Genomic DNA, 56,996 nt, shown 5'->3' with positions numbered 1-56,996 from the left:
TTTGCCGACTTTGTGGGTATGTCCTTCGATGAGTCGACGTTGGATATCTCGTACATGTACCCCACGTCGGACTCGTGGATCAGTGGAGATCGCGAGATCCTTTGCCTCATTGCTGATCCCGCCGGTGACACTGAGGGTTCGCTGCGTGGAGTGGCGCGCTAGTCCTGCGAAGACGATGACGGTGCCGCGGGGCTGGGAAAGTGCGATACGGTACGCCGTCGGCAGTAGGACAGCGTCAGATGTGTATGTGTGGTTGGCGTGTGTGCGTGGTTGACGCTCGACATGAAGCGATCGACCAGCAGCCCTGACTTAACTCCCCGGATGATCAGGATCATTCGGGGAGTTATTTACTGGTGTCTGTGAACGACGGGCACTGAGATTAAGCCGGCAGCGCAACGCCGTGTCCATGAGGGGCACCTTTCGACCGGGCGAGTTCATCACGTTGACCCGTCACCTTCTGGCGCGCCAGAGGTGAATATCTTTGTGAGAAGGTGAATATCTTTGTGAGAAAATGGCGCGATGTCATTGACGAAACCCGCCGTCGCCTTGCATATCTCACGAAAGTGATGCATTTGGATCCTGGTGTAGAAGAGAGCTTGGACTACTTCCGTGAGGAGTATGCAGACGTATTGCTTGACTCGATTCTGATCCCAGGTGAACCCGATTCGGTGAGTGCATAGCTGATGTGGGACGTGTTGATCGTCCAGTTCGCGAGTGATGGTTTTCAACCGTCGTTAACCCACTCCAAGCAACTTGACAACGTCTCGCCGGCGGCGAGACGGGCGATGGATTCATCGAAAACGCTTGCAGGGGAACCAGGTTGGGAGTTTACGGCTGATGCTGGCGTAGGCTCCCGTCGCCATGCAAGGAGAAATCGATACCGATTTCGTGTTCGTGCCGGACCGATAGGTGGGCGTCATGTGCAGACTTGCCGACCTTGATTGCGGTAAATGACGTGTGATCTCGTTCGCCGTCCGGCAGCCGGATTCTTGCCGCAATTCTTCGCAGCGCGGGGACGAGTATCCGAATCGCAATCCTTCGCCAAGCAAATGCTTGGTTGCTACATTGGATGAGAACGAAGAATCCGCCAGAGAGATTCGAACCTCGAAGGAGCCGGAATGGTTGCACCCCAGGCCTACATCGTTGACGCACTCCGCACACCCGTGGGCAAACGGAACGGCTCGCTCGCAGGTGAACATCCAGCGGATATGGGAGCCCACGTGATCACATCGATTCTCGCCCGCACCGAACTCGACCCCATGGCCGTCGATGATGTGATCTTCGGCTGCGTTGACTCGATCGGGCCGCAGTCGGGCAATATCGCCCGCACTTCCTGGCTTGCAGCCGGGCTCCCTCTCGACATCCCGGGGACAACCGTCGACCGACAGTGCGGGTCGTCGCAACAAGCCATACATTTCGCGGCGCAGGCAGTGATGAGCGGGACGCAAGATGTGTTGCTCGTCGGCGGCGTACAGAACATGTCCGCGATTCCCATCTCTGCCGCGATGCGCGCCGGCCAGGACTACGGATTCGCCACACCCTTCAGCAAGTCCCGAGGGTGGACTGCGCGATTCGGCGACGCTGAAATATCGCAATTTGTCGGTGCCGACCTGATTGCCAAGAAATGGGGCATCAGTCGAGAAGATATGGAGCGATGGGCGCTACAGTCGCACCAACGTGCCCACACTGCCATTGCCAGCGGCCGATTCGAGCGTGAGACAGTTCCTTTGGGTGACTGCGTCGTTGACGAATGCCCACGAGAAACATCCATGGACAAGATGGCTGCTCTGCCAGCGTTGCGCGAAGGATCATTGCTGACAGCTGCTGTGGCTTCACAGATCTGCGACGGCGCATCAGCGGCCCTGATCGTCTCCGAAAAAGCTTTGAAGGTCCACGGTTTGAAGCCGAGAGCGCGCATCCATCACATGAGCGTGCGCGGCGATGATCCGATGCTGCAGCTGTCGGCACCGGTTCCGGCAACGAAGTTCGCACTAGCGAAAACCGGCATGACGATCGACCACATGGACACCGTGGAAATGAACGAGGCCTTCGCCTCGGTGGTATTGAGCTGGCTGATCGAAACGGGCGCGGATCCGGCCAGGGTCAACCCGAACGGTGGTGGCATCGCGTTGGGTCACCCTCTTGGAGCTACTGGCACCAAATTGTTCGCGACGATGCTGCACGAGTTGGACCGCATCGAGGGACGATACGGACTCCAAACAATGTGCGAGGGCGGCGGGACCGCGAACGTCACTGTCGTCGAGCGGCTGAGCTGACACTTCGAGTGTGTCCTGGCTGGCGTCCCATACGTGATCATGTTGACCGGCAGATTCCATTGGTCGTCGCGACACAGTGAATGTGGAGGAACTGTACCGCCGCTCTTGCGACCGTCATCGTGTGGCGGCGCCGCCAAAATCGCTTGTGGGCCGTGACCGTGGTCGGCGACAATTGCGTCCATGACTGTCGATATCTCGGAGCCGGCCCGGTTGGGTGAACAGCGTTTGGCAAGTGGGCGGGTGATCGGGTGGGCCGAATGGGGTCGCCCGGACGGGATTCCCGTGTTGCTGTGCCCAGGCGCAGCAACCACCCGATCACTCGGTTTCGGCTCGGGCGCACTCGAGGAACTCGGCGTGCGTCTCATCTCGCTCGACCGTCCAGGATTGGGGGTGTCGACACCGCAGCCTGGCAAGTCGTTTCGCGACTTCGCGGCCGATGTCGACGAGTTCGCGGCGCTGCGTGGGTTGGGCAGGCCCGCGATGGTCGGCAACTCTCAGGGTGCGCCGTTTGCGCTTGCCTGCGCGGCGACGGGTATCAGTGGCGCGCTCGCGATCGTGTCGGGTGCGGACGAGGTGGCGGCTCCGTGGTTCGCGGATGCTTTGCCGGATCAACTCCGCGGACTGGTTGACCTGACCGCATCGGATCCTGACGGAGCGGAGCGTTTCTTCGCGAGGTTGGACGCGGACATCATGTGGCAGATGGTGATCGATTCGAGCCCTGCATCCGATCTGGCCGTCTACCGTGACCCCGCATTCGAGCGCATCTACCGTCGCTGTCTGGGGGAGGCGTTCGCCCCGGGGCCTGCGGGCTATGCCCGTGACACGGTGCTGGCCATGGGCCGTTGGCCGTTCGATCTGACGACGATCGGTGTGCGGGTGGATCTTTGGTACGGCGAACAGGACACCAGTCACTCCTTCGACCTCGGAGGTTCGCTCGCTGACCGTATTCCCGAAGCGCGACGGCATATCGTGCCCGGTATAGGCGGCGCAGTGTTGTGGACACACGCGGAAACAATCTTGCGTACCCTGCTCAGGCATGCCGACCCGGCCGGGTAACGAACCATTCCTCGGTCGCCGTGGTGAAGGCTTTGTGTCCTCCCATCTTTCTGCCTTCCGGGTCGAACGCTGGCGGTCGGCCACCACGTGCGCCCCGGACGGCGCCGATGCCCGGCCTGAATGAGTCGGTGCCTGTCGAGTTCTCCTCGGGGCGCCCACATAGACTCGACCGGCAATCGATGCGAGCGGCAAGGGAGGGCGTATGGGCGTCTGGGGTTCGGGAAACTTCGACAGTGACACCGTTGCGGATGGGTTGGGAATGTTGACCGGCCGGATCGTCGACGACATCACCGCGGAGTTCGAGGACGACTCGAGTTTGGAGCCGGACGAGTGGGGAGGGGAGATGGTGCCGGCGTGGCTCGAGATCCTCACCGAGATTGCCGAGACCCGACGGGTCGGTGTGAGCTTTCCGTCGACGACTGTGCTGATCGACTGGCGCGACCGATACCTGCGTGTGTGGGACGGGTACATCGACGAACTCGAGCCGGACGACGATTACAAGGTTGAGCGTCGGGCGGTGCTTGTCCGTACCTTCGAGCGGGCGGTTGCTGTCGCCGCCGAGCGGGAGCGGGTCTGAGCGGTGCGGAGGCGGACCGTCTGCTGGCCGTAGTTGCTTCCGGCCTCAATCCGTTTGTGGGTGTGGTCGTGACGATGCGGAGCGCGAGTTTTCCGGCAGATTTGTCTGCTCCGATCGTCGTGATCCCGGCACACGTCGCGAACCCAGATCACGTCGGTGTCGTGGCACAAGACGAGGGACATGTCATATTCCCAGGGCGCCGGCATGAGTTACGGGACCAGGTGACAGTGCGGGCTGTTGGTACCGAATGATCGGGGGCAGTGACATGTTCTCGCCACGGATGCGTTGACCTGTTGAGACCAAGGTCGTTGTCGGAACGACATGACACGGGCGCCCTTGAGGACGAGTGGGCCCAGAATGTCGGGGACGCTGAGCTGCACCCTCTCGAGTGCGCTTTGAGGGGCCCGCGCCTCAGCGCTCCAGGGATGTCGATCGTGGTGCGTGGGTGGTTGTCGAGGTCGCTCTGACCTTGACCATTGGGTTCATCACGCCGAATCATCCTCGGTGGCTGTGGAACTGGTGAACCGCGCCGCCCCGGTTTCGACTACCGCTCCGGCCACCGAGTCGTCGGGTCGGCTGATGGGGATTCTCTGCAAGCCCCGGTCGGACAACCCGCAACGCGAACAGAGCCGCCGCGCCCGGGTTGAACTCAGCGCGCGCCGTGTCCCCGGTTCCGGGGACGTCCGCGCGGACAATCTCGAGGTAGGTGTTCGGGTCGCCGGTGGTGTACTTCCTGATGTTTACATTGATTGCCGTCAGAACTGTTTCACGAGACTGATCGAGCGGTCGACGGTGGTGAATCCCAGTCCCTCGTACAGGGATACCGCGCCGGTGGGGCTCTCCGAGTCGACCTCGAGCGTCGCGCGCTCGAGGCCCTTGTCCTTGTAGGCGCGCATGGCGTGCGTCAGCAGCGCGCGAGCCAGGTTTCGCCCGCGCCACTGTCGAACGACCCCTACGGCATAGATGTATCCGAAGGGGTACCCGTGGATCTGCCACTCTTCCTCGTTTGCCTCGCTTAGCACGTAGGCAACGACTCTGTCCTGTCCGTGGTCGGCGCGGGCGACAGCGAGGAATGACAGATCTGGCCTGGAGGCGCTGAGGCGGTCGCCGGCCTCCCAGTCGGCGCGGCTGACGGGCTGGCTACCCCAATGATCGCGAAACGCATCGTTGTGGGCGAGCCGGGTCGGTTCGGACCATTCGGGCCCGTACGGCACGATCCGCACGTCCGGGTCGTGGCTGATGTGTGGGATCGGATCGGCGAGGTCGCGCTCGAGTTCATACCACCAGCGCAGCGACTCGTATCCGTTCCGGTGGAGCAATCGCACTGTTGCCGTGGCGTTTTCCTGGGCATCGGACGACAGCCAGCCGGGGAGGAGCTTGTCGGATCCGGCGAGGTGCTGCAGGCCGCGGCCTTCTTGCCAGCGGATCAGGGCGCTCCCGATTCCCTCACCGCGTCGGTCGGGGTGCACGGCGCCGTGCAGGGAGACCCACACGATTGTTTCTTGGCTCGACAGCAGCGTCGCCGTCGCGAAAGCGACAGCCCGTCCCGAGGGGTCGAACGCGATAACTGAATCGACGGTGGGGTCGAAGTCGTCGTCGGCGAACTTTTCCTCGATCTCGTCCATCATCACCAGGGTGCGTGGATGGTCGACTGCGCCGGCGGAGCGCATGAGGTCGAACAGCGCGGGGATGTCGTTTTTCGTTGCCGCTCGCCAAGCCAGGTCCTCGCCGATTGCAGGTATTTCCACGGTGTCTGGTGCGGTGATTCGTGCGTTGAGGGGGAGAGAGGATGCCGTCAGCTGGCCGGAAGTCATCTGTTGTCCTTTCATGTTGTCGTAGTGCAGAACTGGACGTCGATGGTGTCGATCGCCAAAGGCGGGAGACGGTACCGAGGGCGCGGTGGGAAGTCCGTGTCGTGGACCACGCGCAGCGATGGACTCGAACGAGCCAACGCCAGTCGTCATCAACGACAGTACCTGTGGTGGGCGAGTAGTTCGACCGAAATATTGTTCACCCACCGTGTTTTGGAGGACAGCGAGTCGCTGCCGAGCACCGCCCTCATCGTTGAGGCGGTGTCACACACTGGAGTTCACGCCTGCTCGCAACACACTTGGGGATCGGGTACGGCACGGCCGCACGCATCTGGCGCGAGTACGGCGTGCAGCCTTGGCGCAGTGAGACATTCAAGTTCTCCACAGATCCGGAACTGGTCGCGAAGGTGACCGACATCGTCGGTTGTATCTCGATCCGCCGGAGAACGCGATCGCCCTGTGCGTGGACGAGAAGTCGCAGATCCAGGCATTGGATCGGACGGCTCCGACGTTGCCGATGCAGATCGGGATCCCTGAGAAGCAAACCCACGACTACGTTCGCCATGGCACCACCACCTTGTTCGCGGCGTTGGAGATCGCGACCGGGAAAGTGACCGGGATCTGCCGACCGCGGCACCGTCACCAGGAGTTTCTGGTGTTCCTCAAGCATGTTGCGCGGGTGTATCCGAAGCAGGAATTTCACCTGGTGATGGACAACTACGCCACTCACAAGAAGGCCGAGGTCCGCGAGTGGCTGGCGGCGAACTCGCGGATCCACGTTCATTTCACCCCGACATCGGCGTCGTGGATGAACCTGGTCGAGGTGTGGTTCGGGATCATCGAACGCCAAGCGATCCGCCGCGGCACTTTCCGCAGTGTCCGCGAACTCACGACGAAGATCCGAGAGTTCATCAACGGGTGGAATCCGCGGGCGCAGCCGTTCGTCTGGACGAAAGCTGCCGAGCAGATCCTGGCGAAAGCTGACCGTAAAACAACTTCAAACTCGGGGCACTAGATTGCACTCCCCGCAACAGTATTCGATGCAGTCGCCTGTTCCACTGCTAGGTTATCGACGCATCTACCGACGAACCTCGAACCTCGAAGCATTGCTGCGCAACAGGCCTGAGAAGGCACCGCAAGTATTCAGATGCGTGCACGCCGTCGACTTTCGGCAAACGCCTTTCCGGGACGGACACTGATCGCGTCGGCCGCGGGGTGGCGCAATCGGTCGCGATTATGCCGTCGAGATCCTTTGCGGCACTTGCGTGATCAAGCGCTCGCGACTTGGAAGCTTATCGTCGACCCGATTCGTCGGACACCAAGCGATAGACGACGTACCCGCCGAACCAGGTGATCATGGCGATGCTCAGCGCGAATAGGGCGTCAAAGAAGATGACCATTGCTTTCCCTCTCTTGGGATCAACTTGAATAGATCCGTTTCTCCGAATGGAGAATTTCTCCATTCGGAGAAGAAATTAGCACGGTACCTTCTCTAGGTGGAGAAATCGACGCGGGAAACACTTCTGGACGCCGGACTCGAACTACTCGGGCGGGTGGGGTTCCGGGGCTGGTCGATGCGTGGCGTGGAGGACGAGGCCGGTGTGCCCCACGGCAGCGCGCGGCACTATTTCGCCAACCAACAAGGTCTGGTGCTGGACATGGTGCGTCATTTGCTCAGCGGCGACCTGCCTCGACCAGGTGAAACGCCGCGGCAGCAGATCGCGAGGTGGCTGGGTCCGGAGTCGGCCCGGACTCGAGCCCGCTACGAACTGATCATCGCGTCCTTCCACGACGCCGCCCTCGCAGCGGAACTGGTGCTCGGCCGGGACCGATTCGTCGACGGATTGATCGAACTCGGCATGCCGTCCGACGATGCCACCGAATTGGTTGCGGCGCTGGACGGACTCGCACTAGACGCTCTACTGCGGCGCCGCGTGCCGGAGACCGTTGATCCAGAACGGATCATCGATCGGTTCCGGCCATCAATGCGCTGAGCGTCACGCCCCCAGCGTGCGCATGGCGTGAGACCCGACTCGGCGCGAAGGTCATCCGTGCCACACCTGTTGTGATCTGCTGTGTTCATAACGAAAGTCGCTGAACTGCATGAACTTTCTTCGCGAACGCCGCGGTTCATACACTAGTCGCTGCAGTTCGGCCTTGAGTCGATACGCACACAGTGCCGCTGTTTCGATGCGACGATGATGAAGTCGATTACTGCCGAGCCGTTGACGAGCAATGCAGGAAGGGTGGCCATGGAGATTCAGGGGACCGTGGAGCGAAGTCGAGCAGAGATGGAGGTCGCGAACGTCTTCGGTGAACCTTATGAGACGAGCGACGGAACCACGATCGTTACAGTTGCGCGTCTGCATCGAAGGCGAGGGGGTGGTCCGGTGCCGGTCGGAGTGTTCTTGATTCACGATGGCAAGGCGTCGTGGTCGCCGGCGTTGGATCTCACCAGGTTGGCTTTGATGGCCGAGTTTATCGGATTGGTGTCCGCCGTGATCGCCACGTTGGCAGTTCTGCGTCGACCGCCCTGGCCGGATCTTTCGAATCGGAGGTTCGTCCCAACGGTGCTGCGATCACCTGGAACGACAGTCGAGCCACGTTACGCTCGAATGCGTGGAACCCCGTGAAACACACATCCCCCCACATGATCTCGCCGCCGAAGGGTTCACATGACCGACACAGCGCCCATGCCACCATCTGCGGCCGTCTTCCTCCGCACATCCTGGTGGTGGAGTCGCCGCGACGAGCTCGCCAACCGCCAGCTCGTCGACATCTTCGCCCGCCACGGCCACCCGTGCACCGACATCACCTCCCCGGCCGCTGTCGATGCGTCCCTACAGACGGCAGTGGAGAACGAGGCAGCGCGGGGCGAACTCGCCGACTGGATCGACATGATCTCGACACGCCGCGGCGGCAGCGGAATCCAAAATCCCGGACACAGTCTCGGCGGCCACATCGACTACCTCACCCGCAAGCTCGGCGAAAAGCCTGTGACCGCAACCATGTTGCGTCAATGCCGTCAACAGATCGAATTCACCGACGAGCTACTGCGGGAAGGCTGTGACCTGCCGGAGCTGGCACACCCCGACGAGGCGATGACCGATCTGCTGAGCCGCTACCGCGTCATCCGCGCACAGGTGCTCACCGCCGAACCGACCGAACCGTGAAGGGTGGCATCGGTTCTCGGGTGAAAGCTGCCTGGTCTGAATGCTGCCTGGTCGGTGGCTGAGGATATCCTTGACCTCGTCCGATGCTCTGCATCGGCCCGCTGAGTGTGTGACGCCGGTATGGTCACCGGCACACTCACACGTTCAGCACTCCCGCTCAGGCGCGGGGAGCGGTGTGGCAGGCACCAACAGGGAAATTGGGGCCCGCCACACCGCACACTCCGGCCGCTGACGACACGCGGTCGCGGCTGCATACCGCCCCGTATGCGTGATCGTGTCGACGAAAGAATTGGTGACAACTGTCCGATGCCGGCCGGTAGATGATCCGGCAGTTGTGACTCTCGAGATTGTCTGGCATGTCTTTCACGAATTTTTTGGCACGTTGCGTGCGGCGCTGGTCGGGTCACGGCGAGACTAAGGAAGATCTCACTATCCGGCGATGCATTCCCCGGAACGTTGGATGCGGACGTAGCGGGGTGTGTTTGACGCAGAATTCCCTCAAGCGTATTCCGGTTGTGGAGACTGCCGGAGCGGTTTGCTCGAAGATCCGACTTTAGTGCTAGCGGTTTGCGGCGGTGGAAGACTTTCCCGCCGGGACGGGTCGTAGATCTCGGCGATATCGAACCACTAGCTCAGTGGATCGAGCGACCAGTAGCCTGAGCGATCGACAACGATGCCAGCTGATTCGTGACGACTGGCACCGAGTCCGTTGTCCCGACAGGCCGCTGGCCTGCCGCCGGAGTTGTCCGGACGGCAGGCCAGCGGCCTGGGCGAGAGTTCTACGACGTCACGCCGGGGGAATCAACGCCCGGGGAATCACATTGCGTACGCCGCAACTTCCGTACTCGCTCGTCTGAAACTTCGCCACCGACACCCCGTACTGGTCGATTACGGTGTACTCGTCGAAGTTGTTCACTTGACCACCCACAGGGCCGCAGCGCCCCCGTCCCGGATCGGTCGATTCAGGGAGCGAGAGAAGGATTCTCTGCATCTCGGCGCCGTCGGGGACGAGCGATGGCGCCGGAGCGAGGTCCCCGGTCATAAGCCTGATGTGCAAGTTGGGTTGGTGCTCGTCGTCGTTGTCCGTGTTGTGCACGTAGTGGCAGCGCCGCAGGGTCACATCGGAGGCGGACGGGTCCTTCTTGTAAGCGAGAAGCCATTCCAGCCCGAACAGGCTCGCCCCCGAGTACCTCGACACCGCATCGCATCCGCCTGATCCCGTGTTCGCCTCGACGGATGTCGATTCCGCGGCGCTCGCAGAGGGTTCCGCGGTCGGGCTGTCCGACGAGCAGCCGGCGAGCAGCAATGGGGTAATCACGGCCACGACGGCCAGCCCACCCGCGTGCCAGTTCGGCGCCCAGCCGTTCTAGCCGACTTCAACGGTCCTGCCCATCGCGGAGAGGAATTCATAGTTTGGGACAGTAAAGGGAGCAGTGTAGAGAGAATCACCTTTTTCGGAAATTTGTCGGATGTGTCACATTTAACTGAACTATGCAGCTAAATTTCTTAGTACTTTAGTAGGAGACCTGGGAGAAATTACTAGTACTTTCGGTGGATAACTGCCTCTACGTGCACTGCCGAACTTATCGGCACATTCTTTCCGATTCTCCACTACATGCATTGCTCAAATTAGTAAGTCTCAGGACTCTCCCGTGGGATTCAGAGCATGCGCCGTAGCTTCTTGAACGAGTCGTGCCGGCACCTACGTCACCAACTGGGCAACGACGCGGTGTCGGTGATCGCGATCAACCAGGTTCACCCTCACCGGAGATAGGAGCGCAACATCCGCGCTATGATCTGGCCTCGCCAATGCGAACAGCCCGATCAGCAGAAGCAGCGCGGCCGCGACATCGAACGCTGACAGGACACATGCAGTTGTCTTCTGAAACTGACAGCCACATAATTGAACGCAGTGTTAGTCACCGTGTTTAGGGGGACAAATGTGCAGCAGCGTGCCATTTTAGTCCTCCGCCTAAGCGAGTGCCGGTCGGAAGTACGCGCCGTTGTGGTAACGTCCATTGATATTGAGTTAGAGACCAAATGAACATATCGTCGATGTTTCCGCTCGCAGCGTAGGCGAGTTGCGGAGATGCGCTGGGGGAAAATTGAAACTGGTTGAGTACATCGTGGCGCGCATTCCGGAGCCATGGCTCGGACGCTTGTTGAAGAACTCGGAACTGATCAAATTCCTGACGGTGGGAGCAATAACCCTCGTTACCACTACTGTTCTTTTCTTCGGCCTCAAGTGGACGGTACTTCAAGATAATCCTGTCACAGCAAATATTATCGCCATCCTAGTTTCGACGATTATCTCCTATGTTCTGAACAAGGAGTGGTCTTTCGCTGATCGAGGTGGCCGGCCGCGCCATCATGAATCTGCACTCTTCTTCGGAGTGGCGGGAGTTGGCGTGATAATCAATCAGATTCCGCTGTGGTCCTCGCGCTATATTTTGGATCTTAGAACTCCCGACGTGTCCTTCTTTGTCGAGAATATTGCCGACTTCGTTAGCGGGATCATTATCGGCACACTGATGGCAACAGCATTTCGATGGTGGGCGATGAAAAGGTTTGTATTTTTGGACGTCAATTCTAAACCGGAAGATCGCAGCAAGGTTGAAATCAGGCAAAAGTAATCATAGGCCAGCCTTGCGCTGGCATGCAGCGTAATGGTGGGCTGGCGGATTACCCCCCATTGTGGATACGCGAACAACCGATACGCGCACGCAGTCTCCGATCATCATCAGTTACTGGTATCCCGTCTGGGGGGCAACGTCCGCAACTAAGCGCAAGGGGTTTCATGGGCAGCGTTACCGATGGTTTCGCGGCAGGCGGGCGTTCGTTCTTTCGGACTTATAAGCGCATCTTGCTGTTCTGTATGGTTGGAACTGCGGGTGCCGTCTTCGATTTCGGTACGCGATCAGCGCTACTTTCCCTCGGGCTGAACCCGGCTGTGAGTCGAGGAATCAGCTTCGCCGTAGGCAGCTCACTCGCCTACTCACTGAACAGCAGATTCACGTTTGCAGGAAATCGCAGCGCCAAGGAAAAGGTGCGCGCCACACTGGTATATCTGATCTGCTTCCTTATCGCGATCGTTGTCGACGGGATCGCGCGCCGTTTCATCAGTTCGGGGGATTTTACGCTGACGGCAGCCTGGGTGATTTCCCAGGCTGCCGCTACGTCAATGAATTTTCTCTTGCAGAAGTACTATGTTTTTTCAGGATCAGACTAGATCCAGGCCATGAAACCAGTACTTGCCGTCATCAGTCGGATAGGAAAGCCGGCCGCCGATGGTGGTTGGCATGATGGTGGCATCGCTGTCACCGGACTTCCCGAACTCGATGTCGCTCAGGTCGTGAAGTGTCGTGAAGTATTGCGCGAGTCGGGTTCCCAGCCGTCTACGTCATGACATTCGCGTCGAATGCGACGTCGCGCCCCGGCATCTGACGCCTTCTGCGATTCAGCGAGGGATGAGATCCGTCAATATCCAGACACCCGCTGCCGTGAGGGCAAAATTCATGATCAGGAAGGCGATCGGCACACCGGTACTATGTCGATTTCGTGACAACTTTTCCAGGATGCCGGTGCCAACTGCGCCGACTGACAGTGCGAACATCGTGACAGCACCGTCGACGCCTCTGGCATAATCGAAAAAAGCGCTGGCCAGCAGGGCCACGCCAGTGGATGCGGCTACGCCGCACATGGCCAGAAATATGCCATGCAACTTCTCGTATTGTCGCGGGTTCAGGCTAGAAGTGAACAACGGATGCTCCTCGATTCTGAAGCGGAATTCTCCTGGCGAGCTACGTTAACACCCTTGGTAGATCCCCAGATGAGCCTAACGAGCACGCGAAATTGAGGTACTGCAACCTCATTCCCGCCGACAGATTGCACCACCTGCAGTCGACCATTTCGCCGCGGCCAATTTGATTGCAGCACTAATGATTGATGGCAGAACACTAACGAACTCTGTTACGAAGAAATTGGGACCCTAACCCCACCCAAGGTCCGGTACTTGACAAGAAATATTACCCAGCCCGCCACAGTAACCAAAACCAAGCTGACTATCCGATAAACCAACACAGCTAATCCAGCCTCCGCTGGCGGAATTCCACTCGAGACGAGCATCGCAATGAGAACGACGTCAACCACTCCGATTCCACCAGGAATCCACGGCGTGGCAGTGCCCGCTACCTTACTCGCCGAGTATGCAACAGCGACTGCAGCAATCGAAATATCAGATCCGGTGGCGTAACACGCACAGAGCAGGCATCCAATATCGGATATCCAGTTGAAAATAGACCAGCCGAATGCAGACGCTAAATTACGTTTGCGTAGCTCTACCGATTCCAGCTGATAGAAAAAGTTGACAACTTTGTCGTTTCCAGAGTCGGCCGGCCTCTTGAATAATACATTTACTTGCCGAAGAATTCCGGCGATCAAAGATTTCGCAGCCGTGCCACTTTTCGAAAAAAATATTCCGACTGCAATCAGGAGGAGCATTCCGGCCAATGAGATGGCCAACGATAGTTTGTTTCCGGAAGTCCCCAGCGAGCCAGTGCCTAGTATTCCCAGCACAGCCAACCCGATACCCTGTAGTGCCCCTCCAATCAAAAGCTGCCACGACGCAATTCCGGGCGTTGCCCCCCACTCTCGTTGCCTTTTGTAGAGAAAGGCGGTGGAGAGGACCGGACCTCCCGGAACGGTCATACTTATCGAGTTGGCGGCATAGATTGCAGCAACGGACTCCCGCTGGGGGACAACTATGCCCGCGGATCGCAGAAGAACCCGCTGCACCTGGGCGAAACTATCCATTGATATCGCCGCAAATGCGATCGCACCGAGGAACCACTCCAATTGGATGTTATTTCGGTTAGGCCAATATTTCTGCAGTTCCGGAAATATAAAATATGCTTCCACCCCGAGGATTGCAGCAACGGAAACCATAATCGCCACTTTTGCATACTTCACTAAGTTCTTCGACAACGTCCCCGCCAGTCTGTTCGAGCCGTAGAATTTGTATGGCAAAACCCCAGTTGTGGGGGCTAATCGGTCATGCAAGTGTACAGGTCCCGTTGGAATCTTGTCTTCAAAATGGCGGGAATTGACACAGGTAGGCATCTTAATCGGAGCCTGTCGATTCGTCGTAGATGGAACCCGTAGGCTACGGGAAATCTGGTGAATACTGCTGCGCAGCGGGGCATAATCCATGTTGGGGGAGGGGAACACGGTGATCGAGGCGTGCCGGTTGACGAAACACTACGGCGATATCCTTGCTGTTGACGATATGTCGTTCACAGTGCGTGAGGGGCGAATCACGGGGCTGCTCGGACGCAAGGACTCCGGTAAATCGACCATCCTGCGGATGCTGATCGGTCTTGATCATTCCACGAGCGGACATGCCTACATCGACGGCCGACCGTTTCGGGAGCTGGAACGGCCGCCCACGAAGGTGGGGGCGGTACTCGATGCGGATTGGGTGTATCCGCATCGCTCGGCTCGTACCCATCTGCGCTGCCTGGCGCGCTCCGGTGGGCTTTCCGTGCGACGCGTGGACGCAGTCCTCGAGCAGGTGGATCTGATGTTTGCCGCGGATCAGCATGTCCAGTATTTCTCTGGTGGGATGTTGCAACGACTTGCCCTGGCTGCTGCGTTGCTCGGCGACCCTGCTGTGGTGATTCTCGACGAGCCGTTCGACGATCGCGAGCCTGAAGACATCGTCTGGGTTCGAGGCTTGTTGGCTCGGTTGAGCGGCGAGGGGCGAACTGTTTTCGTTTCCAGCCGTGTCGCGGCGGAGATTTCGGTGCTCGCCGAGGACTTGGTCGTCATCGATCGCGGTCGCGTCGTGGCCCGGTGTACGACTGACGAGTTCGTTGCACAGACAGGCACTGCCATGTTGCGGGTGCGGTCTCCACAGCTGTGGAAGCTGAAAGAGCAGTTGCACGCGAAGGGCATCGTCACCAACACCGACGATGATGCGTTGCTGGTCGCGGCCGCTGAACTGGTTCGAAATAGCAACTGCTACCAGCGAAATCGCCCGAGTCCTCAAGCCCGATGGGGGACTCGCGCTTTTGTGGAACACGCCCACGTGGACCGTGGACACCACACCATGGCTGCCGGACCTCCGGCGCATACTTTCGCACCACAAGGAGTCGGCGGGCGAGTACCCGGCCAGCGTCACTTGGCAGAAGACACTCGAAAGTACCCGTTTGTTCGAGACCCTCCAGCACACCAACGCGACTCACGGACAATCACTTGGCCACGATGCTTTCCTCGCCCAGGTGGCGTCATGGAGTTGGGTCGCCAATCTCCCGGACGCAGCACGAAGAACAGCGCTGAATGACGTTGCTGAACTGGTTCGGCCGCTCGGCCGCATCCTTATCCCGTATCGCACTGATCTGTATGTCGGACGTCGTCAATCGGTCCCGATAGGCCAACCGCAACCCTGAACCGGGCGTTCCCGTATGGGTGGTCCGGTGATGAATCCCGAACTGCGGCGCTGAACGGATCCGCGTCAGACGCGGATCCTCCGCCACCTACCTCGCTAATCTGGCGTCGCGTCTCGCTAATCTTCGGTGCAAATCGACACGTTTTGGCGAGCTGTGTTCGCACAGGCCGAGCAGTTCACTGACCTCCGCGCAGCAATTCCTGTGTCGGCTTCTGGGCCATGGGGTAGGCGTGTCTTCTCGGATTCGGTGGACTCGCAGAGGACCTGGGTGTGCACGAGGCCGGTGTCGTGCAGGAGTTCGGCGATGAAGTGATCCTGTTTCTTTGCGAGACACGCCACTAGCTAGTCGGGGTTGTGCCTGGTCCATTCCGGTGTATGCGATGTTGCCGTCACGGCGCCGTTCTCGGCGAGATCGACATCAACGCGGCAGTGCGCGCAGCGCGGCACGATGGTCACCTGATGGCCACAGGTATGGGCGAACGAGACCGGGGGTTCGTCCACCAGCCAGCGGTCGCCCCATTCCCGCATCGCCGCCAGAAACGGGTAGAGATCCTTGCCGGCGGCGGTGAGATGGTACTCGGAGCGGGGTGGATGGTCCTGGTAACGCTGCCGATACACCAGCCCGCCCGATTCCATGGCGCGCAGCCTTGCGGTGAGGATGTCCCTGGAAGCTCCTGTGCCGTCAGCGATTTGACTGAATCGATGATTGCCGAGGCTGAGCTCGCGGACGACAAGCAGGGTCCAGCGCTCTCCCACCATGGAGAGTGTGGTGGCAATCGAGCAGGGGCGTCCGGGTACCTCGTTGGCAGGGCGGCGACGCGGCTGCAACGGAGGGGTCTCGTTATCTGCGCTCATCCCAGTAGGTTGCCATATCCAACCGACTCTCGCTACAGTCCGACTAGGTAGTTGGAATTTCCAACTCACCAGTCTTCGTCGTTCCGGTTCATTCGTCTTCCGGGCCCCATCCGAGGAGCACACCATGGGCAGTCCCGTCATCGTCGAAGCCGTCCGCAGCCCCATCGGCAAGCGCGGCGGCTGGTTATCCGGCCTGCACCCCGCCGAGATCCTGGGCAACACGATTTCCGCACTACTCGAGAGGTCGGCGCTCGACCCGAAGCTCGTCGAACAGGTCATCGGCGGCAACGTCACTCAGGCCGGCGAGCAGGCCGGAAACATCACCCGAACCGCGTGGCTGCACGCAGGGCTACCGCAGGGCACGGGCGCGACGACGATCGACTCACAGTGCGGATCCGCGCAACAGGCAACAGGTCTCATCTCCGCACTGATCGAGACCGGAGTGATCGCGGCAGGTATTGCGTGCGGTGTCGAGTCGATGAGCCGAGTCCCACTCGGCGCAAATCGCGGCAACGGAGAGTTCGGCACCCCGCGGCCGACGTCGTGGACGATCGACATGCCGACCCAGTTCGAGGCAGCCGAACGCATCGCCCACCGCCGGGGGTTCACCCGCGCCGACACCGACGCATTCGCTCTTCATTCCCAGGACAAGGCTCTGCGTGCCTGGTCGGAGGGCCGGTTCGATAGTGAAGTCGTTCCGCTCAAGGTGCCCGTGATGGCGAATGGGACACCGACGGGCGAGACCGATCTGGTGTACCGAGATCAGGGACCTCGTGAGAGCACGATCGAAGGCTTGGCGCGCCTGACTCCCATGCTCGAGGGAGGTATGCACACCGCGGGTAGCTCGTCGCAGATCTCCGACGGAGCGTCCGCGATCCTCGTGATGGATTCCGACCGCGCCGCCGAGCTGGGGCTGCGGCCCCGCGCACGGATCGTCTCCCAGGCTTTGGTGGGGGCGGAACCGTACTACCACCTCGACGGGCCGAGCGCCGCCACCGAACGGGTGCTGCAGCGGGCATCGATGTCGATTGGCGACATCGACCTGTTCGAAGTGAACGAGGCTTTTGCGTCGGTGGTGATGTCATGGCAGAGCGTCGCGACGCCGCCACTGCTCTGATCGCGATGTGCTGCGGGGGCGCTTTGGCGACGGGGACGATCATCGAACGTCTCTAAGTCGCGCGGCAGTTCGTCCGGCCACTGTAACCAGGAACGTGCCGAAGCGGCCCTGACCCTTGAGGTTCCGACTTTTACGAATATCGCCGGTATGAGTCCGGGGAATCTCGTCACGCCGCCCGGCGTGCCGAATATCGATCGGGCACTGGTGATTTCCCTTGCCGGTCGGATTCGGCTGCGCGGCAATGTTGCTGAGCACGGCCTTCTGTCGAGAGCATGCTTGCATGCGTAGATGCGTGCAGTGATGCGTGCAGTATGGGGCAAGTTCCAACAGTCGTCGCGACACTAATCGTGGGTGTGGGCCCTAATCGGGTTGCCTTCCGCATTCTCTGTGGACACCTCGAGCAGCTCGTTGCCTGCGGAGGTATTTCCGCAGGCTGTGTAGACGGAGATACGGAGCTCGTCCTCGGGTAGGCGGAGTGTTTCGAAATTGAAGGCGCAGATCCCGAGATCGGGGTGATTGAACGACTTCGTGGTGTGCCGTCGAGGCCCGACCGCGTGGTCGTTCCAGAGGCGGCGAAACGTTGTGTCGGCGGCGCTCAGCTCGGACACCAGGTCGAGCAAGTAGGGGTCGGCAGGGCAGTGTGCGTTCATGCTCCGCAACTGTGCGACGCTCGACCGGGCGGTGGCCTCCCAGTCGACGAAGAGGGTGCGGGCGGCGGGGTGGGTGAAGATGTATCGCACGGTGTTTCGTCGGCCGGTTGGCCACTGACTGATTCCGTGGAACAGGGCCAGGCCTTCGGGGTTCGCGGCGATCATGTCACTCACCCGGTTGAGGACGTAGGCCGGTGAGGGACGCAGAGCGGCGAGGACGCCGTCGATGCCGGCTCGCACTGTCGTGGCAGGTGCCAACGTGGTGTCGGCCGGTGGGGCAGCGACTACAAGCGCCAGTTGGGTCAGGTGGCGCGAATCGTCGCTGGTGAGTCGCAATGCTCGCGCGAGGCTGTCGAGCACAGCACGTCCTGGCCGACGTTCGCGCCCCTGCTCGAGGCGCGTGTAGTAGTCGAAGCTGACACCGGCCAGAGTCGCCAACTCCTCGCGGCGCAGGCCCGGGGTGCGGCGCAACTCCAGCCCGGCGGGGAGACCGACGTCAGTCGGGTGGACAGCGAATCGCCGCGACCGAAGGAAGTCGCCGAGTGGCCCGGGTGTAGTCACACCCGAATTCTGCCAGGACCGGCGTCGGCCTGCGGCAAGTGTTCCTGGTCGTGTCACTGCTAGGAACGACACGGCCTTCCCCATCTCCGTCAACCGCTCCAGACTCAGCGTCATAGAAACCCTGCTGGAGCCCTTGGAGGACTCGTTGACGACGACCACAATTCGTGTGCCGCGACCGTGGAAGGTGTGGCTACTCACCGTGTGTGGGATCTACCCGGTGCTGACGGTATTGGTGACCGTCCTGACCCCACTCATGGATGGCGTTCCCGCGCCAGCCCGGTTGGCAGTGATCGTGCCTCTTGCGGTCGCTTCCATGGTGTGGGTCATCACCCCATTTCTCACCCGACTACTTGCTGGGTGGCTGATCCGTTGACGCTAACGATCAAGGCAATCACGACTGCCCGGTAATCGTGCGAGGGACGAATCCTTGTGAGCGGGAAAATGATCGGATCGAGTTATTCATTCGACTGCGATGCTCACCTGAGGATGCCATTGAGGTGCTACGTCCAAATCGCGGACCGCACTTCCTTGGTGATGATGCCGGAAGTGCGCCATCGCTGAACCCGATGCTTCACGACAAGATTGACGAGAGAGAGGACGACGATGGAATATCGACCACTCGGAGCGAGCGGGTTGCAGGTGTCGCAGCTGATCCTCGGATGCATGAGCTATGGAGATCCCCTCCGTGGGAATCATCCCTGGACTCTGCCGTTGGAGGACGCGAAATCGTTCTATCGCAAAGCAATTGAGTCTGGTATTACCACCTTCGACACAGCGAACATGTACTCAGACGGCACGAGTGAAGAGATCACCGGCAACCTGCTGGGTGAACTTGCCCGACGTGACGAGTTGGTGATCGCGACCAAAGTGTTCTTCCCCATGCGGCCTGGCCCTTACGGCGGCGGATTATCTGGGAAGCACATCCTGTGGCAGATCGATGAGAGCCTGCGCCGTCTCGGCACGGACTACGTCGACTTGTACCAAATCCATCGATGGGATCCGGATACCCCTGTCGAGGAGACGATGGAGGCGCTGCACGACGTGGTTCGTGCAGGCAAGGCCCGGTATATCGGTGCATCCTCTATGTGCGCGTGGCAGTTTGCGAAGGCTCAACATGTTGCCGACATGGCTGGGTGGACTCGTTTCGTCTCGATGCAGGACCAGTACAACTTGCTTCAACGCGAGGAGGAAGGCGAGATGCACCCGATGTGCCAGGACAGTGGTGTCGGCGTTATCCCATGGAGCCCCCTCGCGCGTGGTGAACTCACTCGACAAGTTGGGGAGTCAAGTACCCCGCGTTCGGAGACCGATGCGGTCCTGGGGTCGTACTACCGGCAGGCCATCGATTCCAATCGAGCAATTGCCGACGCCGTGGGTTTGGTTGCTGAACGGCACGGGGTTTCCAGGGCGCAGGTCGCCCTCGCCTGGGTTCGGCAGCAGGATGCGGTTACTGCACCGATCATTGGGGCAACGAAACCGCAACACCTCGCCAAAGCTATCGACTCCCTTTCTCTCACACTCGAATCCGATGATCTCGAGATCATCGAAGCCCCCTACGTTCCGCGTCAACCCGAAGGCTACTGGCTCGAGGTGGTGGGTTCGAGCTCGTGGACAGACGGGTGAATGCCGATGTCGACTGCGACTTCTTATGGATTCCAGCTGGGGTGTTGCTGGTGCTTTCTGTCAAGCAGGTGCGAGGAGGGAGTTCGGCAGTAGGTCTACGTCCGCACGCCTAGTTCACATCAACCGGTCAGGTACCGCACCTCGACCGGATCGTTCCTCATACTCGAAGTCGAGGTGCATCCGCTGTCTGTGCAGGCGCTGCTCACTACGCCGCAGCAGTCGCTGGTCGTCGAGGACGAGCCGGTGTCGATCGTGGTGTGGCTAACCGGGTGCGCCGGGACCGAGGACGACATCAGTCGCGCCGGTGCGAACCTTCCCGACGGACTGGAACAGTCCAGTCGAGGGGACTTCGCCGACATTCTCCGTCAGGACGCGGACGGAATCCGTGCCATCGCGAACGCTGATGCCGGCGATATCCCGCAGTTGTGGCGCACGCCCAACCCGCGCGAGAGCTCCCGGAGAGGTAGTCGCAATTCGCCACCGCAGTCGAACCCGCAACCAAAGCCAGCGATTTCGGGGTTCACCACGCAGCTTCCCGCGCCCGAGGACCTGGGCAGGATCCTCGGCCCGTGGCCGGTAGAGCTCTCGCAGGAAGTGACTGCCTCACTGGACATGCCGCCTTACGATAATTACACTTGTACATATCGTAAGAAACGTAGTTCTCGGGTTTGGGGTGCGTCATGAGGAAATCAAGCGTTCATGTAGAACACGAGCGCGCTCGGATTGTGAATCGGAGCGCGATGACCGGTCGGTTCGGGTCCACGGCCGCGGCGAGCAGGTGGCCAGGCCGTACCGTTGCCGCGTCCGGTCGTTCCCGCCGCGGCCTGTCGCTTTCGGTTCGTGGTGGGAACCGAGTCCCGCCGGCGTCGCGGCTCGCCGGTGGCCGGGCCGACGGCTTGCCTGTCCGGGAGCACCCGAAGAGTGTAGAGGAATGGAAGCGGGAGATCGCGGCCGTGGTTTCCTCGTTCGAGACCGCATCGCGCCGCCCGGGCGGCGGTATCGAGGTGGACTTCGAACTGCGCTTCGATCTCCGCGCGACGGGGTTGACCCTGCACTGGCTCACCGACGTGTTCCGCAACGAATTGGATGCCGCCGATCTCGCTGATACCGGCGGTGTTGTGATGCGGGCGTTGTTCGATACCAGCGATACCGATGTGGTCACCATCGCGCTGCAAGTACTGCCGCGCAATACCCGTACCGCCCGCGCCGCGGAGAACGAAACCCCGTGGGCGCCGACCCCCGCTCGAGGTCTCGCCGATCCGGGCCCTGTTGTCGCGGCGGGCACCGACCGGCATGGACGTGACTCGGTCGAGTTGGAAACCTCGACAGGCAATCTCACCTACGAGTCCCCGCTCTCCCTCTCGGGTGACACGATCTCCTCGATGGAGGTTTCGGAGATCCTCTCGCCATCCGGAAGTGTGAATCGGGCACTGGCCAACGCCAAGAGGAAGGCGCATCAGCTCCTCGGGTTGAAGGTGGGCAACCAGTACCGGTACCCGGTGTTCCAGTTCGACCGCGAGCGTAAACAGATCCGCCCGGTCGCCGAGTATGCGAACCGACTGATGGAGTGCGATCTCGACCCGTGGGGGACCTTGGATTGGTGGTTCACCGAGAACCCGCTGATCGGTGACCAGCGACCGGTGGAACGGCTCACCGCGCAGACTCTCACGGAGACTGATGTGGATGTGATGGTAGCGGCCGAGCAGATGGGCATGGACTGACCGAGGTGAGCAGTGAGCGATACAACGGCAGAGCCCCGCAGCTCAGGGTGATCCCTGCAGGCACCGAGCTGCATCGGATCTCGGGCACAGCCTCCCCGTACCCACCGAACTCGTTCAATGCCTCCGGCATCCGCGCACTCGGTGACCCGGTGCAGGGCAGGTTCGAGCCGATCGACACATCCCACGGCGGATACCTGTACGTGGCCTTGTCTCTCGCCGGTGCGGTCGCGGAAGGCATCCTCCGCGACATCCCCATCCCACGATCGGGGATCGTGCGCCGCACACGCCTCGCCGGCAAGACCTACACCAGGATGGTCCTGGACCGCGACATCACCGTGGCCTCCCTGTTGGACGGCGATCTCCGATCCCTGAACTTGTCGGGGACGTTGGTCGGCTGCGATCGTGGCGACTACACCTGGTCCCGGACCACCTGCCATCAGATCCTCGATGCCGACCCGGGTACCGACGGGGTGATTTACCGCTGCCGCAACAACCCCGCCGAGCTCGCTTTGATGCTGCTCGATCGTGGAGTCCTCGACCCGGCCGCTCTCGGTATCGCCGCGTCGAACGATGTGCTGACCGATCCGGGTACCTTCGCCGATGTGGTCAAGGTGCTTGATGAGGTCCACCACCTGAAGTACGTCGGTTCTGGCCACGCCCGGATTCCGTAGACGCAGACACATGTCAGGTGTAGATGGATGCGCCGCGGCGCCGAAGGTGATCACTCCAGCTGGATTCGCCACGCATTGGTGCAGGTTTCCCGCGCCGGTGTACTGCGAGCAGACAATGACGGCAAAGGAAAAGGCGGCAACATTCTGGCGGTCGCACGCGCATGCGGCCGTGAGAGACCGCCGTTGCGGCGCGACATCCTCGCCCCGGTGGAAGTCGAGACAACGAGGGACGATCTGCTGCTGAATTCGTTGTGCCAGTTCGATTTGTGGTGGTGTGTGATCGCCGAACTCAACTCCGATGGCGGCAAGTTCGGGTTTGAGTTCTACACCAACTTCGTGGTGTTCGACGGGCACCGGACTGAGCCCGCCGTCGACATCATCGCCACCGACAGTGCGGCCCGTTCGGCAGCCTTTGTTGGTTCGTCGGAGGAGGCTGTTGCATCCGCGTTGGCAAAGGTCTTGGAAACTGCTCGAGGGGAGTCTCGGAATCAGGGGCTTTACACCGAGGTCAATCTTTCTGGCGACGCTCAAAAGTTCAACGACAGGGCCCAACGTAATTCGGATCGGTAGGTGAGCAGGGACTGGCCCGCAGCAACCGGTCCGGTCCTTACTGTTGTGTAGTCTGAATTGGCTCCTCACCGTGCGGTGGGGAGCCTCTTCGTGTGTTCGGGGTCGGGGTGGGGTTATGTGTGGTTGGTGATGGCATGGAGGGCCGTGAGAGCTGTTCGGTGGTGGGTGGGTTGATGTGCGGCTAATGACGGCTGTGAGCTGGGGGATGGCATGTCCCGGTGGAAAAAATCGGGCGTCAGGTCGCCAGCTAACGGGCATCGTGACAATCTCGCCTTATGCGATTGTGTGATATCTTCGCCACATAATAGGAGGTCACTTTAGTGATTATCGGCAGCGCCAAGAAGGTCGCAAAACGTCCAACTATATTCTGGATTACCAGTGTTCTTCTTGGTGTCTGCATGTACCCGATCAGCTGGGACCTCATTAGCAAGCAGGAATCCTGGATAGAAAACGCCATGAAATGGTATAATTTGCCTTTCAGTGTGGCACTCGTATCAGTGTGTCTAGTCGCTGAGTATCTCTACCAACTTGGTGTCAAGCGGAGCTTTCGGTCGATGATACTGATTCCCTTCATTTTTATCCAAGCTCGATTCTTTTTAATATTTCTAGTCGCACGTGAACCGACGATTGCAATCGGAATTATCGGTGACATCATGCTCATAGTTGCAGCCATCTTATTTTCCCAGAATCGAGATGCCTACCACGGCCAACACCGTGGTGATTCTGAACGCCGAACCGGCAGGTATGCATCCGAGGCATGACCAAGCTTTATGCCATGCCCATCTGATCGGCTTTCCTCTTGGATAGGGCTGGTCTGGATTCATACGCAGTCTCCCGGCCAGGAGAGGTCTATTGGGTCGTTCATGCTGATTGGGATCAGCGGCAGCCTCCGGGACAGAACACGGAACGTCCACCGATAGTTGGCGGGCACCACAGTTCATCGACGATCACAGCCGCTGGCTGCCCGTTAGTGAGTGCGCGGGCTGGAGAAGCTCAACGATCACGCGGTGGCACTGTTTACACGGCCCATCGAGGTCGCCCTCGCCGATCGGCACCACGAAAGCGGCCTCGAAGCGTATTCCGTGGAAACCGACCTACGGGTTGGTATCGTCACCTTGACGTTCTCCCAGACGGAGCCTCAGATCCGGCGCGGCTCATCGGAGCATGTGAGCGGGAGCAGTCGACGTCGCAAAGGACATGGGAATGGTTTCAGCGTTGGTAGTCGGTTCGGGCCCGAACGGATTGGCGGCCGCGATCACACTCGCTGCTGCCGGCGTCGACGTCCAGGTCGCGGACGCAGCCGACACGATCGGCGGTGGTCTTCGGTCGGAGGAACTGACTGTCCCTGGGCTGATCCACGACCACTGTGCCGCGATCGTCCCGACCACTGTGCCGCGATCGTCCCGACCACTGTGCCGCGATCGTCCCGACCACTGTGCCGCGATCGTCCCGACCGCGGTGTCATCGCCGTTCATCCAGTCGTTGGATCTTGCTGCACACGGCGTCGAATGGGCGTGGCCAGAAATCGATATGGTGCATCCTTTGGACAACGGCGAAGCCGGCGTCCTGCAGCGATCGATCGACGCGACGGCAGCGGGTTTCGGGCCGGACGAGCGGCAGTGGCATGCCACCTTCGACTGGCTCGTCCGCAACTACGACATGCTCGCCGACGACCTGCTCAGCCCGATGATCGGGATGCCGCACAGTCCGTTGCGGATGGCGCGGTTCGGCCCGGCGGCGCTCCTTCCGGCGACGCTGTATGCCAAGCGGTTCCACACCCCGCAGGCGCGCGCGTTGTTCGCGGGCAACGCCGCCCACGGGTGGACTCCGTTGTCGCGGCCGCCCACGGCCGGGGTGGCGTTGATGTTCGCGATGATTTCCCATCGTCATGGCTGGCCCGTGGTTGTTGGCGGTACCGATCAGTTGGCGGAGGGTCTGGCGCGGATACTCGAATCGCACGGCGGTCGGATCGCGACAGGCACGAAGATCGACTCTGCCGAGCAGGTGACCGGATTCGATCTGGTGCTGTACGACACCAGCCCCCGTCAGGTTCTCCGGCTGATCGGGGACAGAATGCCGGGGCGGATCAAGCGCGCGTACGAACGGTTCCGGCACGGGGCCGCAGCCTTCAAACTCGACATCGCTGTCCATGGTGGTATCCCGTGGACGAGCGAGCATGCCCGTTCCGCCGGGACTGTGCATGTCTGCGGCTCATACGACGAGGTAGTCGCCGCCGAGAACGACACTGCTCGGGGCCGAATGCCGCAGCGCCCCTTCATGATCGTTGGTCAGCAAGCCGTCGCCGATCCCACCCGGGCAACCGGCGACCTCCAGCCGATCTACATGTATGCCCATGTCCCGCACGGATACACCGGCGACGCAACCGAATCGATGCTGACCCAGGTCGAGCGGTTCGCGCCCGGATTCCGGGACCGCATCGCCATGATCGTCGCCCACACACCCGCCGACATCGAGGCCGACAACGCGAACAACATCGGGGGCGACATCAACGGTGGCGCTATGAACATGCTGCAGTTCATCGGGCGTCCCCGGTTCGCCTTCGATCCCTACTGGACAGGGGTCTCCGGGCACTACCTGTGCTCGGCGTCGACCCCTCCCGGTGGCGGTGTGCACGGCATGTGCGGACATCTCGCCGCGCGTTCGGCGCTGCACCGTGCGGGCCTTGCCTAACTCCTCCTTGAATGCTCAGATCGCGTGCAGCACAACGCGCACGCCAGGTCCAGGCAGCTGCTGCGCGGCGATTCGGGGTGGGGTGTTCGGTGTCTTCGTCATCTGGCGGGGTGCTGGGGTGGTGCGTGGTTGGTGCACCGTTTATGTGGTCTGACCTGCGGTGATGACACGTCCCCTTTCCTGGGTGGTTGGGTGCCGGCGCCTTCGGGCGAGGGTTGTGGTGCTGGGTTGTGGGGGAGGTGTTTTAGGGTCTGACCTGCGGTGACGACTTGTCCCGGTGGTGGGTGATCGTCGAGTTGGTTGGGTGCCGGCTGGGTTCGGGTCGGTCGTTCGGCGGTGCCGGCCGCGGGTGGGGAGCTGCTGTTGCTCGGCGATTCGGGCGTGCGGCAGGCTCGGGAAGGTTGATTTTCGGGTGTTTTTTAATATTGTTGTGTTTCAGTAACTTTGGATGATTTGATTGGTGTGCACATATTTGTCGACGGCACAGTATTTGCCGGTGGATGCCACGAATATTCTTGTGTTTCAACGGTGTCCGCTGCCCCACCCCGCGAATGTGCCGATCTGTCGTGTGCTTCGCGGGGTGGGTTTGACTACTTCTTGCGTGCGCCGGGAGCCTTTGCGCCCGACTTGAATCCGAGTCCACCGGGCTTCGCGGCCGGGGGAGCCGGAGTCTCGGCAGCGGCAGCCTTAGGTGCTTCAGATGCCGGCGCTTCTACTGCCGGAGCAGCGGCAGCTGGTGCTTCGACTGCCGCTGTTTCCGCGACGGGTGCAGCCGGAGCCGAAGCAGCAGGTGCTGCCTTACGTGCACCGGGAGCCTTTGCGCCCGAATTGAATCCGAGACCGCCGGCCTTGGCAACCGGAGCTGCCTTGGGTGCCTCGGCAACAGGTGCTTCTGCGACTGGGGCGGCGGCGGGTGCGGCCGCGGCCGGGGCAGCAGCCTTTGCGCCGGGAGCCTTGGCGCCACCCTTCATCTGCAGACCCTTGCCGCCGGGAGCCTTCGCGCCGCCGGCCAGGCCGAGACCCTTGGGCTTTGCGACCGGAGCGGCCGGTGCAGACTCAGCAGCTTCGACAGCCGGAGCAGCAGCTTCGGCGGATGCAGCGGGAGCCGCAGCCTTCTTGGCACCCGGAGCCTTTGCTCCGCCGGCCATTCCGAGTCCCTTGCCGGGAGCCTTGGCGCCGGGAGCCTTGGCCAGACCCTTCATTGCGAGACCCTTGCCGGCAGCCGGTGCAGCAGCTGCAGCCGGAGCAGCGGTCTCTTCGACTACTGGTGCGGCTTCCTCCACGACAGGCGCCGGCGCAGCAGCAACCGGTGCCTTCTCCCGCGGGATCACCTTGATGTTCTCGGTGAGCTGTGCGGATTCGAGGCGGGTGACGGAATTGAGCATCAGCTGAGCGACGTCCACAACCTCGACGCCTTCACCCTTGCCCTCTTCCTGACGAGCGGTGAGGCCGTCGGTAAGCATGACGCGGCAGAACGGGCAACCCGTGGCGATCTTCTTGGGGTTGGTCGAGAGTGCCTCGTCGACGCGGTCGACGTTGATGCGCTTGCCGATGTTCTCTTCCATCCACATGCGGGCGCCACCGGCACCACAGCACATGGAACGTTCGCCGTGACGCGGCATTTCGATCAGCTTGGCGCCGGACGCTTCCATGAGTTCACGGGGAGCGTCGTACACCTTGTTGTGGCGGCCGAGGAAGCACGGGTCGTGGTACGTGATGTCTTCGCTCACGGACGCGACGGGGATCAGCTTCTTCTGGCGAACCAGGCGGTTGAGCAGCTGGGTGTGGTGCACGACCTCGTAGTCGCCGCCCACCTCCGGGTACTCGTTGCCGAGGGCGTTGAAGCAGTGCGCACAGGTCACGACGATCTTGCGCTTCTTCTGCTCGACGCCTTCGAAGACCGAGTTCAGCATCTCGATGTTCTGCATCGCGAGCTGCTGGAACAGGAACTCGTTGCCGGCGCGGCGAGCGGAGTCACCAGTGCAGGTTTCGTCGGCACCGAGGACCATGAACTTGACGCCCGCGGTGGCGAGCAGTTCGGCGACGGCCTTCGTGGTCTTCTTGGCACGGTCCTCGTAGGCGCCGGCGCAACCGACCCAGAAGAGGTACTCGTAGTCCTCGAAGGTGTCGGCGTCCTGGCCGTAGACCGGGATCTCGAAGTCCATCTCGTTGATCCAGTTGAGGCGGTCCTTGGAGTTCTGGCCCCAGGGGTTGCCCTTGTTCTCGAGGTTCTTGAACAGGCCGGCGAGCTCGGACGGGAACTCCGATTCGATCAGGACCTGGTAGCGGCGCATGTCGATGATGTGGTCGACGTGCTCGATGTCGACGGGGCACTGCTCGACACAAGCGCCACAGTTGGTGCAGCTCCACAGGGTCTCGGCGTCGATGACCGGGGCCATTTCGCCTGAGGTGGTTTCGCCGACGAGCTTGCGCTCGGCTTCGCGGCGGGCAGCTTCGGGAATTGCGGCGAGGGCAGCTTCGTTGACGTTGCCTTCGGCGTCGACCAGGCCGACCTCGTCGCCGCCCATGTCCTTGCGGCCACCGGCGAGCAGGTACGGAGCCTTGGCGTAGCCGTGGTCACGCAGCGACATGATGAGGAGCTTGGGGGAGAGCGGCTTTCCGGTGTTCCACGCGGGGCACTGGGACTGGCAACGACCGCACTCGGTGCAGGTCGTGAAGTCCAGCCAGCCCTTCCACGAGAAGTCTTCGATCTGACCTGCGCCCAGAGTGTCGGTGTCGGGATCGACGTTGTCCACGGTCAGGGCAACGCCCTTGCTCATCATCGGCTTTGCTGCGCCGAGAGCAACAGTTCCGTCGTCTTCACGCTTGAAGTAGATGTTGAAGAACGCGGAGAAGCGGTGCCATGCAACACCCCAGGTGATGTTGCGGCCGACCACCGCCAACCACACCATCGCTGACATCAATTTCACGAAAGCAAACGCAGAGACCATGTTCGGACTCGCCGGCAACAGTTCGGCGACACGCATGGTGAAGAAGTCGGTCCACGGGTTCGCATGGCCGGTCATCGCGATGCGACCAGCCTTGACCAGGATCATGCCCAGGCCCTCGATAAGCACAACGGCCTCGACGAAATAGGCTGCACGGAAATTTGATCCACTGAAACGGGACAGGCGCTCCGGGACGCGCGGATGGTTGAGCTGGCGGATCACGATCAGTGTGGTGATACCGATGACCGTGCCGAGTCCGAGAAGCTCGTCGACGAAATGGTAGATGGGCCACGTGCTGACGATTGGCCATCCGCTGGCCGGGTCAAACGTCTGGATGTAGGCCTCCATAGCGACGAACATTCCCAGCGCAAACCCGATCATGACGAGCCAGTGCGCCCAGCCGACGGTGCGGAACTTCGCCATTCGGCTGTGGGCGATGAACTCGATGACCATCTGCCTGAAGCGCGGGAAGAACGGGTGCCACCGATCAGGTGCCGGCTGGCCGAGACGGATCGTTCGGATCATTGTCGACACGCCGCCGAAGAACGATGCCCAACACGGCAGGCTCAACAGGACGCCGATCACCCCCAGGGTGACGGTCACAGTATTCATGTCGAGCCCCTCCATGTTCGGTGTCGAACTTCGCCACCGATCCTCATCCGCATAGGTTACCGATGGGTAACTTGTAAACGATACTTATCGGTTTCTATCACACGTCGTGAATTGCACGCCGCCGGTTGGCGTCGGCAAAGGCGCCGCGATGGCGTGCGGAGGGCTTGACAGAGCGCACTGCCGCCCAACTACCGCCCCCTACCTCGACGGCGCAATCCGATGCACACCGTCATCGAACCTGTTGTGGCGGTAAATCGTCCGTGGTGTTTTGCGGTTCGTGGCGTGTTGCCGCCGAGGTGGACTTCGAGTCCACGCTCGCGAGCTGTAGCCGCGGCGCCGTTACCATCGCCGTCAGCGGTGCGCTGTTTGGCGCCCATCCTGTTCGCGAGATCGGCCGCGGGCATCGGTGGCACTGTGCGATAGTGCGGGGATGGACGGTAGGGGAGTCGGCGTGACGAATTTCGAGCAGGACCGGGATCTCCTGATCCGACTGTGGCGGATGTGGGCCAAGCGCGCCGCGGAACTGTCGGACGAGCAGTGGACTGCCGATACCCGCCTACCGGGCTGGACTGTTCGAGACGTGTACGTGCATGTCACCCCTGACGTCATGATCGCGATGCTCGCCGAGCCTGCTGCAGACGGCGACGCGAAGATCACCAGTGCGGCGGGGATGCTCCGCATCTTCAACGCCGACCCGACGGCGGCAGAGTCGATGCACGAACAGCTCGCTGAAATAGTCCGACAGATGGCGGCCGACGTCGATCGAGAATCAATAGTTAGACGCTTTGATATCGACCTGCCCGAGTCGTTCGAACGACTCACCGGGCTCAGTCGCGCCACCGTGATTGCGCACCCGATGTTGGAGTCGGTCTCACTCGGTGCCTTTCTGGATATGGCGATCCTCGAATCGACGGTCCACTGGCTCGATGTCGTCGCTGCGGTGGGTGGGCCCGAGCCCGAGCCGATGGCTCTCGAGCGTGCCCGGGAGGTCCTGGCTGCGGTGCCCGACCCGCTGGCATTCATCGAGGCAGCTACCGGGCGTTCACGCGTGGCTGTTCTGCCGGTGGTGCGGTAACTTTGCTCCGCCCGGCCAGGATGACAGTGGTGTCAACGGTTCGCAACTGACGCCATCACCATGTGGCGCAAACACTTTGCCCGTCGCGAACAACTGGTACCTGCCGCGTGCGTGGCGCAGAAGATTGTTTACTACGCATTGTAGTAAAACCCCTCGCCGTGCGAGTGGCGTCGGTTAGGTTGGTCGAATGGGGACCCTGGAGAGGCCTGATCCGCCTATCGTCGACACGGAATCAGGCGAGCGGACAGATGACGATCAACCGAGTAGAGCAGCGGATCCGACGCTTCCGAAGCCACGGCGCAGGATACTTCGTATGGTGCGGTGGATAGCCGTCGGTGTTATCGCGGTAATCGCCGCTGCCATTGCCGTGTCGACAACCATCCACTGGTGGCAGACACCTCGCGACAAGCAGGCCATCGAACAGTCCATCGGACCCGCTCACCGCTACGTCGACGTGGACGGGCACCGAATGAGCGTCGCAGTTCAGGGTTCGGGACCGCGAACCATAGTCCTCATGCCCGGATTCGGCACTCCCGAACCGATTCTCGACTTCACGCCGCTGGCGCGCCGGCTGGCGGCAGATAACACCGTGGTCACTGTCGAGAACTTCGGGCTGGGTCTCAGCGACGGCACCGATGCGCCTCGCACCAATGAGGCAATCGTCAACGAGACCCGTTCGGCACTGCGAACTCTGGGGTTGAACGGGCCCTACGTTCTGATGCCCCATTCCCTTTCGGGTGTGTATTCGATGTGGTGGGTCACCCACCATCCCGATGAGGTCGCCGCCGTGGTGGGTGTGGACGACGAGCGGTATACGTCCGAGCTTGCAGAAGGGTCCCCGGACTGGCCGAATTGGATGTCCGCGATCACTGCCGTCGGCGGGGTCCGAGATCTGATCACGCTGGACAACCACACCGACTACCTCGGGCTGGTAGCCGACTACCGTGAGAGCCTCGGCAACGCCGTCGAGTACACACCGGAACAGCAGGAACTCTATCTACGGGCGTACTCATGGGTGATGAACTCGACCATGCTCGCAGAAGGCGCAGCTGAAGCTGAGAACGTACTGGCGATCGAAGGAGCTACGTTCCCGCCGACGACGCCGGCGCTGTCGATCCTTGCGTCCTCCTCGCTCACGGCAGATCCCGAATGGGAGTCCGCGCACCATTCGTCGATCAGCAATCCGTCGATTCAACAGGTCACCGTGCTGGACGGCCACCACTACTTGTTCCACGCGCAGGCCGACGCGATCGCCGAGATGACCCAGCAATTCCTCGACGAGCATGTCCAGACTCAATGACGTTGGGCGAGATCAAGTTAGAGCGGGGCCTGGTGCGGGAGCAGCATCCGGATCTGGCAGACCTCGAGCTTCGAGACGTCGGCGTAGGCTCAGTATCGCTGCGAGTGAGCGGCAAGCGTTTATGCCGCCGAACGCTACCTCCGAGGACACGCCGCCCACTCGTGTGCGAATTTCTCGACGACCCTGATCTGGAATGCATATTTATGCGTACGTTTCTGCGTCTCACTCCCGGTCGGTTCTGAGGCACGGAAAGGTGAGACACAACCATGTGCCCCAACGAATTCGAAGCATCGACAGGAGTATCGGCATGAAAGCAATCATTGTGTGTACCTCGATCTCTCACGGCAACACGAAGAAGATCGCCGACGTCATGGGCCAGATCCTCGATGCCCGTGTTGTCGCCCCTGAGCAGGTCGATATGGCGGAACTCGCCACCTACGACCTTGTGGGGTTCGGGTCGGGGATTTACTTGGGGTCCTTCCACCTACAGTTACGTCAGTTTGTGCAGTCACTCCCGGAGGGGCAATGGGGCAGGGCGTTTGTGTTCGGCACCAGCGGATTTCCCGACGCGGGGCCTCACAGCTTCTCCCGACCGCTGGTACGACTTCTCGAGCAGAAGGGCTTCGAGCTCGTCGACACTTTCTCGTGTCGGGCGTGGGACACTTACCTCCCGTTTAAGCTGGTCGGCGGGATTAGGAAGGGGCGACCGAATGTCACCGATCTGGAGTCGGCACGCACGTTCGCCGAAGGGCTGCGAGCTCGGAACAGTGCCACATTCTGACAAGTCCGACAGGGACGCTGATAACTGATGGGACTGCCCCGATCCAAACCCCTGATTGCTGCAACCAAATCTGTTCGGTAGCTTTACTTTTCAAGGAAATGAGTGCGGTTGCGATTTGGATTGCTTGGCATGTAAGTAGGCGGTGAAATGAGAGGCTAGATCAACTAGCTGGCGATGCGAGGTCCGCCACCGGGCGTAGTCCTTCTTGCGCCAACTGCCCCCTTCAAATGAGCTGATCAGCCCCGGTCGTATCACTGCGTCGAACGGGTGCGGCTAAGCATCACTGCTTAGGTGTTGAAGCCGCTACGAGCCGTGATGAAACAACCAACAGAAGACGCAACCGATGACCGATACACACCGCCGAGTCGAGATATACCCCCAACTGCACCGCGCGATCAAAGCCGCGAACGAGGTGCGTGATGGTCCACGGCGTTGTGTACGGCGGAGAAGTCGTCTCTGACGACGCACTCCTGGACTGGCATACCGGCATCGAGTGAATTCGACATGGACACGACGCGCACCGTAGGTCCCGTGCCAGGCTGTGTGAACCTCGGTATTTGTTCGCGACGATCGAGACGTCGCGGTTGCTGCCTTATATCCGGATACCCGGGGTTCGCCCGGAACCGGAGGGCATTCCGGCGGAGCACTGTGCAGCCGATATCTCTCGAAGCCTGGCGGACACATCGGAGGGGAATGGGGCCGCCCGTCGTGATGTGAGGTTGAAGTGCAGGTCCAGTTGCTCGCCGGCGGCCACACGTCGCCCTGAGGTCAGTGAGCGCAGTTCGTGGAAGAAGTGTGCGCGCTTGTCATCGACCCCGAGCAACCAGGAGTCCACGCAGATCGCTTCTCCGAGTTTGAGCTCACGCTCGTAGGTGATGTGGCTTTCGACGACTACTTTTCCGAATTGTGTCCGTTCGATGTAGTCGTCACCGAGGCCGATCAGGTCGGTGAACGTGGCGTGAGCGTCGTAGATCACCAACCCGTAGTGCCGGGCGTTCATGTGGCCGTTGACGTCGATCGATTCCTCGCTAACGGTGGACTCGAGTGTCCGGCAGGGGCCTGTGGCGGTTGTGACGAGGCGAGGTTCTGTCATGCGTCGGATCGTAGCCGGAATCCGTCGATAGAACTCCCGCAGGTCGGAGTGTCTAACTAGAGAAAGTGCGCCCTGAACTGGGATGACTTCAGTTCTCTCTCTCACACACACACACACACAAATCCGCCGGCTCAGGGAAGGAGCTTCCAGTGAAGGTGTCCCATAAGTTCGTCGAAGATTCCGCGGTCTTCGACGAAGACCGCATTGGCTCCTGCGCCGGTCTGGTCCCCGTGATGATGTTGACCGAGTGGACCAGGCTGACAGGCGTACTCGCCGAAAAGATGTCGATCACCACCACGAAGATCGCATATGGGGCTGGAAAACACGGCACCGAAACTAGCGACACTGATCGTCGGAATGTGCGTCGGCGCAGACTGTATCGACGGCCTCGACGTGGTTCGCTGCGGCGGCATGAAGGACTGTTCGGGAATGTCCATGCGCCCTCGAATATCGGAACATTACTACGCGAATTCACTTCGGTCATGATGGCCAAGAACACCGCCATCCAGAGGGTCATCGATTCGATTGCTGATGACGCCTGGGCGCCGGTGAAGTATCCCGGCGCGGTCCGCGACCCCGACACCGGTGCCTGGATATTCGGTGCCGAAGTCGCCGAAACTTCTTGTACCGCTTTCACTTCCGCCGATACCCCGGTCACAGTCCGGCTGATCGTCCGCCGAGTCACGGATGCACGATTCCTTGGTTTCCCGTGTGGCGGTATCGCCCCCTTTTTTCGCCACGTCGCCCTACCGACCGCTACTGCGGATGTCACCCACCGTCGGTACTCGATCATCTTTGGCCGCGCGGCCTCACTGTGGGTGACGACATCGGTGGGCTTGACTGCCGCCACTGCCGACGGCGAAACCCCTAGCGTTGCCGTGGACGTGTTAAACACGTTCGTGTCCAACAACTTCCGAAACATTTTGGCCAGCGAGACCGATCCGGAATTTCGAAAGGTCTACGACCGCCGGCGGGATCGAGACTCGAGGCTCTTCGTTCGCCACCTCGTCGAGGTGACGAACCGCGCGTCGATCCGATCGAATCACTACCGGGCCTGTTGAAGTTCGTCGAGCCTGCTTTCGGCTTCGAAGACGATCCGTTCGATGAGCTCGCACACGCTGGGCAGGTCGTCGATCATGCCGACGACCTGCCCGGCGGCGAGTACTCCAGCGTCGGTGTCGCCGTTCACAAGTCCTGCGCGAAGGAGCATGGGGCTGTTCGCCGACATCATCAGTTGTGCGAGTGTGCGGTCGCCGTTCCGAACGAGGGTGAGGCCTTCGGTGACCATGGCGCGCCAGCTGATTCCCGTCATCTTCCGGAAGCGGAAGGTGTTGACGAGCGCGTGCGCCAGTGTGCGTGCGCCCCGGCTGCCTTCGAGCGATTCGACTAATTCAGTTCGCAGGACGCGATGTGGGAGGCCGTCGACTTTGGTGGTTACCACAGTTCCGTCGAGGCCACGGGCGAGGTACTGGTGTTTCACCGAGTCCGGAACGGTGCTCTCGCTCGTGAGCAGGAATCGGGTTCCCATCGCGATGCCGCAGGCTCCGTAGGCCATGGCTGCGGCAAGTCCGCTGCCGTCGAAGAATCCGCCCGAGGCGATGACCGGGATGTCGACGGCGCGTACGACCGACGGCAACAGGAGGCTGGTGGCGACGTTGCCGGTATGCCCGCCGCCTTCGCTACCTTGCACGATCACAGCGTCGGCACCCCACCCGGCTACTTTCTCGGCATGGCGCGCGGCGCCCACCGTCGGGATCACAATGATGCCGGCGTCTTTGAACTGAGCGATCATTTCGCGTCGTGGCGCCAGTGCGAATGATGCGACGCGGACGCCTTCACGGATAAGTAGCGCGACTCGTTCCTGGGCGTCTTCGGCGTCCGCGCGCAGATTCACTCCGAAGGGAGCGTCGGTGCGTTCCTTGGTGTTTCGGATCGCTGTTTTCAGTTCGTCGTAGGTCATTGTCGCGGAGGCGATGATGCCGAGCCCTCCGGCACGTGCGGTGGCTGTTACCAGCTTGGAGCCGGAGACCCATCCCATTCCGGTCTGTACGACGGGGTGTTTGATGCCGACCATTTCTGTGAGTGCGGTGTGCAGAGTCATGCTCGTACCTCCGTGGTCGCTATCTGTGTGCATACGTCGCTAGCTGTGCGTATTTCGCATCGGGTAAACAAGCAAGCAATTGCTTGGTATTTGTAGCACATCCGATGATGCTGCACAGGGAGCTGGTCGGCGGCGTGCCCGCGAGTGGCCAGCGCACTCGGATTGATCATGCGGTGATGAAGTGTTCAACTATCGAGTGACGTCAGAAATATCTGACGCCGAGTGCACACCTCCGTCTCGCTGCCGATGCTTGGCTGCGGGAGTACTTCGCGGCCAACGACAGCTTCCAGCATGTTGAGGCATTCGAGACCAACGTCGTGCAGATTGGTTGATTGTGCGTTCTCTTCGATATCTGCAAAAAATATGCGCGCATACGTCATTTGCGGAGGCACTCACGAGTCCCGTCAATGTCCGAGCGTTGTTCACCTTCATCGCATGGATGGACACTCACGGTCTTGTCGTCGGTGTTTGTGTCACTCGACCCAAAGATTTTCTTCTGCAACGCTTTCAGGAAGAGGATGGCCATTTCGATCAACTTTCGACGCTGCCTCACCGATGGCTCGTTGCCGCTCGAGATTAGAATTGTTGACGAATCAGAGGGCTTGCCCAGGTTGTCGATCGGCCACCCCGACAAGGTGGGTGCGGAGGGCATCGGCAACGATTTCGGGATTCTCGAGCATCGGAATGTGGCCGACGCCCGAGAGGGTGACCTCTTCGACGTGACCGGGCAATTGATTGATCAGTCGCTGCATGCATTTGTTCCGGGTGAGGAAGGTGTCGAACTCGTACAGTATCAACGATGTCGGCGCGGTGACCCGCCGGATGTCCTGGTCCGTGAGCGGTCCATCGCGGAGATAGGCGAGTTGCATAGGAAGGTAGATGGGACAGTGAGAGACTGCGCGGATCGTGTTTGCAGCGTCATCGGGGGTGACCGCAGTCATGTCATTGACGCAGTTTCGGATGATCGGGCGTTGAAAGATTTCGCGAGTCGCCACTCGATCACCGAACACGCGGGCAGCAGCGGCGAGCGGAAACTGTGCGACAAATATCAGGCCAAGTCTAAATTCGTTGTAGGAGAATCGTTTCCATCCTCCGCTGGGGTTTATTGCAGCGAGGGATCTTGCGCGGCCGCGACGTTCGAGTTCGAATCCGATCTCTCCGCCTAGTGAGCTTCCGGCTATATGGCAGGTTTCCCAACCGAGCTTGTCGAGTCACGTTCGACGCCGTCGGCGATCCCGCGGAGCCCTGTATCGCGCAGTCGTAGACGAGGTCCGCCCCAGTGTCCTGGCATTGTCATCGCGAGGACGTCGTAGTCACGGGAAAGGTTGTCGACAACTCTGTGCCATGAATGGTGGGACAAGGTGTATCCGTGCAGCAGCAGTACAGGCTCACCCGATCCAGCCCGGTTCATGGATTTCACAAAGCCTCCGTCGTGTCTTTGCACTAGCTAGTAGTGACACGCAGGATACGGAAGTGTCTAGAGCCTGCGTGTGGGAATGGTGCGCGTTGACGCTGCCAGTTGGGTAGATCTGTGGCCGCCCTGCGGTGACGGGCCGCCAGGCCTGTAGCGCGATCCTCCAGTAGGAAAGCCCCCAGCCCTCCGTCGGGTAACACGATCCGCTGCTCAAGCAGTTCTATCCACGCCGGAGTGCTATCGCCTTGGGTCGGTGTCGAGGTTGAGTACTCCGGGATGTCGGCCGGCGTACATCTGGGCGATTGTCGATCTTCCGATGCCCGATGGTCCGTTCAGGTGAATCAGTCGTGGCATGGGGAAACCTTAGTGTCGCTGTCCCCGTTCGTGATCATCATTGATCTGCGGTGCCGTCCGAATAGTTCGGTTGGAGTGTCCGTCCTCACACACCACGCCTTCGGACGTGATCGACCTTCGTACCTGGCACACTCACGGTAGCGGACCGGTTTCCTGGTTCCAAGGGCACGGGAGCAGCGGTCAGATGATGGCACTGGGTGGAAATGGCGTGTGGTTTCGAGCATCGAGATCGAAGATCCTCGCCGTCGGTTTTCTCGTTATGTTTGGGGTCGGCGCTTGCAGCAGTGCGGAACCTGAACCGGAACAGGGTGTGGCGTCGGAGATCATTGCGTTCGCCGATGGTGACGGTTCGATCTACACGATCAAGCCGGACGGGAGCGGCCTTCGCCAGCTCACCGCGACGATGGCCGACGACGACCGAACTGCATACGCTTCAAATCCCGCGGTGTCCGTGGACGGAAGCAGGATCGCATTTTCGAGAGGATCGGGAATCGCGGTGATGAACGTCGACGGAACCGAGCAGAAAACGGTCGCCGACCGCGGCGGTTCACCCAGCTTTTCACCAGACGGTTCGAAGATTGTGTTCGGTTGTGTCGGCGGGATATGCCTGATGAACGTCGATGGCTCCGACCGGCAACAACTCTCCCCGGAAGACAACGGGGACCACAGCACACCGAGTAGGTCCTACCCGGTGTTCTCCCCGGACGGAACGAAGATCATTTTCAACGAAAATGGTTACATTGCAGGGTTTTCGGTCGACGGTACCGGGTGGTTCCAGATCCTGCGGGATCAGTTCTGGAATTCCGACCCTGCGTACTCTCCGGACGGATCGATGATTGTGTTCTCGAGTAACCGCGGTGGGAATAATCAGTCCGAGACCTACGTGATGGCATCCGATGGCCGCGATATCCGGCCGCTTACGACGGAACATGATGTCGGGGCGAAGTATTCGCCGGATGGTTCGAAAATCGTGTACACCCATGCGGTGCAGGAGCCCCGCACCATCGTCGGAATACATGTCATGAACGCCGACGGCAGTCAATCACGTCCATTGACCTCCAAATCATTGATTGCTCAGGCCCCTAGCTGGGGTGGACATGAGTAGCGCCGAATGGCAGAGGATGGATAAAGGCCCATGAAAATGAGGGCTGAAATGAGAAAAGGGCCGGCTCTCGTTGCTGCGCTCGCATCCGCTTTCGCGATTTCCGGGTGTGGTTCACCGGAGCACACCGACCTCGAACCCTCCGAGCCGATCGTCACCACCCTAAGCTCGGAGGCCCTGTGGGCATACGACATTCACAATCAGCGGGAGTTGGCCGGAGCGAAGGACTCGATCTTCGTGGGTACGGTCGAAGAGCAGATTGGCACACGGGAGCTTAAAACTTCACTAGAGGGGACGACGACCCCGACAACGCAGTTCCGGGTGTCGGTTCTCAAGTCTCTCAAGGGTGTATTTCCATCCGAGGTGACAGTCAATCAACAAGCGGGATTCGACTCCGAGACGCGGGTACTGAGAACTTTCGGGAACGATCCCCTGTTGGAGCCAGGAGTCACCTACATTTTCTCTGCAAAGTACATTGTCGCCGACAATTATTACTGGATCGTCCCCGAGGTCGGTAGCGAGTCTCTCAGCGCCGACGACGCAGAGACGATGACGTCGAATCGTCAGTCCCGAGGTGCCTTCAAGGATGAGCCGCAGGCTGTCCGGGAGATGCGTGAATCAATTGCGAACGCTGTTCCATACCATGGAAAGGTTGTCCCAGGGAGCACTCCTATTGTGGGAGTGTCGAAGTCGCCGAGTTCGAGTGTGCCTTCCTCGGCATCTGTGACCACCTCGGAAGTCACCGGATCCAGTTCGACCGTATCGCCCTTAACACCTGTGAGGAGTCCCCGAACGACCTCCGAGGTACCGGCGCCGCGGTAGGTTCAAAAGGGGTGGAGTCCAGAGGTCGTTGCAACACAGCGATATCGAAACGATGTGCCAGCCTCCCGGACTCGGGTTATCGACGGTAATATTCGTTTTTGCTATCCGCTATCCGCTATCCTTGCGCCGGGTAGCCTCCCGTGTATGGCCGTTGCGCATCTGGGTTCGATAACACTCGACTGTGACGATCCGTCAACTCTGGCTGCGTTCTGGCGTGACTTGCTCGACGGAGAAATCACCTACTCCAGTGAGAAGTTCGTTGCCGTGAAGATCCCGCAAGGCATGCTGACGATGATGCGCGTGCCAGATCACCGCGAACCGTCCTGGCCCGAAAGTACGGTGCCGAAACAGATCCACTTCGACCTCGTCGTAGCGGATCTGGATGCCGGGGAAGCTGAGGCCGTTCGGCTTGGGGCTCGAATCGCGTCCGAACAGTCCGCACCCGAGCGATGCCGCGTACTCCTCGATCCCGCGGGCCATCCGTTCTGCCTATGCCTTCCTCAGAACTTCGCAAAAATCGGAGGATGAGATCAGTGGGGAAGGACTGTTTCGAGAATGGCAGGTACCTGCTTCCTGCGACATGTAGCCTCGGATTCTGTGTCCGACACCGCTACTGAACTGTTCCCGACCACGTCCAGAAGTCTCACCGGATGGGGTAGGACCGCCCGCACCACCTCGCAGGTGCTCCCTACTGCCGACATCGAGTTGATCGCCACAGCGGTGGCCCGGGTGGCCGAGGACAACGCCGACAAACCGGCACATCTGCGGCGCGGTGTCATCGCCCGCGGGCTGGGCCGCTCGTACGGAGACAACGCCCAGAACACCGGCGGTCTGGTCATCGACATGACAGCTTTGCGCCGCATCCACAAGATCGACGCTGGCACACGCCTCGTCGACCTCGACGCCGGTGTCTCCCTGGACCAACTGATGCGCGCCGCGTTGCCTTTCGGATTGTGGGTACCGGTCCTTCCCGGAACACGTCAGGTCACGATCGGCGGCGCCATCGCCTGCGATATTCACGGCAAGAACCATCACACCGAAGGAAGCTTCGGAAACCACGTCCGTTCGATGGATCTGCTCACCGCCGACGGCACGATCCGGACGCTGAAACCGAAGGGCCGAACGTCGAAACTGTTCTGGGCTACTGTCGGCGGCGTCGGACTGACCGGCATCATCCTTCGCGTAACCCTTGAGATGACACCGACGGAGACCGCGTACTTCGTCAACGACGGGACGCTCACAGCAAGTCTCGACGAAACAGTCGAATTCCACAGCAATGGACGCGAATCGAACTTCACGTATTCCAGTGCATGGTTTGACGCGGTCAGCGCACCGCCGAAACTCGGCCGAGCCTCCATCACCAGAGGCTCGCTCGCCACTATCGATCAACTTCCGAAAAAGTTGCAGAAGAATCCCCTGAAATTCGATGCACCACAACTGTTCACGACACCCGACATCTTTCCCAACGGGCTGATGAACAAGCTCTCTGCCACCGCGATCGGAGAGTTCTACTACCGTACCGGTGGGAACTACACCGGCAAGGTCCAAAATTTGACGCAGTTCTACCATCCACTGGACCTGATCGGTGAATGGAACCGCGCGTACGGATCGAAGGGTTTCCTGCAATATCAGTTCGTGCTACCGGTGGAAGCGGTAGCGGAATTCAAGAGCATCATCCGCGACATCCAGACGTCCGGTCATTACTCTGCGCTCAATGTCTTCAAGCTGTTCGGTGACGGCAATCCTGCGCCGTTGAGTTTTCCGATGGCAGGCTGGAACGTGGCTTTCGACTTCCCGATCAAGGCGGGGTTGGCTGAGTTCGTGACTGCGCTGGACCGGCGTGTTCTCGAGTTCGGCGGCAGGCTTTACACCGCGAAGGATTCGCGTGCGACGGCTGAGACGTTCCATGCGATGTATCCGCGGATCGACGAGTGGATCAAGATCCGCCGATCCGTGGATCCGACAGGCGTGTTCGTATCTGACATGGCCCGGAGGCTCGAACTCGTGTGACCCACGTCTTTGTTGAGGCCACAGGTTGATATCGCGGGATACACGTATCGGGGAAAACGGACTACCGGCGTAGGCGCTAACGGTCGCCGATCAGTTTATTTGCTGCTGCGACAGCGAGGTCCACGTCCTGCGCGAGCAGGTAGTGATTGAGCGCGATCGCAGCCTTGGACCCGGCGCCGGCGGCGGTAATCAACTGAGCAGGCGAATCGACGACATTGCCTGCAGCCCACACGCCGGGAATGCTGGTTCCTCCGGCGGGATCCACGGTAACCCAGCCGTTCTCGCCGACGGTGCACCCCAGTCCCGTCAGCAATTCGTCGTTCGGCGTGAAACTCGGCCCGACGAAAACAATCTCTCGGCTCTCGATGCGGCCGTCTGCGAGTTCGATCCCCGTCGCCCCTCCGTCTTTCGTCACGACCTGTGAGATATCGCCTTCGATTATGCGAATTCCGCGCGCAGTCAACCGCTCTCGCTCTATGTCGTCGAGGACAATCTGATTCGGGAAGAACGTCACATCGCCTGACCACTGACGGATCAGTAGTGCCTGATGCATCGTGAACGGTCGATTGTCTCCACCGAGTACGCCGATCGAAGTGTTTCTCACTTCGTATCCGTGGCAGTACGGGCAGTGCAGTACATCGATGCCCCACTGCTCGCGCAGTCCTGCGATGTCGGGCAATTCATCGTGCAGACCCGTCGCTACCAGAACAGTCCTTGCTTCGATGACGGTTTCGTCGTCGCAGTGGACGACGAAACCGTCATCGTCAGCTCCTCGGACCAGGCTTGTAGCCCTGCCCTGGATGACTTCGCCGCCGAACGAAAGGACCTCGTCGCGTCCCGCAGCGAGCAGTGCGTCTGGTGTCATCCCGTCTCGCGACAAGAAGCCATGCAGATGCGCAGCTGGGGCGTTGCGGGGTTCGCAGGCATCGATCACGAGTACCTTGCGGAGTGCTCGTGCCAAGACGGTTGCCGCGCTTAATCCGGCGGCGCTGCCGCCGATGACCACTACGTCGTACTTGTTCATGATTCCCCCGTTGGTGTCTGTGTTCGTTTGTGTGGCATCGCAATTCTGAGGGACAGTTCCCTGGCTGCAGGTTGCGCGCCGGACGCGCCGAAGCGCGATGTTGCAGGTTTGTTCCATTCGTGTCCGTTCCCGGCTGGCGCTCTGCGAAATCGGTGTGGCCTGCGGAATGAGCTAGGCTGAAAAAGTATCAGATTGTTTACTAGTTAACAAAAGTTGGTGGCGATGTCCGAACCCTCACTCAGAGAGCGCACCTGCATGCTCTGGGACAGCTTCAACCCTGATCTTGACACCTCGGCAATGGAGATCGTCGCTCAACTCAAGCGCATCACAGGGCTGCTCGAGCTGGCAGTTGAGCCTATCTATGTCGATGCCGAACTCACCACGGCAGAAGTGGAACTCCTTGTCCCCCTGCGATATGCGGAGGAGTCGGTAACCGCGATCCGGCTCGCGGAACTTCTGAGTATGTCCCGTGCCGGTGTGAGCAAGGCGCTAGCTAGACTTGAGAAACGCGATCTCATTGCGCGTGTCCAGAATCCTTCGGATCGGCGTTCGGCGCTGATCCTGATGACTGAGTCGGGAAAGGCCGCGATTGATCAGATTTTCCCTCGCGAACTCGACGCTCACGGCAAGCTTTTTTCCGGACTCGGCGAGGCACGGGCCGATATTCTGGATGCTCTGGACCGTCTCGCTGAAGTGGTGGAATCCGGGCTCGAAGGGTCTTCCTGACGTTCGGTGTCGGGAGGGCTGTTAGTTGGCCGGCATAGAAGCGTCAGCTCCATCCAGGTTTGACGTCGCGCCGCGCTGGGAGGCCGTTCCATTCGGTGAGTGGGGCTGATTGCCACCACCAATCGGGATCAGACTGAATGCCTTTGACGGATGTTCTGCCGGTGATGGCAAGAAGCAGTTCGGGCGCATCGGCCATCGTTGGGTCGATCCAAGGAAACGCTCGCGATACTGTTCTCGCACATACATTTTCGGGTAGATCCAGTTGCACGCCTACGGCGCGTGCTGCGTCGGTGCCGTGGACCAGTATTTCGGTGACAGCCATGCCGGCCCACCCTGCAGCGTCGGCTGTTCCGCTGGGGTGGAACGCACGTTCGTCGCCGAGGTCGCGGAGTAGTGCCGCGAGGACGTGTGCGGCCGAGAGGACGTTGTCGAGATGTTCGGATGCGGGGGCATCACGACCGTTGCGTAGGACTGGTAGTCGGCTGCCGGCTCGTCTTGCTACTTGGCTGCTGTAGAAAAGCAGTGCATCGCTGATGTGCTCGATGGTGTGCGCCGCGGTCCATTGTGTTGGTTCCGCCGTGTGCGACCACCGGGCCGAGTGGTCAGGTATTGCGGTGAGTGCATGCAAGGTTTTCGCTGCGGATACCACGTCGTCGGGTGTTGGTTCGGTCTGTGCGGTCATGGTGTCCGGATCTGTGGTCGTGTCGGGTTAGGGCAGGGTGGTGGTACACGGTCGCCGGTTGTTGAGTAGGCGCCGCGGCGGATCTGAACATCATTGGATCGAGCCTTCGTAAGAACAGCGATCGGGACTGCACCTAGTCCTTTCGGACTAATCCTTTTGGTGGGTAAAACTTTTCACTGTCGTCTCGGCGCGACCGCAATGCATAGGGGTCATTCGTTGCTCTGCCGTTCTGCGATGCACCGAACTGATTCTGCATGTGCTGTTGCTTGATAGCAATGCTGGGAGTCTTTGCTCTAGGTTGATGTGTACGGTCGTCCGGACAATCGAGACGGCGCTAATCGCGGGGGTGTTTGTTTTTGATTGAACTGAGGGGATTGACCAAGGTTTACGGTCCGACAAAAGCGGTGGACGATCTGACGTTCACCGTCCGTCCCGGCATCGTCACGGGGTTCCTCGGACCCAACGGCGCCGGCAAGTCCACCACGATGCGGATGATTCTGGGATTGGATCAGCCGACGTCGGGGCAGGCTCTGATCGACGGAAAGAAGTACCGCGATCTGAAGGATCCGCTGCGTACCGTCGGAGCTTTGCTCGACGCGAAGTGGGTTCATCCCAATCGCAGTGCCCGTGCGCACCTGCAGTGGATGGCCGCATCGAACGGGATCCCGATGTCCCGCGTCGACGAGGTTCTCGCCCTGGTGGGACTGTCCGAGGTAGCGGGAAAGAAGGCCGGCGGATTCTCGCTCGGTATGTCTCAGCGACTCGGCCTGGCCGGTGCGTTGTTGGGTGACCCGAAGGTGCTGTTGTTCGACGAGCCGGTCAATGGTCTCGATCCGGAGGGCATCGTCTGGATCCGTAAGTTCATGCAGAGTTTGGCTGCCGAGGGACGTACGGTTCTGGTGTCGAGCCACCTGCTGTCGGAAATGGCTTTGACCGCAGAACAATTGGTTGTCATCGGCCGTGGCCGGTTGATCTCGGATTCTACTGTCGCGGAGTTCGTGGATCGCTCGTCCGAGTCGACTGTGCGCGTGCGTAGTCCTCAGCTCGACGCGTTGCGCAGTGTGCTGACATCGCAGGGTTTGACTGTGCGCGAAGACGGTTCGAGTGTTGTTCCGGCGTTGGTCGTTGTCGATTCCACCACCGAAATCGTGGGCAGCTTGGCGGGTGCACAGGGAATTGTGTTGCACGAGTTGGCTGCTCAGCGCGGATCGTTGGAGGAAGCGTTCATGAAGTTGACCGGTGACGATGTCCAATATCATGCGACCGTTGCCGACGGCGCTCAGAAGGTTATGGGAGGTGCACTGTAATGGCTGTTCTCAGTGCTGAACGAATCAAGATCACCACGACCAAATCGCCGCTGTGGTGCACGATCATCATCATTGTGCTCGGGTTGGGGATCGCTGCGGTTTTCGGTATTACAGCGAAGTCATCGCTCCAGAGTTCAGGTGGTGCGCTTATGCCGACCGTGCAGGGGGCACTGAGCGGAGTTACCGGATTCGGTGTGCTGGTCCTCATGATCATGGCAGCCCTCGCGATCACCAGCGAATACCGCTTCGGGACCATCAGAACCACGTTCCAAGCCGTCCCGAACCGGGCTTCGGTGCTTATCGCCAAAGCCGGCCTCATCGGTGCTTTCGGCGTTGTGCTGACCCTTGCGCTGTCGTTCGGGGCCTTCGCAATCACGAAAGCCACAGCAGGCGATGCCGGACGATTCCTGACCCTGTCCGACGACGAGAACTGGCGGCTCATCTACGGCACACCGATCTACGCATTCTTCTGTGTGGTTCTAGCTGTAGGGGTGGGAGCGCTGCTCCGGCAGTCTGCGGGTGCGATCGCGCTACTGCTGTTGTGGCCCTTGCTCATCGAGAACCTGTTCAACCTGTTCGGCAGTGTGGGGGAGACGATCATGCCGTTCCTGCCGTTCATGAATGCAAACCACTTTCTCGGCTCCGCGGGCGGTGGCATCGACTTCCACTGGGGTCCCTGGGGCAGTCTGATCTATTTCGCGGTTTTCGTGTTCGTGGTTTTTGGGGTGAGTATCGCGGTGGTGAATCGCCGCGACGCCTGATTCTGTCGCTGCAGGCAGGGTGATCGAAGATGCCAGCGGGCGATGCCCGTGCAGTCACAAGGGGAGTACGGAAAAGTGAGTGATCTTGCCGTGGACGCCGGCGCGTCCGGCAATCCGATTCTCACGATGATCGTCGCCTGCGAGATCGGATTCTGGGTACTGGTCATCGGGGGTCTTGCCGTCCGCTACCTGTTGCGACTGCGGCGCACATCCTCGGTGGTCTTGTCGATGCTGCCGGTACTGGATCTGTTGTTGCTTGCCGTCGTCGCTATCGACATGTATCGCGGTGGAGAAGTCGGGTCCGCGCACCGCCTCGTCGGGATCTACCTCGGATGGACGGTCATGTTCGCGCACTCCACGGTGAAGGCTCTGGACGTGCGGTTCGCCCACAAATTCGCTGGTGGGCCACCTCCGGTGAAGCGTCCGAAGACGGGGCCCGAGGCGTTTGCGTATGAGATGCGAGCGTGGCTGAAGTGGTTGTGTGCGGCCGCAATTGCGCTTGCGGTGGCCTACGGGCTTGCCGCGACGGTCGCAGATCCCGAGCAGGGAAACGAATTGCGTGCAACGCTTACCCCGGTCGGTGCCATCACTATTGGGTGGCTGCTTTTCGGCCCTCTTTGGGTGAAGTCACGCAGCGAAGGACCCGGCAAGTCATCAACACGCGAGCCTGTCCCCTGAGGTTGATCGCCGGAGGCGTGGCTGCGCCGCGGGCAGCTGAATCGAGTCGACGGTGCGGGGTGCGTAGTTCTCAGTTGAATGTTCTGCGGAGTGTGTTGACGGGTTCTTACAGGTTGAGGTGGTTGGTGTCGTGGTTGCGGGAACGTAAGGCCTACAACGCTGCTCGCATCGCGGCGAAGGCCGTCGAAGCCGCGCAGTCGTAGCATGACCGTATTGCGAGACAGGACGTGGCGGCGAGCTCGGTCGCGAAGATGACAGTTCGGGTCATGAAGGTCGATACGGAGATGGCCGAGCTCAATCTTGACATCGAGGAAGGGTCCCGCAGACACGATCACACGGAGGTGATCTCGCCGTGTTCGACACCGCAGATAGGGCTCGCTGGTATTGCGGGATTGGCTCCGGTACCCCGCGATTCGTATTGGCGTGAGCGGAAACCTGCGGCGCCCACGCCGATACGATCAACCCCTGCTGCGGTCGTTCTACCTCTCTGAGCGCTTGAGTTTTCGACGTTGTTGTGGCATCGCAGATCTACTACGCGCGCAAATGATCCGAAGGAAAGCGGCACAAGCAGGCTGTTCTCGCGCTCGCCGGGCGGAGGCTGAACCTGCAGTGGGCGATGCTCCGCGACAACGCGATCGATCGGCCGGGGCCGAGTGTTTCCTCGGCGCGTGAGCCACCGTTCCACGCGGAGTCGGTGCAAAGTCAGAGTCAATCCAGGGTGGCGGAAAGTCGGCCGTCCAGGGTGGCGGATAGTCGGCTGCCCAAAGTGACGATCGCCTCGATGTCGCCTGGGGTTCCCGGTTGCCAGGGCAGCACCAATCGGTCCCTGGTCTTGTCGACGTATCTCGGAATCACGTGCAGGTGGAAGTGGAACACTGTCTGCCAGGCGTCGGCGCCACAGCAGTTGAGCAGGTTCACCCCGTCTGCATCGAACTCCGCAACGGCTGCCTTGGCGATGCGCTGCGCTGCCAGGGTGACTGCGGTCAGGTCGTCGGCCGGGATCTCGAAGAGATCTTTACTGTGCCGTTTCGGTATGACAAGCATGTGACCGTCAGAGCCCGGGTTGATGTCCATGAAGGCGTATGTCGTATCGTCCTCGGCTACTTTCACGCTCGGGACGTTGCCGGCAACGATGCTGCAGAACAGGCACTGATCGCTCATAGTCACGGAGTTTAGCTCCAGGCTGCCACTCGCGGCCCTTGGACGTGCATCGCCTGCGGCTCCGACCGTTCGGAACGGAGCTGAAGGATACGTAGGTCCACAGGACTCGACCGAACCCGGCCGACCCAGGTCAGCCGAGCACAGCCGTCACTTGTTGGGTCCGTCCGGATCGGTAGTTCGGGGCCCGGAACTGGCTGCCGCGTAACCTTGCAACCTTCGATTTGACTCTCCTGTTGCAGGAGACCCGAGAATTGTCATCACATACCGAAACGGACTTAGGGAGCCTCGCAGCACATGATGCGCATCGGAGAATTCGCCCTCGCCTCGGGTCTGACCGTGAAGGCCCTCCGTCACTACGGCGACATCGATCTGCTCAAACCAGCCGACGTCACTACGAACGGCTACCGCATTTACTCGCCGACACAGCTGCGGCAGGCCGCGACAATCCGGGCACTGCGCAACGTCGGCCTCTCCCTGGACACCGTTGCCGAGGTGTTGAACAACCCGGACCGTATCGATTCCGTCGTCGGTCGACACAGAGCACTCGTCGCCCACGAGCGTGCGCGTCAAGACGCGGACGCGGCACAGGGGTCCTCGCTGATCGATTCACTTGGGCTGGACTACACCGTTCGTCGTCGGGCCATGCCGGCGCAGCCATGGGTGGGAGTCCTCGTCCAGATCCACAATCGCGAACTGGAGGAGGTCGATTCGCCACTGGCCACACTGCAGACGGCCCTGGTCGAAGCCGGCCACACGATTGCCGGGCCCTGGTGGACCACCCTGCGGCAGACCGCGGACGCAGAAGTCGTCGACGTCGTATTCTGCTGGCCGACAACGCATCTCCCTGTCGAGCCGATACGCATCGCCGGCGCGGTCGTTGAATCGGGAACCCTCCCAGCGTGCGGCGAACTGTTCGTGACCCTCGAAACATCCGATGACGATTCGGATCTCGACGATCTGGGCGGCGAAGCAGCTCACATCGCGATCGTCGAGCGAGCGCATCGCGAAGGCCTGAACTTGGTTCACGGCAACGTTCGCCAGATCGGCGTTCTCACTGAAGACGGCACACCTGAAGCCATCGAACTCGTGATCGCTCTCGAATAGATACCCGTCACCGTGACGCCATTCCATACGAAAGAGCACACTACGAGAGAGAAAATCTTGCGGCGAGGTTGGATTATCTTCTGAGATGAGATCCAGACGGCCAGCGCAGACCACCGTGGTGAACGGCGTTGTGGCGGAGCATCACCCACAACACGTTCAACTCCGATGTCTGGGAGCGAGTGCGAGAGCCGCTTGGCTGTGGTGTTTACCTTCGGATCGTTCGCGGGCACAGAAGGTTGCGACGCGGTCGATGACAGATTGATGTCGATCGATAGTCGCCTGAGTTGATCCTTCACGGTCGGCCGGGGGTGAGTGCGGAGCCTGTTAGTGACGCGGATTGGTGTCGTGCACGGGATTGGTCGCGCTACGGTGCAGGTAGATGACACCGCGGTCGGTGTCGAGTGTGAACGGTGACCCGTCGGCGCTGTGGGTCAGTCGTGTCGTCTGCAGTCGATGTTGCTCCTCGACGGTATGCCTGGTGGACGGTGTGATCAGTTCTTGTGCGGCGTTGAACATGCCGGCCCCGCCGTTGCCCCCGCCCATCCGGCGCCAGTGGATCCAACCACGTTTCTCTGCCCATGCCGCCACCTGATCGAGCACCACGCAGAACCTGACGATGCCAGCCATACCCAACAGAAAGCTGATGGCTCCTCTTTACCAGAGCTCCGAAAGTCGTGAACCGGCTTAAGGTTCTGCTCCGTGGTCGTCAGGCAACCTCGGAGACCTGAGTGTCCGGTGACCGCGCATGACCCCTCGACCTGCCCCGCCCTACTGGGTCCGAATCGGATTGACAATTCTCACTGGATTCGAGTCCTCGGCGGACGCGTAGGCGGGGTCAGGCTTCGTGAGCGAGCTTGGAGCAGAAACCGAGCATCACGACGCCGGCGGCGGTGTCGATCGTTCTCCGAACCGTGCGGCGTTCGAACTGTTGGCGTAGTGAACCCACGAACGCGACGACCAGCAAGCACCAGAGGGTTCCGATCAGTGGCAGGGTCCAGGCGTGCAACAGCCACACCCACCAGGGTGCGCGGGGCGGTACGAACTGTGGCAGCAGTGATAGGTAGAAGACGAACATCTTCGGGTTGGTGGCGTTGCAGAGGAATCCTTGCCGGTATCCGGATCGTAGGGCGGGCCGGGTTTCGGTCGAGGCGGCTGCGTAGTGCCCTCGGGCTGCGCTGAGCAGCATCGAGCACCCGAGCCAGGCGAGGTAGGCGATTCCGAGCCACTTGATCGTGAGGAATATCGGGTGAACTCGGATGATCACGCTCGCAATACCGAACGAGACGAGCAGCCCTTGGAATGCTGCGGCGGAGCTGACCCCGAACGTGGTGGCGATCCCGAATCTGTGCCCGTCGGAAACGGTGTTGCGTGCGATCAGCGCGAAGTCCGCGCCCGGCGTCAGCACCAGCACGACGGCGACCGCGAGGAATGGCCACGAGTAGGTCACGCTGGCACCCTAGCCGACGCCCGTCCGTGGGACTTGGGTTCAGCTTTGCCGGTCAGGTAGTCATTCCCGTCTCGATTCGGCGTGTGGTTAGCAGGCTCGTCGTTTCCGAAAGGTTTCGGCTACCTTGACGGGTCATTCGGCACACCCGATTTTCGTGAAAGTAGCCCGGTATATTCCATACGCTCAAACCCGATCCATAGGCGATGCTCCGCTCTTACTGCGACACGCATGACTCATGCAGCTGATCACCGCGACGGCGGGGCTGTCTCACGTTGTGCGATTCGCAGAATATGTTTCTTATGCCGTGGGTCTTATCGGTCTTGGGGGCGGTGTATGTCCTTGTTCGTCGACGTGGTCGGTGATCTCGCAGAGTTTGGCCCCTGATCCCATCGAAGACAGTTGTACCCGCAGGTTCGCGGTGCGGGTTTCGGCTTCTGTGATGAGGATGTCGGCGATGAGGCCCCAGTCGGCCGGACACGGATCGGTGGGCAGATCGGCGAATACTTCGGCGATCTCTCGCACCGTCAGCCCGATGCGCTGGGCGAGCTTGGCAACCTTGATCCGGCATGCGGCGGAGTCATCGAAGCGTCGCTGGTTGCTGTTGGTGCGGACTGCGGTGATGACGCCGTACCTCTCGTAGAAGCGCACCGCCGATGGTGCTACTCCGCTCTCGGTGGCAACGTCGCTCACGGTGAGGACAGCTGGCAGAGGTGTCGCGGCAAGGTGTGCCACAGAAGCAGTCATGTCTCGAAGTTGCCACAGACATGCCTTGACTTCAACATATGTTGAACCCTCAGTATGAGGGTCATGACGACAACGGAATCTGTGACTCCCTCGGGGCATGTGCTGCGCGTGGCGGTGATTGCCGGAAGTAGGCGGCCCAATCGACGGGCGCGGGCTGTGGCCGAGTGGGTGTGCGCCGCCGCACCTGAGGGCGCGGAGCTGTCCCTTCTCGATCTCGACGAGGTTGCTCTGCCCACGCTGGCGGAGCCGAACTCACCTGCGTTCGGCGGCTACACCTTGCCGCACACCAGGGCGTGGGCGGAACTGATCGAAGGCTTCGACGCATATGTGCTCGTCTCGCCGGAGTACAACCATTCCACCAGCGCCGCCTTGAAAAATTCCCTGGACCATCTGTACCGCGAATGGAACGACAAGGCGGTAGCCTTCGTCGGCTACGGCGTCGACGGCGGTGTCCGCGCAGTCGAACATCTACGCGGGATTACCGCCGAACTCGGGCTTGCCGGCGTCGGGCCGGCCGTCGCGCTCAACGTGTTCGATGACTTCGACGAGGAAGGGCACCTCGCACCTCGGGAACGTCAGGAGAGTATGCGTTCCCGCATGTTCGACTCGCTGCTGCGGTGGGCTTCGGCGCTGCGGCCGTTGCGCCCTGCCGCTGAGCACCGGCTGACCGGGCAACGACCGATACTGCACCGGCCGACGGGTGCGGGCAGCGCCGATGACGCGGTTCGAGAACTACTCGACAGTTTGCAGACCGGCCTCGATACCGGTGACGCCGATCTCTACGACAGCATGTTCGCCCAGGACGTGCTGTGGGGAAGCCCCTACGGTCGGGTTCTCACCGGTTACGCGCCGCTGAACGCCATCCACCGTTCGATGATGGATACCCCGGTCGTTGCGACGTCCCGCTATGAGGTGGTGCAGACGTCCGCACCCTCTGCCGACCTGGTGCTCGTCCACATTCGACGGCTGCACTTAGCGGACGCACCGCCCGGTGGCGCCGACTTCTCGGAGATGGCCATGTACGTACTCGTACGCCGCGACGGGCAATGGTGGCTTGCAGCTGGGCAGAACACGCCGATCCGAGACAAGCCGTAACCGCACTGTCGGAGTGGCTGGTGCGTGTCTGTTAGTTGCGGACTCATCAGTGGGCGAGTGCGGTCAGGGGTGCACCGGCTGTTTCGCTGCACCTCCCCGAGATCGATGTAGAATCTGAAATTTGTTGCAGAACAATCGATTCCGCGACGAAAACTCCACCATGTCGGCCTCTCTCATGTCGGCCGCCGCTTGTGATGCCGCCCGTGGTGTATTCGGCCACGAATAGTTCGAGACGAATACGCGACACGTAGGGGGCGCTTGTCAGCCGCTATGGGTCACGACGGCGCCGTGGATGGTGCGTGGCGGCACACCAGCATGTGGTCGGCGCCTCGTTGGAATTCGTAGTCGACTTTCACTGCGCGGCCGACGATATTGCGGGCGTGTAGGTCGGCGAGCAGTTCGGCGAGTCGCGGGTAGGGCGCCGACGATCCCACAGCGACGAGAGGAAAGATGCGTAGCTCTCCGGAGGTGACGCGCATCAGTTCGGTAATCGCGTCGAGATGGAAGGTGTGGTCGAGGCGCTCGGTGTAACTGAACAGCAGGTGGGAGCTGAGTGCCAGATCGAAGCTGCCGTCAGTGAACGGCAACACAGGCAATCGTCCGGGGACGTAGCGTTCGGGGTGTCGGCGACGGTGAGCTGCGAACTGTTGGGCGGCGTCGTGCCTGCTGCGCTGGTGTTCGTCGGGATCGGTGAAGTATGTCCACGCATACTGTTCCGCGTGCGCGCGGACGTAGCGGTTCCCTCGATCCGTTTCGGATGTCGCAATGGCGGCAAGGTCGTCCGCACTGTTGTCGAAATAGGCTACGTCGCAGGCGGTTACATCGCCGCCGAGGCGGTTTACTTCGCTGGTGAACCCGGCGCCGCCGCCGGGGCAGTCGAGGATCCGGCGAGACAGGTCGTTGTCGGTGAGGGTGAACATCGCCCGGTATTCGTCGAGTGAGCGGGAACTGATCAGCATGTCGCCGATCCCGTTGATCTGTGGGTCGTTGTCGAAGGTCATGGGGTGGTCCTCTCGGTATGAGGCCACCTCATTGCGTCAACCGGGATGGATGCCTGTCGTACAGGTGAGGATCATCGGCCGCGCGTGAGGCGGCCGGAAAGTGCACAGTTCAGGGCCGCGGGTAGAGCGGCCACCAGAGCTGCGCGAATGTGTTCACCGGCCAATTAGAGCACGTTCGGATAAAACTCCGATAGGGAGCAATCACTAGGGTGTCGCGGTAAATCACTACAGCGACTGGCCGCACTGGAGTTGGATCGGCTGAACTTTACGTGTGAACGTCACCGGCAGTCTGCGAGGGCAAGCGACTCGTCCATGGGCCGGGCAGTAGAGACCGATGGCCGTCGACGCATCTGCAACTGTCGCCGGCTCCAGACGGGTCACACGGTCGTCGCCTCTCCGCAGAGGTGGGTGAATGCATAGGGAAAACTTGTGGGGCCGTTCTACTTCCCTAATTTCTAGAACATGTTCTACTTTGTGGATTAGCGTTGTGGCTATCAGTGGAGGCGGGAAATTATGGGACAGGTTCTAGACAATATTGTTCAGTTCGCCGACGAGATCCGCGCAGGCGGCGTCGAGGGCGACAAGCTCATGCAGCTGACGGACGGCAACGCGAAGCGCCTTCGCGATTCCGGCGTCATCCGCATGTTCCAGCCCAAGGAATTCGGTGGGCTCGAAGCTCACCCCCCGCGAGTTTGCCGAGACGGCAATGGCTATCGGTGCGATGGACGGTGCAACCGGCTGGGTCAGCGGCATCGTCGGCGTCCACCCGTGGGAGCTTGCCTTCTTCGACAAGAAGGCACAGGAAGAGGTTTGGGGCGAAAACCCTGACACCTGGATGGCTTCCCCGTACGCACCGATGGGCGTCGCGAAGCCCGTCGACGGCGGCTACATCCTCAACGGCCGCTGGTCCTTCTCTTCGGGAACGGATCACTGCAACTGGATCATGATCGGCGCCGTGGTCGGCGACGAAAACGGCAAGCCCGTCATGCCGCCGAAGCACCTGCACGTGCTTCTCCCGCGCAGCGACTACGAGATCGACCAGGACAGCTGGAACGTCGTCGGCCTGCGTGGAACCGGCTCCAAGGACCTCATCGTCAAGGACGCTTTCCTTCCCACCTACCGCACCATCGACGCCGGCAAGGTGTACGACGGCACGGCCTGGAAGGAAGCCGGTCGCACGGAGACCCTGTACAAGTTCCCGTTCTCCTGCATCTTCCCGCTCGGTATCACCTCCTCGCTGATCGGTATCGCCGAAGGCGCATTGGCCTGCAACATGGCTGCGCAGCGTGAGCGCGTGACGGTCAGCGGTGTTCCGATCAAGGAAGATCCGTACGTACTCTTCGCCATCGGTGAGGCTGCTGCCGAGATCGCCGCTTCGCGTGCAGCGATCCTGGAAACGGTCGACCGCTTCTGGGACATGACCGAGAAGGGTCAGGAAGTCTCCTTCGAGCTCCGCGCCATCGGTCGACGCACCCAGACGGCTGCCGCGTGGCGTGCAGTGCGCGCCGTGGATGAGATCTTCGCTCGCTCCGGCGGCGGCGCATTGCAGCTCAATACCCCGATGCAGCGCTTCTGGCGTGACGCGCACGCCGGCCTGGCTCACGCCATCCACGTGCCCGGATCGATCTTCCACGCGTCGACGCTCTCGCAGCTCGGTGGCGAGCCGCAGGGCATCCACCGCTCGATGATCTGATTCACTCCACGGAAGCGCTGGTCCAGTTCGCGTGGATCACTTCACTTGGGATAGGTGGTTCCTTCTCAGGCAATGGGATTCGGTCATTTGCCCGATGCTGAATTCCATTGGGGTTTGGGATCACGTGCCGGGAGTAATGACAGTGAATGCGATGGTGGACGTCGAGGTGGCGTTGCGGGACTGAACGAGATACGAGCGGAGTGCTTCGGCGCCGTCGTTGGCCAATGACTGTGCGGCGCCAGGTGTTCGGCCGCGCGCTGTAACCGACATTCCGGCGACCTCTGCTGCCGGGGTGATCGTCAGGTCGGGCTGGTAGTCGGCTGCGGTACCGCCGCGGGTGTGCGCGACCCGTTCAGCGGTCTCGGACAGATCGGTAGGGGAGATGCTGATCTGCTCTGCGTGATAGGCCCCGTCTGACGCCTGAGATGATGTCACGCTGAACGTGACCAGTGCGGTCCTGGTGAAGGCGATTGTCTTGGTCCACCACAGGGTCCCGGCGACCACGAGTACGGCGGTGAGGAGGATCGGCAGGATCAGCCGTTGGTGCTGGGTGGCGAAGGTTCTCATTGGCCAGTTGTACCGTGTGCGGTACTGCAGGTGCGTGAGCCGTCCGATTCTGGCCCATCCGAAGTAGGCATGATTGGTGACCGGGATCCGATGTTGGTTCTTTTGACGCGGAGTGGCTCGTCACAAGGATCGGTTTAGCTCCTCCAGAGATCCGGTGCCGATGCTCACAGAAACATCGAAAACCGAAGGTGAACATCTTCCTCGGCCGTCGCGGCGGTGGGATTCTGGGCATGGAGTCCGCGTAGCGGAGAGGTAATGCGTTGCCGCCCCTGGGTGCGTCTGATTCGTTGGTTACATCGTTCGTGTCCGGTGCAGTCGGGTCGGGTCGAGACCGGTCAACGACCAGAGCCGGGTGGGGTCGTACCAGTGGTCGTGTCCGACGAGGTCGACGATACGTGGGGGGAGCCCACGCTCGCCGGTGAGCGTGATCGCAGCATCGAATGCAAGGTTGTTCTCGGGGACGGTTGTCAGCCCACGTTGCGCCAGAAGGGATACGAGCTCGCGTACTGTCACCGGGTCCGGGTGACAGGCGTGGAAGATCTCGCCGGACGGGGGTTCGTCGCGTAGTGCGACAGCGACGATCGCGGTGGCGAGGTCTCCGATCGCGATCACCGATGCCCGCGCTGCGCCGTTGTCGACCCAGGAACCCAGGCGTGTGGTGATGTCAGCGAGCCCCATCAGAAATGGGGAGCTCGTACCTCCGTAGACGAAACCTGGCCGAAGGACTGTGCCTCCGTATTCTCGGATGGCTTTCTCGGCTGCCAACTTGGTCGTGCTGGCGGCGGTGACGGGCGAGGGAATGAGATCGCTTTCACCGGCGCGGGTGTGCGGACCGAGTCCGTATACGCCAATGGTGCTGATATACAGGATATTTCGCACACCCACGGCGGTCGCGGCGTCGATCACACGCTCGGTACCGACTCTGTTCGTCCGATCGCACACGCTAGGGTCGGGGCCGATGTACGAGGCGGTGTGAATGACGGTGTCCGCGCGGCCGAGGGCTCGTTGCAGACTTGTCGGATCGTCGAGATCGGCGCAAGCGACGCGTGCCGTCGTAGGAGTGAGCGCGCCGGGACGTCTGACTACGGCGGTGCACGGCACACCGAGTGTCGTGAGATGCTCGAGCACGGCAGATCCGACGTACCCGCTAGCCCCGACGACCGCGACGTGCCGATCTCTAAGCGGACGGCGTGAATCGAGGAAGTGGCGCGCCGCTGGTAACGTTCGTGCAGGAAGCAGCTCGGTATGACTATGCGGCATAGCTTTTCTCAGGGGTGATGCAGCGATGAAGGGGTGAGGTCGTGTGGTGAGGCAAGCGCGCGCGGTAGCAACGCGGGAGCAGATCGTCTTGAGTGCTGCGCAGGCCTTCGGGAAGTCGGGATTCGAGGGGGCCAGTCTTGCCGAGATCATGGACCATAGTCAGGTGTCGAAGGGCGCGATCTACTTTCATTTTCAGTCGAAAGAAGAGCTGGCACAAGCGATCATCGAGCAGCAGCACCGAATATCGATTGCCGCAATCGAGACTGTGGCCTGTCTCGAGAACTCGGCCATCGAGCAGATCGTCATGTTGTGTCATGAGATGGCCCGGCAGATGATC

General features: G+C 60.8%; 54 protein-coding genes and 4 pseudogenes (2 of these 58 running past the window's edge). 36 read left to right on the top strand and 22 right to left on the bottom strand.

Annotated features, from left to right (window positions below; all coding sequences use genetic code 11):
* The 4 genes from BDB13_RS28325 to BDB13_RS28305 form a co-directional block, all read left to right on the top strand.
* Window positions 1-162: the 3' end of a septum formation family protein gene (locus BDB13_RS28325; RefSeq protein WP_176459770.1), read on the top strand. 348 nt of this gene lie to the left of the window's left edge; only the last 162 of its 510 coding nucleotides appear in the window; its start codon lies beyond the left edge, outside the window; the stop codon is at window positions 160-162.
* A gap of 956 nt (window positions 163-1,118) precedes the next feature.
* Window positions 1,119-2,276 (top strand): acetyl-CoA C-acetyltransferase, encoded by a 1,158-nt coding sequence (locus BDB13_RS28315; RefSeq protein ID WP_094275390.1) that lies wholly within the window; start codon window positions 1,119-1,121, stop codon window positions 2,274-2,276.
* 180 nt (window positions 2,277-2,456) lie between these two features.
* Window positions 2,457-3,332 carry an alpha/beta fold hydrolase gene (locus tag BDB13_RS28310; protein WP_094275389.1) on the top strand — a complete coding sequence of 292 codons (876 nt, stop codon included), beginning with the start codon at window positions 2,457-2,459 and terminating at the stop codon, window positions 3,330-3,332.
* Window positions 3,333-3,534: 202 nt separating this feature from the next.
* Complete coding sequence (locus BDB13_RS28305; protein ID WP_094275388.1) at window positions 3,535-3,909, top strand: DUF4259 domain-containing protein; 375 nt, start codon at window positions 3,535-3,537, stop codon at window positions 3,907-3,909.
* A 755-nt stretch (window positions 3,910-4,664) separates the two neighbouring features.
* Here BDB13_RS28305 and BDB13_RS28300 read toward each other — a convergent pair.
* Window positions 4,665-5,723, bottom strand: coding sequence for a GNAT family N-acetyltransferase (locus BDB13_RS28300; protein WP_094275903.1), 1,059 nt, complete (start codon window positions 5,721-5,723; stop codon window positions 4,665-4,667).
* A 260-nt stretch (window positions 5,724-5,983) separates the two neighbouring features.
* Between BDB13_RS28300 and BDB13_RS28295 the strand changes: the two are divergent.
* The 4 genes and pseudogenes from BDB13_RS28295 to BDB13_RS28275 form a co-directional block, all read left to right on the top strand.
* Window positions 5,984-6,735, top strand: a pseudogene (locus BDB13_RS28295) (IS630 family transposase); the annotation flags it as partial.
* A 481-nt stretch (window positions 6,736-7,216) separates the two neighbouring features.
* Complete coding sequence (locus BDB13_RS28285; RefSeq protein WP_094275386.1) at window positions 7,217-7,714, top strand: TetR/AcrR family transcriptional regulator; 498 nt, start codon at window positions 7,217-7,219, stop codon at window positions 7,712-7,714.
* Between the two features lie 204 nt (window positions 7,715-7,918).
* Complete coding sequence (locus tag BDB13_RS28280) at window positions 7,919-8,353, top strand: hypothetical protein (protein WP_369597478.1); 435 nt, start codon at window positions 7,919-7,921, stop codon at window positions 8,351-8,353.
* Between the two features lie 42 nt (window positions 8,354-8,395).
* Window positions 8,396-8,893, top strand: coding sequence for a hypothetical protein (locus BDB13_RS28275; RefSeq protein ID WP_094275385.1), 498 nt, complete (start codon window positions 8,396-8,398; stop codon window positions 8,891-8,893).
* Between the two features lie 787 nt (window positions 8,894-9,680).
* On the opposite strand, the gene BDB13_RS28270 is transcribed toward BDB13_RS28275, so the two are convergent.
* Window positions 9,681-10,217: a hypothetical protein gene (locus BDB13_RS28270; RefSeq protein WP_141210731.1), complete on the bottom strand. Its 537-nt coding sequence runs from the start codon at window positions 10,215-10,217 to the stop codon at window positions 9,681-9,683.
* An 802-nt stretch (window positions 10,218-11,019) separates the two neighbouring features.
* On the opposite strand from BDB13_RS28270, the gene BDB13_RS28265 reads away from it, so the two are divergent.
* The 3 genes from BDB13_RS28265 (at window position 11,020) to BDB13_RS32360 (ending at window position 12,299) form a co-directional block, all read left to right on the top strand.
* Complete coding sequence (locus tag BDB13_RS28265) at window positions 11,020-11,526, top strand: GtrA family protein (RefSeq protein WP_254923093.1); 507 nt, start codon at window positions 11,020-11,022, stop codon at window positions 11,524-11,526.
* Window positions 11,527-11,690: 164 nt separating this feature from the next.
* Window positions 11,691-12,122 carry a GtrA family protein gene (locus BDB13_RS28260; RefSeq protein WP_094275383.1) on the top strand — a complete coding sequence of 144 codons (432 nt, stop codon included), beginning with the start codon at window positions 11,691-11,693 and terminating at the stop codon, window positions 12,120-12,122.
* Window positions 12,123-12,131: 9 nt separating this feature from the next.
* Window positions 12,132-12,299, top strand: a complete 168-nt coding sequence (locus BDB13_RS32360; RefSeq protein ID WP_176459769.1) for a hypothetical protein — start codon at window positions 12,132-12,134, stop codon at window positions 12,297-12,299.
* A gap of 51 nt (window positions 12,300-12,350) precedes the next feature.
* Here the strand turns inward: BDB13_RS32360 and BDB13_RS28255 are convergent, their stop codons facing one another.
* Together BDB13_RS28255 and BDB13_RS28250 are read right to left on the bottom strand one after the other, a co-directional pair.
* On the bottom strand, window positions 12,351-12,653 hold the full coding sequence (locus BDB13_RS28255) for a hypothetical protein (protein WP_141210730.1): 303 nt from the start codon (window positions 12,651-12,653) through the stop codon (window positions 12,351-12,353).
* Between the two features lie 209 nt (window positions 12,654-12,862).
* Complete coding sequence (locus BDB13_RS28250) at window positions 12,863-13,876, bottom strand: lysylphosphatidylglycerol synthase transmembrane domain-containing protein (protein WP_176459768.1); 1,014 nt, start codon at window positions 13,874-13,876, stop codon at window positions 12,863-12,865.
* 262 nt (window positions 13,877-14,138) lie between these two features.
* On the opposite strand from BDB13_RS28250, the gene BDB13_RS28245 reads away from it, so the two are divergent.
* On the top strand, window positions 14,139-15,233 hold the full coding sequence (locus BDB13_RS28245; protein WP_176459767.1) for an ATP-binding cassette domain-containing protein: 1,095 nt from the start codon (window positions 14,139-14,141) through the stop codon (window positions 15,231-15,233).
* A 447-nt stretch (window positions 15,234-15,680) separates the two neighbouring features.
* On the opposite strand, the gene BDB13_RS28235 is transcribed toward BDB13_RS28245, so the two are convergent.
* A complete protein-coding gene (locus tag BDB13_RS28235) occupies window positions 15,681-16,193 on the bottom strand; it encodes a winged helix-turn-helix transcriptional regulator (protein ID WP_217902177.1) in 513 nt (170 codons plus the stop codon).
* Window positions 16,194-16,317: 124 nt separating this feature from the next.
* Between BDB13_RS28235 and BDB13_RS28230 the strand changes: the two are divergent.
* Window positions 16,318-17,366, top strand: a pseudogene (locus BDB13_RS28230) (acetyl-CoA C-acyltransferase).
* Window positions 17,367-17,651: 285 nt separating this feature from the next.
* On the opposite strand, the gene BDB13_RS28225 reads toward BDB13_RS28230, so the two are convergent.
* On the bottom strand, window positions 17,652-18,521 hold the full coding sequence (locus BDB13_RS28225) for a helix-turn-helix transcriptional regulator (protein ID WP_176459766.1): 870 nt from the start codon (window positions 18,519-18,521) through the stop codon (window positions 17,652-17,654).
* A gap of 145 nt (window positions 18,522-18,666) precedes the next feature.
* Between BDB13_RS28225 and BDB13_RS28220 the strand changes: the two genes are divergently transcribed.
* A complete protein-coding gene (locus BDB13_RS28220) occupies window positions 18,667-18,894 on the top strand; it encodes a hypothetical protein (RefSeq protein WP_141210729.1) in 228 nt (75 codons plus the stop codon).
* A gap of 127 nt (window positions 18,895-19,021) precedes the next feature.
* On the opposite strand, the gene BDB13_RS32355 is transcribed toward BDB13_RS28220, so the two are convergent.
* Complete coding sequence (locus tag BDB13_RS32355) at window positions 19,022-19,186, bottom strand: hypothetical protein (RefSeq protein WP_176459753.1); 165 nt, start codon at window positions 19,184-19,186, stop codon at window positions 19,022-19,024.
* On the opposite strand from BDB13_RS32355, the gene BDB13_RS28215 reads away from it, so the two are divergent.
* The 7 genes from BDB13_RS28215 (at window position 19,125) to BDB13_RS28185 (ending at window position 25,797) form a co-directional block, all read left to right on the top strand.
* Window positions 19,125-20,144 carry an aldo/keto reductase gene (locus BDB13_RS28215; protein WP_094275375.1) on the top strand — a complete coding sequence of 340 codons (1,020 nt, stop codon included), beginning with the start codon at window positions 19,125-19,127 and terminating at the stop codon, window positions 20,142-20,144. The genes BDB13_RS32355 and BDB13_RS28215 overlap by 62 nt on opposite strands.
* Before the next feature lie 174 nt (window positions 20,145-20,318).
* Window positions 20,319-20,828 carry a hypothetical protein gene (locus BDB13_RS28210; protein ID WP_141210728.1) on the top strand — a complete coding sequence of 170 codons (510 nt, stop codon included), beginning with the start codon at window positions 20,319-20,321 and terminating at the stop codon, window positions 20,826-20,828.
* Window positions 20,829-20,884: 56 nt separating this feature from the next.
* Complete coding sequence (locus BDB13_RS28205) at window positions 20,885-21,865, top strand: hypothetical protein (RefSeq protein ID WP_094275373.1); 981 nt, start codon at window positions 20,885-20,887, stop codon at window positions 21,863-21,865.
* A 5-nt stretch (window positions 21,866-21,870) separates the two neighbouring features.
* Window positions 21,871-22,536 carry an RES family NAD+ phosphorylase gene (locus tag BDB13_RS28200; RefSeq protein ID WP_176459765.1) on the top strand — a complete coding sequence of 222 codons (666 nt, stop codon included), beginning with the start codon at window positions 21,871-21,873 and terminating at the stop codon, window positions 22,534-22,536.
* A gap of 27 nt (window positions 22,537-22,563) precedes the next feature.
* Entirely contained in the window at window positions 22,564-23,106 is a 543-nt protein-coding gene (locus BDB13_RS28195; protein WP_094275371.1) for a hypothetical protein, read from the top strand.
* Between the two features lie 320 nt (window positions 23,107-23,426).
* On the top strand, window positions 23,427-23,867 hold the full coding sequence (locus BDB13_RS28190) for a hypothetical protein (RefSeq protein WP_094275370.1): 441 nt from the start codon (window positions 23,427-23,429) through the stop codon (window positions 23,865-23,867).
* Between the two features lie 442 nt (window positions 23,868-24,309).
* Complete coding sequence (locus tag BDB13_RS28185; RefSeq protein WP_094275901.1) at window positions 24,310-25,797, top strand: phytoene desaturase family protein; 1,488 nt, start codon at window positions 24,310-24,312, stop codon at window positions 25,795-25,797.
* 590 nt (window positions 25,798-26,387) lie between these two features.
* On the opposite strand, the gene BDB13_RS28180 is transcribed toward BDB13_RS28185, so the two are convergent.
* Together BDB13_RS28180 and BDB13_RS31845 are read right to left on the bottom strand one after the other, a co-directional pair.
* Complete coding sequence (locus tag BDB13_RS28180; protein WP_094275900.1) at window positions 26,388-29,357, bottom strand: (Fe-S)-binding protein; 2,970 nt, start codon at window positions 29,355-29,357, stop codon at window positions 26,388-26,390.
* Between the two features lie 188 nt (window positions 29,358-29,545).
* Window positions 29,546-29,761, bottom strand: a complete 216-nt coding sequence (locus tag BDB13_RS31845; RefSeq protein ID WP_141210727.1) for a hypothetical protein — start codon at window positions 29,759-29,761, stop codon at window positions 29,546-29,548.
* Between the two features lie 47 nt (window positions 29,762-29,808).
* Between BDB13_RS31845 and BDB13_RS28175 the strand changes: the two genes are divergently transcribed.
* From BDB13_RS28175 to BDB13_RS28165, 3 genes are all read left to right on the top strand, one after another.
* The gene (locus tag BDB13_RS28175; RefSeq protein WP_254923092.1) at window positions 29,809-30,432 is read left to right on the top strand and encodes a maleylpyruvate isomerase N-terminal domain-containing protein; all 624 of its coding nucleotides are present in this window, start codon (window positions 29,809-29,811) and stop codon (window positions 30,430-30,432) included.
* 313 nt (window positions 30,433-30,745) lie between these two features.
* Entirely contained in the window at window positions 30,746-31,732 is a 987-nt protein-coding gene (locus tag BDB13_RS28170) for an alpha/beta fold hydrolase (protein ID WP_094275368.1), read from the top strand.
* 307 nt (window positions 31,733-32,039) lie between these two features.
* Entirely contained in the window at window positions 32,040-32,513 is a 474-nt protein-coding gene (locus BDB13_RS28165; RefSeq protein ID WP_094275367.1) for a flavodoxin family protein, read from the top strand.
* A 592-nt stretch (window positions 32,514-33,105) separates the two neighbouring features.
* On the opposite strand, the gene BDB13_RS28160 is transcribed toward BDB13_RS28165, so the two are convergent.
* Window positions 33,106-33,606, bottom strand: a complete 501-nt coding sequence (locus BDB13_RS28160; protein ID WP_094275366.1) for a thioesterase family protein — start codon at window positions 33,604-33,606, stop codon at window positions 33,106-33,108.
* Between the two features lie 149 nt (window positions 33,607-33,755).
* Between BDB13_RS28160 and BDB13_RS28155 the strand changes: the two are divergent.
* Window positions 33,756-34,400 (top strand): annotated as a pseudogene (locus tag BDB13_RS28155) (hypothetical protein); the annotation flags it as partial.
* A 251-nt stretch (window positions 34,401-34,651) separates the two neighbouring features.
* Here BDB13_RS28155 and BDB13_RS28150 read toward each other — a convergent pair.
* The 3 genes from BDB13_RS28150 to BDB13_RS33230 all read right to left on the bottom strand — a co-directional run bounded on the left by BDB13_RS28150 (window position 34,652) and on the right by BDB13_RS33230 (window position 37,118).
* Window positions 34,652-35,707 (bottom strand): NAD(P)H-dependent flavin oxidoreductase, encoded by a 1,056-nt coding sequence (locus BDB13_RS28150; protein ID WP_094275899.1) that lies wholly within the window; start codon window positions 35,705-35,707, stop codon window positions 34,652-34,654.
* A gap of 593 nt (window positions 35,708-36,300) precedes the next feature.
* On the bottom strand, window positions 36,301-36,861 hold the full coding sequence (locus tag BDB13_RS28140; RefSeq protein ID WP_254923165.1) for an alpha/beta fold hydrolase: 561 nt from the start codon (window positions 36,859-36,861) through the stop codon (window positions 36,301-36,303).
* Between the two features lie 23 nt (window positions 36,862-36,884).
* Window positions 36,885-37,118, bottom strand: a complete 234-nt coding sequence (locus BDB13_RS33230; protein ID WP_369597488.1) for an alpha/beta fold hydrolase — start codon at window positions 37,116-37,118, stop codon at window positions 36,885-36,887.
* A 541-nt stretch (window positions 37,119-37,659) separates the two neighbouring features.
* Here BDB13_RS33230 and BDB13_RS28135 point away from each other — a divergent pair.
* From BDB13_RS28135 to BDB13_RS28120, 3 genes are all read left to right on the top strand, one after another.
* Window positions 37,660-38,580, top strand: a complete 921-nt coding sequence (locus BDB13_RS28135) for a TolB family protein (RefSeq protein WP_141210726.1) — start codon at window positions 37,660-37,662, stop codon at window positions 38,578-38,580.
* A gap of 963 nt (window positions 38,581-39,543) precedes the next feature.
* Window positions 39,544-39,927 carry a VOC family protein gene (locus BDB13_RS28125; RefSeq protein WP_094275361.1) on the top strand — a complete coding sequence of 128 codons (384 nt, stop codon included), beginning with the start codon at window positions 39,544-39,546 and terminating at the stop codon, window positions 39,925-39,927.
* 27 nt (window positions 39,928-39,954) lie between these two features.
* Window positions 39,955-41,409 (top strand): FAD-binding oxidoreductase, encoded by a 1,455-nt coding sequence (locus tag BDB13_RS28120; protein ID WP_094275360.1) that lies wholly within the window; start codon window positions 39,955-39,957, stop codon window positions 41,407-41,409.
* Between the two features lie 76 nt (window positions 41,410-41,485).
* Here the strand turns inward: BDB13_RS28120 and BDB13_RS28115 are convergent, their stop codons facing one another.
* Entirely contained in the window at window positions 41,486-42,433 is a 948-nt protein-coding gene (locus tag BDB13_RS28115) for an NAD(P)/FAD-dependent oxidoreductase (protein ID WP_094275898.1), read from the bottom strand.
* A 222-nt stretch (window positions 42,434-42,655) separates the two neighbouring features.
* On the opposite strand from BDB13_RS28115, the gene BDB13_RS28110 reads away from it, so the two are divergent.
* Window positions 42,656-43,159 (top strand): MarR family winged helix-turn-helix transcriptional regulator, encoded by a 504-nt coding sequence (locus BDB13_RS28110; protein ID WP_094275359.1) that lies wholly within the window; start codon window positions 42,656-42,658, stop codon window positions 43,157-43,159.
* 43 nt (window positions 43,160-43,202) lie between these two features.
* On the opposite strand, the gene BDB13_RS28105 is transcribed toward BDB13_RS28110, so the two are convergent.
* Window positions 43,203-43,841 carry a hypothetical protein gene (locus tag BDB13_RS28105; protein WP_094275358.1) on the bottom strand — a complete coding sequence of 213 codons (639 nt, stop codon included), beginning with the start codon at window positions 43,839-43,841 and terminating at the stop codon, window positions 43,203-43,205.
* A 356-nt stretch (window positions 43,842-44,197) separates the two neighbouring features.
* On the opposite strand from BDB13_RS28105, the gene BDB13_RS28100 reads away from it, so the two are divergent.
* The 3 genes from BDB13_RS28100 to BDB13_RS28090 all read left to right on the top strand — a co-directional run bounded on the left by BDB13_RS28100 (window position 44,198) and on the right by BDB13_RS28090 (window position 46,587).
* A complete protein-coding gene (locus tag BDB13_RS28100; RefSeq protein ID WP_094275357.1) occupies window positions 44,198-45,148 on the top strand; it encodes an ABC transporter ATP-binding protein in 951 nt (316 codons plus the stop codon).
* Window positions 45,148-45,909 (top strand): ABC transporter permease, encoded by a 762-nt coding sequence (locus BDB13_RS28095; RefSeq protein ID WP_094275356.1) that lies wholly within the window; start codon window positions 45,148-45,150, stop codon window positions 45,907-45,909. Before BDB13_RS28100 ends, BDB13_RS28095 begins: the two co-directional genes overlap by 1 nt.
* 75 nt (window positions 45,910-45,984) lie before the next feature.
* On the top strand, window positions 45,985-46,587 hold the full coding sequence (locus tag BDB13_RS28090) for a hypothetical protein (protein ID WP_254923090.1): 603 nt from the start codon (window positions 45,985-45,987) through the stop codon (window positions 46,585-46,587).
* Between the two features lie 708 nt (window positions 46,588-47,295).
* Here the strand turns inward: BDB13_RS28090 and BDB13_RS28080 are convergent.
* Window positions 47,296-47,748 (bottom strand): HIT family protein, encoded by a 453-nt coding sequence (locus BDB13_RS28080; RefSeq protein WP_094275354.1) that lies wholly within the window; start codon window positions 47,746-47,748, stop codon window positions 47,296-47,298.
* A gap of 294 nt (window positions 47,749-48,042) precedes the next feature.
* On the opposite strand from BDB13_RS28080, the gene BDB13_RS28075 reads away from it, so the two are divergent.
* Window positions 48,043-48,852 carry a MerR family transcriptional regulator gene (locus tag BDB13_RS28075; protein WP_094275353.1) on the top strand — a complete coding sequence of 270 codons (810 nt, stop codon included), beginning with the start codon at window positions 48,043-48,045 and terminating at the stop codon, window positions 48,850-48,852.
* A gap of 324 nt (window positions 48,853-49,176) precedes the next feature.
* Here the strand turns inward: BDB13_RS28075 and BDB13_RS28070 are convergent, their stop codons facing one another.
* The 3 genes from BDB13_RS28070 to BDB13_RS28060 all read right to left on the bottom strand — a co-directional run bounded on the left by BDB13_RS28070 (window position 49,177) and on the right by BDB13_RS28060 (window position 51,043).
* Window positions 49,177-49,479: a hypothetical protein gene (locus BDB13_RS28070; RefSeq protein WP_094275352.1), complete on the bottom strand. Its 303-nt coding sequence runs from the start codon at window positions 49,477-49,479 to the stop codon at window positions 49,177-49,179.
* A 208-nt stretch (window positions 49,480-49,687) separates the two neighbouring features.
* Window positions 49,688-50,299, bottom strand: coding sequence for a LysE family translocator (locus tag BDB13_RS28065; RefSeq protein WP_094275351.1), 612 nt, complete (start codon window positions 50,297-50,299; stop codon window positions 49,688-49,690).
* A 297-nt stretch (window positions 50,300-50,596) separates the two neighbouring features.
* Window positions 50,597-51,043 carry a MerR family DNA-binding transcriptional regulator gene (locus BDB13_RS28060; protein ID WP_094275350.1) on the bottom strand — a complete coding sequence of 149 codons (447 nt, stop codon included), beginning with the start codon at window positions 51,041-51,043 and terminating at the stop codon, window positions 50,597-50,599.
* Between the two features lie 63 nt (window positions 51,044-51,106).
* Here BDB13_RS28060 and BDB13_RS33225 point away from each other — a divergent pair, with 63 nt between their 5' ends.
* Complete coding sequence (locus BDB13_RS33225) at window positions 51,107-52,138, top strand: SgcJ/EcaC family oxidoreductase (RefSeq protein ID WP_094275349.1); 1,032 nt, start codon at window positions 51,107-51,109, stop codon at window positions 52,136-52,138.
* 275 nt (window positions 52,139-52,413) lie between these two features.
* Here the strand turns inward: BDB13_RS33225 and BDB13_RS28050 are convergent, their stop codons facing one another.
* Complete coding sequence (locus BDB13_RS28050) at window positions 52,414-53,139, bottom strand: hypothetical protein (RefSeq protein ID WP_094275348.1); 726 nt, start codon at window positions 53,137-53,139, stop codon at window positions 52,414-52,416.
* A gap of 513 nt (window positions 53,140-53,652) precedes the next feature.
* On the opposite strand from BDB13_RS28050, the pseudogene BDB13_RS28045 reads away from it, so the two are divergent.
* Window positions 53,653-54,832, top strand: a pseudogene (locus tag BDB13_RS28045) (acyl-CoA dehydrogenase family protein).
* Window positions 54,833-54,952: 120 nt separating this feature from the next.
* Here the strand turns inward: BDB13_RS28045 and BDB13_RS33220 are convergent.
* On the bottom strand, window positions 54,953-55,399 hold the full coding sequence (locus tag BDB13_RS33220; RefSeq protein ID WP_254923089.1) for a hypothetical protein: 447 nt from the start codon (window positions 55,397-55,399) through the stop codon (window positions 54,953-54,955).
* 291 nt (window positions 55,400-55,690) lie between these two features.
* Window positions 55,691-56,659, bottom strand: coding sequence for an NAD-dependent epimerase/dehydratase family protein (locus BDB13_RS28035; protein WP_094275347.1), 969 nt, complete (start codon window positions 56,657-56,659; stop codon window positions 55,691-55,693).
* Window positions 56,660-56,702: 43 nt separating this feature from the next.
* Between BDB13_RS28035 and BDB13_RS28030 the strand changes: the two genes are divergently transcribed.
* Window positions 56,703-56,996 carry the 5' end (the start) of a ScbR family autoregulator-binding transcription factor gene (locus BDB13_RS28030; protein ID WP_094275346.1) on the top strand. It continues 348 nt past the right edge of the window, so only the first 294 of its 642 coding nucleotides appear in the window; it begins with the start codon at window positions 56,703-56,705; its stop codon lies beyond the right edge, outside the window.

The organism is Rhodococcus sp. OK302 (genome assembly GCF_002245895.1).
Taxonomy (GTDB): Bacteria; Actinomycetota; Actinomycetes; order Mycobacteriales; family Mycobacteriaceae; genus Rhodococcus_F.
The sequence above is the reverse complement of the archived record's forward strand: the minus strand, read 5'-3'. Positions and strand labels throughout refer to the sequence as shown.

Coding starts and splice junctions, on each gene's coding strand:
- BDB13_RS28275 (WP_094275385.1), top strand. CDS start 8,396: ATGACCGACACAGCGCCCATGCCACCATCTGCGGCCGTCTTCCTCCGC.
- BDB13_RS28120 (WP_094275360.1), top strand. CDS start 39,955: ATGGCAGGTACCTGCTTCCTGCGACATGTAGCCTCGGATTCTGTGTCC.
- BDB13_RS28180 (WP_094275900.1), bottom strand. CDS start 29,357: ATGAATACTGTGACCGTCACCCTGGGGGTGATCGGCGTCCTGTTGAGC.
- BDB13_RS28160 (WP_094275366.1), bottom strand. CDS start 33,606: ATGACAGAACCTCGCCTCGTCACAACCGCCACAGGCCCCTGCCGGACA.
- BDB13_RS28050 (WP_094275348.1), bottom strand. CDS start 53,139: ATGACCTTCGACAACGACCCACAGATCAACGGGATCGGCGACATGCTG.
- BDB13_RS28260 (WP_094275383.1), top strand. CDS start 11,691: ATGGGCAGCGTTACCGATGGTTTCGCGGCAGGCGGGCGTTCGTTCTTT.
- BDB13_RS28315 (WP_094275390.1), top strand. CDS start 1,119: ATGGTTGCACCCCAGGCCTACATCGTTGACGCACTCCGCACACCCGTG.
- BDB13_RS28300 (WP_094275903.1), bottom strand. CDS start 5,723: ATGACTTCCGGCCAGCTGACGGCATCCTCTCTCCCCCTCAACGCACGA.
- BDB13_RS31845 (WP_141210727.1), bottom strand. CDS start 29,761: ATGCCCGCGGCCGATCTCGCGAACAGGATGGGCGCCAAACAGCGCACC.
- BDB13_RS33225 (WP_094275349.1), top strand. CDS start 51,107: ATGACGACAACGGAATCTGTGACTCCCTCGGGGCATGTGCTGCGCGTG.
- BDB13_RS28280 (WP_369597478.1), top strand. CDS start 7,919: ATGATGAAGTCGATTACTGCCGAGCCGTTGACGAGCAATGCAGGAAGG.
- BDB13_RS33220 (WP_254923089.1), bottom strand. CDS start 55,399: ATGAGAACCTTCGCCACCCAGCACCAACGGCTGATCCTGCCGATCCTC.
- BDB13_RS28125 (WP_094275361.1), top strand. CDS start 39,544: ATGGCCGTTGCGCATCTGGGTTCGATAACACTCGACTGTGACGATCCG.
- BDB13_RS28185 (WP_094275901.1), top strand. CDS start 24,310: ATGGTTTCAGCGTTGGTAGTCGGTTCGGGCCCGAACGGATTGGCGGCC.
- BDB13_RS28205 (WP_094275373.1), top strand. CDS start 20,885: ATGACCGGTCGGTTCGGGTCCACGGCCGCGGCGAGCAGGTGGCCAGGC.
- BDB13_RS28035 (WP_094275347.1), bottom strand. CDS start 56,659: ATGCCGCATAGTCATACCGAGCTGCTTCCTGCACGAACGTTACCAGCG.
- BDB13_RS28070 (WP_094275352.1), bottom strand. CDS start 49,479: ATGGCTGGCATCGTCAGGTTCTGCGTGGTGCTCGATCAGGTGGCGGCA.
- BDB13_RS28080 (WP_094275354.1), bottom strand. CDS start 47,748: ATGAGCGATCAGTGCCTGTTCTGCAGCATCGTTGCCGGCAACGTCCCG.
- BDB13_RS28165 (WP_094275367.1), top strand. CDS start 32,040: ATGAAAGCAATCATTGTGTGTACCTCGATCTCTCACGGCAACACGAAG.
- BDB13_RS28105 (WP_094275358.1), bottom strand. CDS start 43,841: ATGACCGCACAGACCGAACCAACACCCGACGACGTGGTATCCGCAGCG.
- BDB13_RS32355 (WP_176459753.1), bottom strand. CDS start 19,186: ATGCATCCGAGGATCAGCTGCGACACCTGCAACCCGCTCGCTCCGAGT.
- BDB13_RS32360 (WP_176459769.1), top strand. CDS start 12,132: ATGAAACCAGTACTTGCCGTCATCAGTCGGATAGGAAAGCCGGCCGCC.
- BDB13_RS28195 (WP_094275371.1), top strand. CDS start 22,564: ATGCGCCGCGGCGCCGAAGGTGATCACTCCAGCTGGATTCGCCACGCA.
- BDB13_RS33230 (WP_369597488.1), bottom strand. CDS start 37,118: ATGAACCGGGCTGGATCGGGTGAGCCTGTACTGCTGCTGCACGGATAC.
- BDB13_RS28235 (WP_217902177.1), bottom strand. CDS start 16,193: ATGAGCGCAGATAACGAGACCCCTCCGTTGCAGCCGCGTCGCCGCCCT.
- BDB13_RS28135 (WP_141210726.1), top strand. CDS start 37,660: ATGATGGCACTGGGTGGAAATGGCGTGTGGTTTCGAGCATCGAGATCG.
- BDB13_RS28150 (WP_094275899.1), bottom strand. CDS start 35,707: ATGACTCTGCACACCGCACTCACAGAAATGGTCGGCATCAAACACCCC.
- BDB13_RS28305 (WP_094275388.1), top strand. CDS start 3,535: ATGGGCGTCTGGGGTTCGGGAAACTTCGACAGTGACACCGTTGCGGAT.
- BDB13_RS28310 (WP_094275389.1), top strand. CDS start 2,457: ATGACTGTCGATATCTCGGAGCCGGCCCGGTTGGGTGAACAGCGTTTG.
- BDB13_RS28060 (WP_094275350.1), bottom strand. CDS start 51,043: ATGACTGCTTCTGTGGCACACCTTGCCGCGACACCTCTGCCAGCTGTC.
- BDB13_RS28110 (WP_094275359.1), top strand. CDS start 42,656: ATGTCCGAACCCTCACTCAGAGAGCGCACCTGCATGCTCTGGGACAGC.
- BDB13_RS28115 (WP_094275898.1), bottom strand. CDS start 42,433: ATGAACAAGTACGACGTAGTGGTCATCGGCGGCAGCGCCGCCGGATTA.
- BDB13_RS28095 (WP_094275356.1), top strand. CDS start 45,148: ATGGCTGTTCTCAGTGCTGAACGAATCAAGATCACCACGACCAAATCG.
- BDB13_RS28075 (WP_094275353.1), top strand. CDS start 48,043: ATGATGCGCATCGGAGAATTCGCCCTCGCCTCGGGTCTGACCGTGAAG.
- BDB13_RS28215 (WP_094275375.1), top strand. CDS start 19,125: ATGGAATATCGACCACTCGGAGCGAGCGGGTTGCAGGTGTCGCAGCTG.
- BDB13_RS28170 (WP_094275368.1), top strand. CDS start 30,746: ATGGTGCGGTGGATAGCCGTCGGTGTTATCGCGGTAATCGCCGCTGCC.